The sequence below is a fragment of the Pseudogemmobacter bohemicus genome (assembly GCF_003290025.1).
In the GTDB taxonomy this organism is placed as follows: domain Bacteria; phylum Pseudomonadota; class Alphaproteobacteria; order Rhodobacterales; family Rhodobacteraceae; genus Pseudogemmobacter; species Pseudogemmobacter bohemicus.
Window position 1 is genome coordinate 1,351,743 of the sequence record NZ_QNHG01000002.1, and the last position, 55,497, is coordinate 1,407,239.

The 55,497-nt window shown below is 65.2% G+C and carries 55 protein-coding genes and 2 pseudogenes (1 of these 57 cut by a window edge); 13 read left to right on the top strand and 44 right to left on the bottom strand.

The features are described from left to right. The 3 genes from DRF71_RS14305 to DRF71_RS14320 all read right to left on the bottom strand — a co-directional run. Positions 1-98, bottom strand: partial view of a polysaccharide biosynthesis protein gene (locus tag DRF71_RS14305; protein WP_112311147.1) — the 5' end (the start) only. Its footprint begins 1,825 nt before the window's first position; only the first 98 of its 1,923 coding nucleotides appear in the window; it begins with the start codon at positions 96-98; its stop codon lies off the left edge, out of view. Between the two features lie 101 nt (positions 99-199). Beyond that, positions 200-811 (bottom strand): sugar transferase, encoded by a 612-nt coding sequence (locus DRF71_RS14310; protein ID WP_112311148.1) that lies wholly within the window; start codon positions 809-811, stop codon positions 200-202. 2 nt (positions 812-813) lie between these two features. Next, positions 814-1,782 (bottom strand): NAD-dependent epimerase/dehydratase family protein, encoded by a 969-nt coding sequence (locus DRF71_RS14320; RefSeq protein WP_198672207.1) that lies wholly within the window; start codon positions 1,780-1,782, stop codon positions 814-816. A 138-nt stretch (positions 1,783-1,920) separates the two neighbouring features. On the opposite strand from DRF71_RS14320, the gene DRF71_RS14325 reads away from it, so the two are divergent. Next, a complete protein-coding gene (locus tag DRF71_RS14325) occupies positions 1,921-3,063 on the top strand; it encodes a polysaccharide biosynthesis/export family protein (protein WP_112311150.1) in 1,143 nt (380 codons plus the stop codon). A 17-nt stretch (positions 3,064-3,080) separates the two neighbouring features. Here DRF71_RS14325 and DRF71_RS14330 read toward each other — a convergent pair whose 3' ends face one another. The 4 genes from DRF71_RS14330 to DRF71_RS14345 are packed head-to-tail and all read right to left on the bottom strand — an operon-like array spanning position 3,081 to position 5,450. Next, complete coding sequence (locus DRF71_RS14330; protein WP_112311151.1) at positions 3,081-3,527, bottom strand: MarR family winged helix-turn-helix transcriptional regulator; 447 nt, start codon at positions 3,525-3,527, stop codon at positions 3,081-3,083. Then, positions 3,524-4,369 carry a carbon-nitrogen hydrolase family protein gene (locus DRF71_RS14335; RefSeq protein ID WP_112311152.1) on the bottom strand — a complete coding sequence of 282 codons (846 nt, stop codon included), beginning with the start codon at positions 4,367-4,369 and terminating at the stop codon, positions 3,524-3,526. Before DRF71_RS14335 ends, DRF71_RS14330 begins: the two co-directional genes overlap by 4 nt. Beyond that, positions 4,369-4,626, bottom strand: a complete 258-nt coding sequence (gene grxC, locus DRF71_RS14340; protein ID WP_112311153.1) for a glutaredoxin 3 — start codon at positions 4,624-4,626, stop codon at positions 4,369-4,371. The genes DRF71_RS14335 and grxC overlap by 1 nt, the downstream gene beginning before the upstream one ends. 35 nt (positions 4,627-4,661) lie before the next feature. Beyond that, positions 4,662-5,450, bottom strand: a complete 789-nt coding sequence (locus DRF71_RS14345; protein ID WP_408634534.1) for a ComF family protein — start codon at positions 5,448-5,450, stop codon at positions 4,662-4,664. 50 nt (positions 5,451-5,500) lie between these two features. Here DRF71_RS14345 and DRF71_RS14350 point away from each other — a divergent pair, with 50 nt between their 5' ends. Next, positions 5,501-6,322: a methyltransferase domain-containing protein gene (locus DRF71_RS14350; protein WP_112311154.1), complete on the top strand. Its 822-nt coding sequence runs from the start codon at positions 5,501-5,503 to the stop codon at positions 6,320-6,322. Positions 6,323-6,394: 72 nt separating this feature from the next. After that, on the top strand, positions 6,395-7,435 hold the full coding sequence (hemH, locus tag DRF71_RS14355; protein ID WP_112311155.1) for a ferrochelatase: 1,041 nt from the start codon (positions 6,395-6,397) through the stop codon (positions 7,433-7,435). A gap of 115 nt (positions 7,436-7,550) precedes the next feature. On the opposite strand, the gene DRF71_RS28095 is transcribed toward hemH, so the two are convergent. Continuing rightward, complete coding sequence (locus DRF71_RS28095) at positions 7,551-7,727, bottom strand: hypothetical protein (RefSeq protein ID WP_198672208.1); 177 nt, start codon at positions 7,725-7,727, stop codon at positions 7,551-7,553. Positions 7,728-7,871: 144 nt separating this feature from the next. Continuing rightward, a complete protein-coding gene (locus tag DRF71_RS14360) occupies positions 7,872-8,444 on the bottom strand; it encodes a L,D-transpeptidase (RefSeq protein ID WP_112311156.1) in 573 nt (190 codons plus the stop codon). A gap of 271 nt (positions 8,445-8,715) precedes the next feature. On the opposite strand from DRF71_RS14360, the gene dalA reads away from it, so the two are divergent. Next, complete coding sequence (gene dalA / locus DRF71_RS14365) at positions 8,716-9,234, top strand: divisome-associated lipoprotein DalA (protein WP_112311341.1); 519 nt, start codon at positions 8,716-8,718, stop codon at positions 9,232-9,234. Between the two features lie 139 nt (positions 9,235-9,373). Here the strand turns inward: dalA and DRF71_RS14370 are convergent, their stop codons facing one another. From DRF71_RS14370 to hslO, 7 genes are all read right to left on the bottom strand, one after another. Then, complete coding sequence (locus tag DRF71_RS14370) at positions 9,374-9,874, bottom strand: L,D-transpeptidase family protein (RefSeq protein ID WP_112311342.1); 501 nt, start codon at positions 9,872-9,874, stop codon at positions 9,374-9,376. 107 nt (positions 9,875-9,981) lie between these two features. Next, the gene (locus DRF71_RS14375; RefSeq protein ID WP_112311157.1) at positions 9,982-11,223 is read right to left on the bottom strand and encodes a class I SAM-dependent RNA methyltransferase; all 1,242 of its coding nucleotides are present in this window, start codon (positions 11,221-11,223) and stop codon (positions 9,982-9,984) included. Continuing rightward, positions 11,216-13,078, bottom strand: a complete 1,863-nt coding sequence (locus DRF71_RS14380; protein WP_112311158.1) for an ABC transporter ATP-binding protein — start codon at positions 13,076-13,078, stop codon at positions 11,216-11,218. Before DRF71_RS14380 ends, DRF71_RS14375 begins: the two co-directional genes overlap by 8 nt. Then, entirely contained in the window at positions 13,075-14,943 is a 1,869-nt protein-coding gene (locus tag DRF71_RS14385) for an ABC transporter ATP-binding protein (protein WP_112311159.1), read from the bottom strand. The genes DRF71_RS14380 and DRF71_RS14385 overlap by 4 nt, the downstream gene beginning before the upstream one ends. A gap of 60 nt (positions 14,944-15,003) precedes the next feature. Beyond that, entirely contained in the window at positions 15,004-16,170 is a 1,167-nt protein-coding gene (locus DRF71_RS14390; protein WP_112311160.1) for a CCA tRNA nucleotidyltransferase, read from the bottom strand. Next, complete coding sequence (locus DRF71_RS14395) at positions 16,167-16,808, bottom strand: CoA pyrophosphatase (protein ID WP_112311161.1); 642 nt, start codon at positions 16,806-16,808, stop codon at positions 16,167-16,169. The genes DRF71_RS14390 and DRF71_RS14395 overlap by 4 nt, the downstream gene beginning before the upstream one ends. Next, complete coding sequence (gene hslO, locus DRF71_RS14400; RefSeq protein ID WP_112311162.1) at positions 16,798-17,811, bottom strand: Hsp33 family molecular chaperone HslO; 1,014 nt, start codon at positions 17,809-17,811, stop codon at positions 16,798-16,800. The genes DRF71_RS14395 and hslO overlap by 11 nt, the downstream gene beginning before the upstream one ends. A gap of 254 nt (positions 17,812-18,065) precedes the next feature. Here hslO and DRF71_RS14405 point away from each other — a divergent pair, with 254 nt between their 5' ends. Continuing rightward, on the top strand, positions 18,066-18,512 hold the full coding sequence (locus DRF71_RS14405) for an NUDIX hydrolase (RefSeq protein WP_112311163.1): 447 nt from the start codon (positions 18,066-18,068) through the stop codon (positions 18,510-18,512). A 116-nt stretch (positions 18,513-18,628) separates the two neighbouring features. Here DRF71_RS14405 and DRF71_RS14410 read toward each other — a convergent pair whose 3' ends face one another. The 5 genes and pseudogenes from DRF71_RS14410 to mbfA all read right to left on the bottom strand — a co-directional run. Continuing rightward, on the bottom strand, positions 18,629-19,252 hold the full coding sequence (locus DRF71_RS14410; RefSeq protein WP_112311164.1) for an HAD-IA family hydrolase: 624 nt from the start codon (positions 19,250-19,252) through the stop codon (positions 18,629-18,631). Beyond that, a complete protein-coding gene (locus DRF71_RS14415; protein WP_112311343.1) occupies positions 19,249-20,211 on the bottom strand; it encodes a DMT family transporter in 963 nt (320 codons plus the stop codon). Before DRF71_RS14415 ends, DRF71_RS14410 begins: the two co-directional genes overlap by 4 nt. A gap of 13 nt (positions 20,212-20,224) precedes the next feature. After that, entirely contained in the window at positions 20,225-20,704 is a 480-nt protein-coding gene (locus DRF71_RS14420; RefSeq protein WP_112311165.1) for a YaiI/YqxD family protein, read from the bottom strand. A 148-nt stretch (positions 20,705-20,852) separates the two neighbouring features. After that, on the bottom strand, positions 20,853-21,683 hold the full coding sequence (gene fghA / locus DRF71_RS14425; RefSeq protein WP_112311166.1) for an S-formylglutathione hydrolase: 831 nt from the start codon (positions 21,681-21,683) through the stop codon (positions 20,853-20,855). A gap of 126 nt (positions 21,684-21,809) precedes the next feature. Continuing rightward, positions 21,810-22,783, bottom strand: a pseudogene (mbfA, locus tag DRF71_RS14430) (iron exporter MbfA); the annotation flags it as partial. A gap of 202 nt (positions 22,784-22,985) precedes the next feature. On the opposite strand from mbfA, the gene DRF71_RS14435 reads away from it, so the two are divergent. Both DRF71_RS14435 and DRF71_RS27470 read left to right on the top strand, forming a co-directional pair. Further along, positions 22,986-23,546, top strand: a complete 561-nt coding sequence (locus tag DRF71_RS14435) for a TetR/AcrR family transcriptional regulator (RefSeq protein WP_332872064.1) — start codon at positions 22,986-22,988, stop codon at positions 23,544-23,546. Between the two features lie 413 nt (positions 23,547-23,959). Next, the gene (locus DRF71_RS27470; RefSeq protein WP_157971097.1) at positions 23,960-24,118 is read left to right on the top strand and encodes a hypothetical protein; all 159 of its coding nucleotides are present in this window, start codon (positions 23,960-23,962) and stop codon (positions 24,116-24,118) included. A gap of 549 nt (positions 24,119-24,667) precedes the next feature. On the opposite strand, the gene DRF71_RS14445 is transcribed toward DRF71_RS27470, so the two are convergent. The 5 genes from DRF71_RS14445 to accD all read right to left on the bottom strand — a co-directional run bounded on the left by DRF71_RS14445 (position 24,668) and on the right by accD (position 30,069). Further along, positions 24,668-26,110, bottom strand: a complete 1,443-nt coding sequence (locus DRF71_RS14445) for a pectate lyase family protein (RefSeq protein WP_157971098.1) — start codon at positions 26,108-26,110, stop codon at positions 24,668-24,670. Between the two features lie 80 nt (positions 26,111-26,190). Beyond that, a complete protein-coding gene (locus DRF71_RS14450) occupies positions 26,191-26,868 on the bottom strand; it encodes a hypothetical protein (protein ID WP_112311169.1) in 678 nt (225 codons plus the stop codon). Further along, the gene (locus DRF71_RS28100; protein WP_112311170.1) at positions 26,808-27,167 is read right to left on the bottom strand and encodes a hypothetical protein; all 360 of its coding nucleotides are present in this window, start codon (positions 27,165-27,167) and stop codon (positions 26,808-26,810) included. The genes DRF71_RS14450 and DRF71_RS28100 overlap by 61 nt, the downstream gene beginning before the upstream one ends. Positions 27,168-27,850: 683 nt before the next feature. Then, positions 27,851-29,104: a bifunctional folylpolyglutamate synthase/dihydrofolate synthase gene (locus DRF71_RS14460; RefSeq protein ID WP_112311345.1), complete on the bottom strand. Its 1,254-nt coding sequence runs from the start codon at positions 29,102-29,104 to the stop codon at positions 27,851-27,853. A gap of 35 nt (positions 29,105-29,139) precedes the next feature. Then, positions 29,140-30,069, bottom strand: coding sequence for an acetyl-CoA carboxylase, carboxyltransferase subunit beta (gene accD / locus DRF71_RS14465; RefSeq protein ID WP_112311171.1), 930 nt, complete (start codon positions 30,067-30,069; stop codon positions 29,140-29,142). 2,331 nt (positions 30,070-32,400) lie between these two features. Here accD and DRF71_RS14475 point away from each other — a divergent pair. Next, positions 32,401-32,773 (top strand): annotated as a pseudogene (locus DRF71_RS14475) (IS5/IS1182 family transposase); the annotation flags it as partial. A gap of 106 nt (positions 32,774-32,879) precedes the next feature. On the opposite strand, the gene recR reads toward DRF71_RS14475, so the two are convergent. The 4 genes from recR to DRF71_RS14495 form a co-directional block, all read right to left on the bottom strand. Further along, entirely contained in the window at positions 32,880-33,473 is a 594-nt protein-coding gene (recR, locus tag DRF71_RS14480) for a recombination mediator RecR (protein ID WP_112311173.1), read from the bottom strand. Positions 33,474-33,498: 25 nt separating this feature from the next. Then, on the bottom strand, positions 33,499-33,852 hold the full coding sequence (locus DRF71_RS14485) for a YbaB/EbfC family nucleoid-associated protein (protein WP_112311174.1): 354 nt from the start codon (positions 33,850-33,852) through the stop codon (positions 33,499-33,501). 78 nt (positions 33,853-33,930) lie between these two features. Next, entirely contained in the window at positions 33,931-35,691 is a 1,761-nt protein-coding gene (locus DRF71_RS14490; RefSeq protein ID WP_112311175.1) for a DNA polymerase III subunit gamma/tau, read from the bottom strand. A gap of 121 nt (positions 35,692-35,812) precedes the next feature. Then, the gene (locus DRF71_RS14495; protein ID WP_112311176.1) at positions 35,813-36,775 is read right to left on the bottom strand and encodes an L-threonylcarbamoyladenylate synthase; all 963 of its coding nucleotides are present in this window, start codon (positions 36,773-36,775) and stop codon (positions 35,813-35,815) included. A gap of 156 nt (positions 36,776-36,931) precedes the next feature. Between DRF71_RS14495 and DRF71_RS14500 the strand changes: the two genes are divergently transcribed. Then, positions 36,932-38,626: an acyl-CoA dehydrogenase gene (locus tag DRF71_RS14500; RefSeq protein ID WP_112311177.1), complete on the top strand. Its 1,695-nt coding sequence runs from the start codon at positions 36,932-36,934 to the stop codon at positions 38,624-38,626. Positions 38,627-38,668: 42 nt separating this feature from the next. Here DRF71_RS14500 and DRF71_RS14505 read toward each other — a convergent pair whose 3' ends face one another. Together DRF71_RS14505 and DRF71_RS14510 are read right to left on the bottom strand one after the other, a co-directional pair. After that, complete coding sequence (locus DRF71_RS14505; RefSeq protein ID WP_112311178.1) at positions 38,669-39,325, bottom strand: GntR family transcriptional regulator; 657 nt, start codon at positions 39,323-39,325, stop codon at positions 38,669-38,671. A 33-nt stretch (positions 39,326-39,358) separates the two neighbouring features. After that, positions 39,359-40,051, bottom strand: a complete 693-nt coding sequence (locus tag DRF71_RS14510; protein ID WP_112311179.1) for a M48 family metallopeptidase — start codon at positions 40,049-40,051, stop codon at positions 39,359-39,361. A gap of 168 nt (positions 40,052-40,219) precedes the next feature. Here DRF71_RS14510 and DRF71_RS14515 point away from each other — a divergent pair, with 168 nt between their 5' ends. Beyond that, positions 40,220-40,555, top strand: coding sequence for a TIGR02300 family protein (locus DRF71_RS14515; RefSeq protein ID WP_112311180.1), 336 nt, complete (start codon positions 40,220-40,222; stop codon positions 40,553-40,555). Between the two features lie 892 nt (positions 40,556-41,447). Here the strand turns inward: DRF71_RS14515 and DRF71_RS14520 are convergent. From DRF71_RS14520 to DRF71_RS14535, 4 genes are all read right to left on the bottom strand, one after another. Then, entirely contained in the window at positions 41,448-42,350 is a 903-nt protein-coding gene (locus DRF71_RS14520; RefSeq protein WP_232831508.1) for a 4-(cytidine 5'-diphospho)-2-C-methyl-D-erythritol kinase, read from the bottom strand. Further along, positions 42,319-44,199: a tetratricopeptide repeat protein gene (locus tag DRF71_RS14525; RefSeq protein ID WP_112311182.1), complete on the bottom strand. Its 1,881-nt coding sequence runs from the start codon at positions 44,197-44,199 to the stop codon at positions 42,319-42,321. Before DRF71_RS14525 ends, DRF71_RS14520 begins: the two co-directional genes overlap by 32 nt. A 283-nt stretch (positions 44,200-44,482) precedes the next feature. Then, positions 44,483-44,836 carry a hypothetical protein gene (locus tag DRF71_RS14530; RefSeq protein ID WP_112311183.1) on the bottom strand — a complete coding sequence of 118 codons (354 nt, stop codon included), beginning with the start codon at positions 44,834-44,836 and terminating at the stop codon, positions 44,483-44,485. Further along, positions 44,836-46,488 carry an electron transfer flavoprotein-ubiquinone oxidoreductase gene (locus DRF71_RS14535; protein WP_112311184.1) on the bottom strand — a complete coding sequence of 551 codons (1,653 nt, stop codon included), beginning with the start codon at positions 46,486-46,488 and terminating at the stop codon, positions 44,836-44,838. The genes DRF71_RS14530 and DRF71_RS14535 overlap by 1 nt, the downstream gene beginning before the upstream one ends. 323 nt (positions 46,489-46,811) lie before the next feature. On the opposite strand from DRF71_RS14535, the gene greA reads away from it, so the two are divergent. Both greA and DRF71_RS14545 read left to right on the top strand, forming a co-directional pair. After that, positions 46,812-47,282, top strand: coding sequence for a transcription elongation factor GreA (gene greA, locus DRF71_RS14540; RefSeq protein ID WP_112311185.1), 471 nt, complete (start codon positions 46,812-46,814; stop codon positions 47,280-47,282). Between the two features lie 12 nt (positions 47,283-47,294). Then, the gene (locus tag DRF71_RS14545; protein WP_112311186.1) at positions 47,295-48,314 is read left to right on the top strand and encodes a hypothetical protein; all 1,020 of its coding nucleotides are present in this window, start codon (positions 47,295-47,297) and stop codon (positions 48,312-48,314) included. Between the two features lie 7 nt (positions 48,315-48,321). Here DRF71_RS14545 and DRF71_RS14550 read toward each other — a convergent pair whose 3' ends face one another. The 7 genes from DRF71_RS14550 to DRF71_RS14580 all read right to left on the bottom strand — a co-directional run bounded on the left by DRF71_RS14550 (position 48,322) and on the right by DRF71_RS14580 (position 52,581). Further along, complete coding sequence (locus DRF71_RS14550) at positions 48,322-48,948, bottom strand: GNAT family N-acetyltransferase (RefSeq protein WP_232831509.1); 627 nt, start codon at positions 48,946-48,948, stop codon at positions 48,322-48,324. Then, on the bottom strand, positions 48,938-49,438 hold the full coding sequence (gene mobB, locus DRF71_RS14555) for a molybdopterin-guanine dinucleotide biosynthesis protein B (protein WP_112311187.1): 501 nt from the start codon (positions 49,436-49,438) through the stop codon (positions 48,938-48,940). The genes DRF71_RS14550 and mobB overlap by 11 nt, the downstream gene beginning before the upstream one ends. Beyond that, positions 49,435-50,007, bottom strand: coding sequence for a molybdenum cofactor guanylyltransferase MobA (mobA, locus tag DRF71_RS14560; protein WP_112311188.1), 573 nt, complete (start codon positions 50,005-50,007; stop codon positions 49,435-49,437). The genes mobB and mobA overlap by 4 nt, the downstream gene beginning before the upstream one ends. 36 nt (positions 50,008-50,043) lie before the next feature. Next, complete coding sequence (locus DRF71_RS14565; protein ID WP_112311189.1) at positions 50,044-50,670, bottom strand: hypothetical protein; 627 nt, start codon at positions 50,668-50,670, stop codon at positions 50,044-50,046. 60 nt (positions 50,671-50,730) lie between these two features. Next, positions 50,731-50,880: an aa3-type cytochrome c oxidase subunit IV gene (locus DRF71_RS14570; RefSeq protein ID WP_112311190.1), complete on the bottom strand. Its 150-nt coding sequence runs from the start codon at positions 50,878-50,880 to the stop codon at positions 50,731-50,733. Positions 50,881-51,049: 169 nt separating this feature from the next. Next, positions 51,050-51,535 carry a DUF6173 family protein gene (locus DRF71_RS14575; protein ID WP_112311347.1) on the bottom strand — a complete coding sequence of 162 codons (486 nt, stop codon included), beginning with the start codon at positions 51,533-51,535 and terminating at the stop codon, positions 51,050-51,052. Beyond that, positions 51,532-52,581, bottom strand: coding sequence for an MBL fold metallo-hydrolase (locus DRF71_RS14580; RefSeq protein ID WP_112311191.1), 1,050 nt, complete (start codon positions 52,579-52,581; stop codon positions 51,532-51,534). The genes DRF71_RS14575 and DRF71_RS14580 overlap by 4 nt, the downstream gene beginning before the upstream one ends. Before the next feature lie 145 nt (positions 52,582-52,726). Here DRF71_RS14580 and DRF71_RS14585 point away from each other — a divergent pair, with 145 nt between their 5' ends. Beyond that, positions 52,727-53,398, top strand: a complete 672-nt coding sequence (locus DRF71_RS14585) for a thermonuclease family protein (protein ID WP_112311348.1) — start codon at positions 52,727-52,729, stop codon at positions 53,396-53,398. 21 nt (positions 53,399-53,419) lie between these two features. Here the strand turns inward: DRF71_RS14585 and DRF71_RS14590 are convergent, their stop codons facing one another. After that, positions 53,420-55,396, bottom strand: a complete 1,977-nt coding sequence (locus tag DRF71_RS14590; RefSeq protein WP_112311192.1) for a DNA gyrase/topoisomerase IV subunit B — start codon at positions 55,394-55,396, stop codon at positions 53,420-53,422. Positions 55,397-55,497: the final 101 nt, after the last annotated feature.

The following is a 55,497-nucleotide window of genomic DNA, read 5'->3' on the forward strand; positions in this document are numbered from 1 at the left end:
GGCGCCAGGGCGACATCGAGAAGCCAGATGGCCAGTTGCTTGTGCTGCCTGGTCAGGGATTGCGAGATCCAAAACAGCGTCTTGCGGAAAGATGTCATTGTCAGGGGGGTCACTGGAAAAACTGTCCGCAGAATGGGCATTTGCCGCGCTCAGGGCAAGCAGAACCATGCCGCGATTCGCTGAACCGGCGCCTCCTGGCCTATTTTCGCCGCAAAACCTGCCCGATGGTCTGGCCAAGGATGACCGCATCGTAGCAAAGACTGCGTTTGTCGCGGTAAATCAGGTCGAGATGCGCCTTTCGCGGCACGCAGCGGTGGCGGTAGACCTGATCGGTTTCTGCCGCATCGGCACATTGTGCCAGCAGCCAGGCCTCATGGCGGTGGAAATGCAGGGTGGCAAGGCCGGTGAGGCCGGGGCGGCAGTGCAGCACCTCGCGGTAAAGCGCGGGAAAGGCATCGGTATATTGCCTGAGCGGCGGGCGCGGGCCGACGATGCTCATATCGCCTTTCAGGATGTTCCAGATCTGCGGGATCTCATCCAGACGGTAGCGGCGCAGGATGCGGCCCTCGGGCGTGATGCGGGCGCGTTTATCGCCACCCGAGACGCCGGTATCCGCGCGCTCGACCGTCATGGTGCGGAATTTCCACAGTGCGAAGGGCCGGTCGGGGGTCTTCATCCGCTCGGCCACATAAAAGACCGGCCGGCCCGAGCGGATCAGGATCCAGAGCGTGATGATCAGCGCGGGCAGGGCCAGCAGGAGCGCCGCCAGCAGCGCGAGGATCAGGTCGAAGAGGCGTTTGCCGGGGGTCATGGTCAGGCCTCCGGCAAAGCGCGGAGCGCGCGGATTTCGGCGATGATCTGCCCGGGCCGGGCAAGGGGCAGCGGGATCAGCTTTGCCAGTGCGGTATTATCCAGCATGGCCGCCGGCACCACCGCCGGATTGGGGGCGGCCCAGTCCCAGGCCAGATCCGAGGCGGCAAGCAGTTCGGCCATCCCCAGTGGCGGCGCCTGGGAGAGGTTGAGGATAGGGGGCAGCGCCTCGCCTCCCGATTTGCCCCCCGGATTGCCTGCCGCAATCTCCCCGGCGATGCGTGTCAGCAGCGCGGCGATGGTCCGCGCGAAGGTGAGCGGGCCGATCCAGGACCGCATCGGCCCGCGCGGCTCGCCGGGGATCGGGTCCAGACGGATCACCGACCCGGGGTCACGCGGGGCCAGCAGCGCATCGGCGCCGGCCAGGTTGCCCAGCCGCAAAATGGTCAGCGCAAGGCCGGAGCCTGCCAGCAGGTGCTCGGCCTCCAGCTTGGCCGCACCATAGGGATTGGCAGGGGCGGGCGGGTCGGTCTCGCGGGCGGGCAGCGGCCCCGGCGCATAGATCGCGGCCGTCGACAGAAAGACCAGATGGGCAAGCCGGTTCCGGCGGCAGGCCTCGGCCAGGGCCGGGATCAGCGCCGGATTGGCGCCTGGATCGCGCGCGCCGGTGGTGCCCGCCAGATGCAGGAGGATCGCGTCAGCCGGCCAGTCCGGCGCGGCGCCGGCGCCGATATCCCAGGCCAGATCGCCCGGCGTGCTGTCATCCGACGCCCTGTCGTCCGCTGCTCGGTCGCCCGCCGCCTTGCCGCGCGAGGACCACAGGATCCGCAACCCCGGCGGTGGTTCTGCCGCCCAGGCCCGGGCCAGGATGCGGCCGACCCGCCCCCTGGCGCCGGTGACGATGATCGTGTGTTCGGACAGAGTTATGCGTTCCGACAGAGTTGCCCCCAGGTTTTTGCGCCGGAATCCCACCAAATCGGCCCTGCCGGCGCCACAGGCGATTGACCGCAGCGGGCCAGAGATTATGGTCCCCCGGGTCGATCTGTCCATATATGGGGATATGCGGGCAGGAGCGACACCGGAATTCCAGGGCTGCCGCCGGAGATATATATGCTTTCCTCGCCTGTCGTGAGGCTGCTGGTCGCAGCCACCGTTTCCGTGTCGCTTGTCGGCTGCAATGCGCCGAGGGGTGCCGGAAAGGCGAGTGAGATCCTGCGCGGCGCCGATGCGGAGGACGCCGATTTCCAGGTGGTGCATGTCTCGCGCGACAGCGTGGCGCAGGTCTCGGGCTGGCCCGGCATGGGCGGCGGCGCCGCGACCTCGGGCTGGCTGGCCAGAAAACGCGGGCCCTCGGGCAATACGATCCAGGCCGGCGACAAGATTGATCTCACGATCTGGGAGACCGGGGATGTCACGCTTTTGTCGCAGCCGGGGCAGAAAGTGGTGGCTCTGCCGGGGCTTACCGTCTCGCCCGACGGCACGATCTATCTGCCCTTCGCCGACAATGTCTATATCGGCAATATGACCCCCGATCAGGCGCGCCAGGCGGTGCAGCAGAAGATCGAGACGATCATGCCGGCCTCGCAGGTGCTGGTCGCGCATCAGCCAGGGCATAAATCGACCGTCGATCTGGTCTCGGGCGTCAATGCGCCCGGCAGCTATCCGATGCCGTCTAGGGATTTCACCGTGCTGGGCCTGATCGCGATGGGCGGCGGCATCCCGCCCGCGATGAAGAACCCCTATGTGCGGCTGATGCGCGATGGCAAGCTGTACGGCATCTCGGCCGACCGGCTGCTGAAAGACCCTGCCCAGGACACGACGCTGCGCGGCGGTGACAAGGTCTATGTCGAATCGGATGAGCGCTATTTCATCGCGCTCGGCGCCTCGGGGGCCGAATCGCAGGTGCCTTTCCCGCAGGACCGCGTCACCGCACTTGAGGCGCTGTCGCTTTCGGGCGGCCTGAACGATGCGCGCGCCGATGCGAAATCGGTGCTGGTCTTGCGCAATTATCCCGGCACTGCGTTGCGCAACCCGGGCAGCGCCGAGGGCTCGGGCCCCGACAGGCAACGGGTGATCTTTGCCATCGACCTGACCTCGGCCGACGGGCTCTTCTCGGCGGGGCAGTTCTATATCCAGAACAAGGATGTGGTTGTGGTGGCGGAAAGCCCGATCGGCTCGGCGGCCTCGGTGATCGGGCTGGCGGCGGGTCTGATGGGGATCGGGCGTTCGGCCCAGGCGATCGGCAATAACTGATCGGGGAAGGAGGGCGCTCAGCCCTCCTGTTCCAGCCTTGCGCGCATCTCGCGCAAAACCGGCAGGACCGAGCGCACCCGGTCCTGGCCAAGCGCCTCGACCACTTCGGCAATCATCGGCGTCACCGCCTGGACGGCGGCATCGCGGGCGGCGCGGCCGGCGGGGCTGATCGCCACGAATTTGCGGCGCGCATCATCCCAGTCGGGGCGGATATGGATATGGCCGGCCCATTCCAGCCGTGACAGCGTATTTGTCATCGCGCCGCGCGTGACATGGAAGGCGCGTGCCAGCTGCGCGGGGGTGCGTTCATCCTGCACCCGCGCCAGATGGTTCAGCACCGAAAACTGCGACAGCTCCATGCCTTTAGGCAGGGCTTTCGAGATGCGGTTGCGGGCCAGCTGATCGGTCATAAACAGCTCGCCAAACAGCGCGACGGCAATGTCTTCGGTGCGGTCCTGGCTCATGCGGGGCCACTCGACGGGCCGCCGAAATCGCGGTCATGGGTCAATGCCGGCACCCGGCCCCGCGCGCGGTCGATCTGGGAAAGGTCAAGATCGGCGAGGGTGACGCCCGGCTCGGTGCCGCCATCGGCGATCACCTCGCCCCAGGGCGCGATGGCCAGCGAATGGCCCCAGGTGCGCCGGCCCCGGCCATGCGCCTCGCGGTGGAACCCGGTCTGGGCCGGAGCGAGGACGAAACAGCCGTTTTCGATGGCGCGGGCGCGAAGCAGGGTTTCCCAATGCGCGCGGCCGGTGGTGTCGTTGAAGGCCGCCGGCACGGTCAGGATCCCGGCGCCGGCCTGCGCCAGGCGGCGGAAGAGATGCGGGAAACGCAGATCATAGCAGACCGCCATGCCGACTTTGCCAAAGGGCGTCTCTGACACCACCGCGCGCGCGCCCGGCCGGTAGCCGGCGCTTTCGCGGTAAACCTCTGTTTCCGAGACAGTGACGTCGAACATATGGATCTTGTCATAGCGCGCGAGGATGCCGCCATCCGGCCCGATCAGGAAAGAGCGGTTGGCGAATCGCCCATCGGCATCATGGGTCAACAGACCCAGCGAGCCGATCAGCAGATATTTTCCCGACGCCGCCGCCATGTCGCGCAAGGCGGCGAGTGTCGGGTCGTCTTCCTCATGGTGGTAGACACTGCGCTGATGGTCGCGCGACGAGGACAGGCAATTGGTCATCTCGGGCGTCAGGATGAAATCTGCGCCCGAGGCGACCGAAGTGCGGATCATGCCCTGGACCGAGGCGAGATTCTCGCCCGGATCATCGGTGACAGTCAGCTGGATCAGGGCCGCACGCATCAGCCGGCCAGCAGGGGGTCAAGCCTGCCCTCATGTTCCAGCGCATGCAGATCGTCCGAGCCGCCAACATGGATGTCGCCGATGAAAATCTGCGGCACCGAGCGCCGCCCGCCGGCGCGGTTGGTCATCGCCAGCCGCAGATCGGGGTCGCGGCTGACATCGATCTCGGTAAAATCCACGCCCTTTTTCGTCAAAAGCCGCTTGGCCGCAAGGCAATAGGGGCAGGTGGGGGTGGTGTAGATTTCGACTTTGCGCATGGCTGGTCCCTTATTCCGGGTGGAACTATAGGGATTTAACCATTGCGTGCAACGCGTGCGAGGGCGAGAACGGATACCGGCCCTGCACCGGCGGCATGGCAGGCCCCGGTGGCGGCAGAAAATGTGGCGCCCGAGGTCATCACATCATCGACCAGCAGCACCGGCCGGCCTTTGACCCTTGCGGCCCGGGCTGGCGGGATGCGGAGCGCGCCATCCAGCGCCGCGAAGCGTGCCTCGCGCGAGCGGCCCTCCTGGCTGCCGGTGGCGCGGGGGCGGGTCAAGAGGTCGGGCAGGTGGTCCAGCCCGGTCAGCCGTGCCAGTTCCGCCGACAAAAGCGCCGCCTGATTGTATTGCCGCCGGAACAGCCGCCAGCGATGCAGCGGCACCGGCGCGATCACCATATTCTCGGTCAAAAGGGGGCGCGCCGCGCGGGCCAGCCATTCCCCCATCGGGCGCGCCAGATCCAGCCGGTCGCCATGTTTCAGCGCCAGCACGAGGTTGCGCGCGGTCCCCCGATACAGCATCGCCGAGCGACCCGCAGCCCAGGGGCGGGGCGAGGCATGGCATTCCTCGCAAAGGATGCGCCCGGCGCTTTCCGATCCCGGCGCATCGGGCGCCAGATCCGCCGGCACGCCGAGGCCGCAGGCATCGCAACAGGCGCCGGTGATGAAAGGCGTCTCCCGCCAGCAGCTGCCGCAAAGCCCGAAATCGGACGAGACCAGCCCGCCACAGGCAATGCATTGCGGCGGAAACACCGCGCGGATCAGCCCCAGGCCCAATGTCTTTGCCAGCACGACCGCATGGCCCCGACCGGCCGGGATCACCTTATCTGCGCTTGCATCTTCGCAACCGCCCCCTATTTTCCGCCCTCATCATGTCCGCACCGCTCCTGACCGATCGCCACGCCCTTGACCTTCACCGCCGCCGCGCGGTGAGCGCGCCGGATCCGGCTTTCTTCCTGCTTGAAGAAGCCGCAGATGAGATCAAGGAAAGGCTGCTTTCGGTTAACAGGAGGTTTACAGCCCCCGTCCTTGTCAGCGGTTTTCCCGGATTCTGGTCTGCGGTGCTGCCCGAAACGGCTCAGATCGCCGATCAGCCGCTGCTGGATCTGGTGCCTGGTGCCCAGGATGCGGTGATCCATGCCATGAGCCTTCACTGGGCCGATGACCCGGTCGGGCAGATGGTGCAGGGCTTTCGCGCGCTGAAACCCGACGGGCTGTTCCTTGCGCTGCTGTTCGGTGGTCAGACGCTGCATGAGCTGCGCGCCTGCCTTGCCGAGGCCGAGGCCGGGATCACCGGCGGCCTCTCGCCCCGGATCCTGCCGATGGCGGAGATCCGTGACCTTGGCGCGCTGCTGCAACGCGCCGGATTCGCGCTGCCGGTGGCCGACAGCTTTACCCGCAAAGTGGCTTACCGGGACATCTTCCACCTGATGGGCGATCTGCGCGCCATGGGCGAGACCAATGCGCTGGCGGCCCGGCTGAGGCGCCCGACCAGCCGGGCGCTTTTCCTGCGTGCGGGCCAGATCTACCAGCAGAATTTCCCCGCCGCCGGCGGCCGTATCGAAGCCACCTTTGAGGTGATTTGCCTGACCGGCTGGACACCCCATGAAAGCCAGCAGAAACCGCTGCGCCCCGGATCGGCCTCGGCCCGGCTGGCGGATGTGCTGAATGCGACGGAACACCGCTTGCCATAACGCGCCCTGGCGCTTGACCCCCGCCGCCAAGCCTGTATCCCGGGGCCGCAACCAGAAGAGGGAGCGGCAGCTATGACCGACAGGATCCAGGACCTTCCCGAGGGCCATCCGGTAACGGGGACCAGGAAGATCGGCGTGCTGATCGCCAATCTCGGCACGCCCGACGGCTATGATTACTGGTCGATGCGGCGCTATCTGAACGAGTTCCTCTCGGATAAGCGGGTGATCGACATTCCCGACTGGAAATGGCAGCCGCTTTTGCAGACGGTGATCCTGACGAAACGCCCCTTCACCTCGGGCGCGAATTACAAGCTGATCTGGAATGAAAAGCTGAACGAGTCGCCCTTGATGACGATCACCAGGGCGCAGACGGCGGCACTGGCCGCCAGCCTGAAGGCGCGGTTCGGCGACCGGATCGTGGTCGATTTCTGCATGCGCTACGGCAATCCCTCGACCGGCGAGAAGCTGCGCGGCCTGATCGCGCAGGGCTGCACGAAGATCGTTTTCCTGCCGCTTTACCCGCAATATGCCGGCGCTACGGTGGCGACCGCGAATGACCAGCTCTTTCGCGAGCTGATGAAGGAAAAGCGCCAGCCCACGGTGCGGATCGTGCCGGAATATTACGACAATCCGCTTTATATCGAGGCGCTGGCAGGCTCGGTCACCCGCGCCTATGCGGGCCTTGACCACAAGCCCGATCTGCTGGTCGCAAGTTACCACGGCATGCCCAAACGCTATATCGAAGAGGGCGATCCCTATTACTGCCAGTGCCGCAAGACCTCACGCCTCTTGCGCGAGAAGCTGGGCTGGAACGAGGATGATCTGCACACCTCCTTCCAGTCGGTTTTCGGCACCGAGGAATGGCTGCGCCCCTATACGGTCGACTATGTGGCCGAGCTGGCGAAACAGGGGAAAAAGCGCATCGCAGTGATCGCGCCGGCCTTTTCCGCCGATTGTATCGAGACGCTTGAGGAGATCCAGGGCGAGATCCAGGAGGCCTTCCTCCATGCCGGGGGCGAGCGCTTCACCTATATCCCCTGCCTGAATGACGATCCTGCCCATATCGCGGCGCTGACTGCAGTGATCGCCGACACTCTGGCCGGCTGGGTCTGAACGGCGTCCGGGCGGCTCTGGCGATCAGGGGCAACCGGGCGGGGTCAACCGCGACCGCCCAAATGAAAAGGGACGGCAGAAGCTCTGCCGTCCCTTTCTATAAATCCGTCTGTGATCAGCTCGCGGCAGCAGCAGCGATCACGACCAGCAGCAGCAGCGGAACGACGATGCCACCCGAAGACGAAGTCGTTTGCTTCACAACTTCCGGCTCCATGTAGGGCTCAACGACGCCGCCAGCGAAAGCCGACGAAGCGGCAACCGAGAGAGCAGCGGCAAGCGCGATTTTTTTCATCTTAGAATCTCCAGTTACAGCATGCCGTGGTATTGCAGAGGTCACGACATGCACCCAAGTGTCCTCGTAACCGACTGTTAATCAGTAGCCCCGGAAAAAAGCAATTCGCGCAGCGCTGACACTGTATGTGGGGCCATGGTGTCGTCAAATTAGCAACACTTGCGTGCCAATTTGTGCCATGTCGTAAAGTTCCTGAACGTGTTCATTATACATGCCGATGCAGCCATTGGACGATTTCCGCCCGATCTTGCGGGTGTCATGGGTGCCGTGGATGCGGTAATAGGTCCAACTCAGATACAGTGCGCGGGTGCCCAGCGGATTGTCCGGCGCACCGCCCTCGACCACATCCGGCCAATCCGGATTGCGCTCTTTCATCGACGGCGTCGGGCGCCAGGACGGATTCACCACCTTTTGCACCACCTCGGTCCGGCCCAGACGGGTCAGGTCATCCGAAAGCGGCACCGAGGTCGGGTAAAGCCGGTAAATCGACTGATCTTCCGACCAGTAATGCAGCGCGCGCGAGGTGATATCGACCAGAATCGCTCCTTTGCGGGTGTTTTCGAAATAGCCGCGCCAGTCCAGCATCCGGAAGCTGGAGGCATTGTTGCGCGGTGTTTCCTGCGCCATGGCCGGCAGCAGCCCCGCGCCCAGCGTGGCTGCCCCAAAGGCGGCGGCACTGCCAAGCACCCTGCGGCGATTCAGGTGGTCAGCGGACATCTCGTTACTCCTGCAATAGGTATTTTTGCGCGAAATCTAGTATTTCCTGAGACGATGCGCAAATCAAACGGTTGTAACGGGGGCGGCGCTGCGGCAGAGCCTCCTGCTGCCGGCGAAAGCGGGCGGGAAAGCGGGCAGCTCTGGTGCGGGTCCGTGCTGCGGCGGATGGTCTCTGCCCATAGGGCACGATGCAAGCGCGTAGCATTTGCGCCCGCGTCACAGTTTGGATAAAAGGGGCAAAACACCGAAACGGGCAGTAGCTGGTGAGATCATGAAAAGACGCGCATTCCTGGCCCTGGGCCCGGCGATTTTGCTGGCCGGTTGTGGAGGGGTGGGAACCGAACCGGTTCAGCTTGGCGCGGATGGCAAACCGCTGCCGCGCATATACCGCATCACTCCGGATATCGCCGGGCAGATTCCCTATCGCTTCCTTGATTCCGTCAACACGATGCGGCGGGCCAAGGGCGCACAGCCGCTGGCTTATAATGCCTCGCTGAACGCCGCCGCCGCGACTCATTCGCGCGATATGTCGGTGCAGAACCGGCCCTGGCATTTCGGCTCGGACGGCTCTTCGCCGCTGACGCGGGTGCAGCGCGCGGGCTATAGCGGGCGGCTCCTGGGCGAGAATATTTCCGAGACCTATCAGACCGAGCTGGAGACGCTGTCGGTCTGGATGGCCGCAAATGACCAGCGCGATGTGGTCATGGACCCGAATGCGCGCGAGATAGGCTTTGCCTGGTTCCAGGAAGAGAGCGGCAAGATCTGGTGGACGCTGGTGACCGGCGGCTGATCCGGCCTGCTCTGACAGGGCTGGAATCAAAGCAAAACAGGCGGAAAGAAAAACGGGCGGCCTGTGCAGGGCCGCCCGTTTTTCTTGCTGTGTTGCTTTCTGTGGCCCGTCCCGAAGCAAAGGCTCCGGGGGCAAAGGCTCAGGGCAGGATATGGACGGGTGTGCCGAGATTGACCATCGAATAGACCTCTTCGATCTGGTCATCGGTCACTGCGATACAGCCCTCGGTCCAGTCGCGCACCGAGACCTTGTTGCGTGGCCCGCCATGGATGAAGATCTCGCCGCCGGGCGATTTATTCTGCGAACGCGCGAATTCCTTGTCGACGACATTGGGGTAATCCACATAGAGCGACAGGTGGTAGCGCGAATTCGGGTTCTTGAAGGTCATGTAATAGGTGCCTTCGGGCGTCTTGCCGTCGCCTTCGAACTGTTTGTGGCCCAGGGGCTGAAAGCCCAGACCCACATCATATTTCTTCAGAACCTTTTCATTGTTCAGCAGATACATTTTCCGCTCACCCTTCTGGATGATCACCGAAGTCACCTCCGGTCCATTATAGGTGCGGAATTTGGTGTCTTTCCTGCCGCAGGCGGCCACCGTGACCACCAGCGCCAGGATGAGAAGAAGTCTGAATGCCCGCATGAGGTGGTTTCCGCCTGCCTGTTTTTGTTTACGCCCGTTTTCTTCCCGATAGCCGAATCGAACCTGTGACGCCAGCATTCGTGGTGGGATTGCGGCTCACGGATGCGTTATTTCACACGCGAAAAACGGGCCGCCAGTTCGATATGCACCGACCAGCGGAACTGGTCGACGACCTGGACAAGGTCCAGCCGGTAGCCGGCAGCGGTGAGGATCCTGGCGTCGCGGGCAAAGGTGACCGGGTTGCAGGAGACCATGGCGATCACCGGCACATCCGAGACGGCCAGTCGCTGGCATTGCGCCTCGGCCCCGGCGCGGGGCGGGTCGATCACCACGGCGTCGAAGCTCTTCAGCTCGTCCGGTTCCAGCGGGCGGCGAAAGAGGTCGCGCGTCTCGGTGGTGATCTTCTTCAGCCCCGGAGTGTTGCGGGCGGCTTTTTCAAGCGCGCCGGTCAAAGCAGGGTGACCCTCGACCGCATGGATCGCGGCATCCGCCGCCAGAGGCAGCGCGAAAGTGCCAAGCCCGCAAAAGAGATCGGCGGCACGTTTCGCGCCGGTGATGGCGGTTTTCACCGCCCGGACCAGCGCCTCTTCGCCCTGGAAAGTCGCCTGGAGGAAGGCTCCCGGCGGGAATTCGACCCGCGCCGCGCCCAGCCGGATCACCGGCGCCTCGCGTTGCGAGATGATCTCTTTCTCCCAGGTCAGCCGCGCGATCGAGAACCGCTCGGCGATCCGCGCCAGCTCCATCTGCGCGGGGCCGTCCAGCACCTTGCCGCCGGTCACCACCACATCGGGGCCCGCGAGGCTCAGCGTCACCTGGAGCTGCATCTCTGCCGTGCGTGAGCCGCCGAACTGCACCAGCGCCTCCAGCGCCGGGAAGCTGGCCATCAGATCGGGATGCAGCAGCTTGCAGCCCGGAACGGCGATGATCAGCTCTTGTCCCTTCGCATGGAAGCCCAGCTGCACGCCGCCTTTGGTCCGCCGCCCCGACAGGGTTGCGCGCCGTCGCGACGCAGCCGGCGAGGTTGCCACATCCGCGATCAGGGGCGCGTCGAGCCCCTGGAGGCGCAGCGACTGCGCCACGACCTCATGCTTCCAGCCGGCGACGAAATCATCCGAGGCATGTTGCAACTGGCAGCCGCCGCAGCTTTTGGCATGCTGGCAGGGTGGTTTCACCCGCGCGGGCGAGGGGGTCACGATCCGCGCAGCCGTCATGCGGTCGCCGGTCAGCGCGCCCTCGACCACCTCGCCGGGCAGCATGCCAGCGACAAATACCGTGCCCTGCGGGCCCTGCGCGATGGCATCCCCCAGATGCCCCAGCCGGTCGATGACCAGCCGCTGAACCTCACCCATTGGCCTCTTCCTGTTCGGTGACGATGAAGCCGCCCGACTGGCGTTTCCAGTAGCGGGCATAAAGCCCGCCCCGCGCCAGCAGCGCCTCATGGCTGCCTTCTTCGACGATCTCGCCCTTTTCCATCACGATGATGCGGTCCATCGCCGCGATGGTCGACAGCCGGTGCGCGATGGCCAGCACGGTCTTGCCCTGCATCACCCGCTCCAGCGCCGCCTGGATCGAAGCCTCGACCTCGCTGTCCAGCGCCGAGGTTGCCTCGTCCAGCACCAGAATCGGGGCGTTTTTCAGGAAGGCCCGTGCCAGCGCGATCCGCTGCCGCTGGCCGCCGGACAGCTTGACGCCGCGCTCGCCGAGATAGGCGTCATAGCCCTGCCGACCCTGGTGATCGACCATGGCCGCGACAAACTCATGCGCTTCGGCAGCGCGGGCCGCCGCCTCGATCTCGGCCTGCGACGCCCCGGGATTGCCATAGGCGATATTGTCCCGGGCCGAGCGGTTGAAGGTCGCGGTTTCCTGGGTGACCATGCCGATCTGGCGGCGCAGGGATTCCTGCGTGACGCCGCGCAGGTCATGGCCGTCAATGGTGACCGAGCCCTTTTCCGGGTCATAAAGCCTGAGCAGCAGCGAAACCAAAGTCGATTTCCCGGCACCGCTTGCGCCGACGATACCGATCTTCTCGCCCGCCATGATGGTCAGGCGGATGTCACGCACTCCGCCCCGGCCTTTGTCATCCTTGCGGCCATAGGCGAAGGTCACGCCATTATAGCCGATCTCGCCTCTGATCTGCGGCAGCTCTCCGGCATCCGGGGCATCGGCCAGCGTATGGGGGACAGAGAGCGTCTTCATCCCGTCCTCGACCTCGCCCACCGAGGTATAGATCCCCATCAGCGTGAACGAGACCCAGCCCGACATCTGCGCGATGCGGATCGCCACTGCGCCGGCGGCGGCAATGTCGCCCGCCGTCGCGGCGCCCGCCTGCCATTGCAAGAGCGTGCCGCCGATCAGCATGACCGGAAGCAGCCCCGACAGCGCCATCAGCGAAAGACGGAACCAGGTCGATATCTCGCCGAATTCCAGCGAGGCGTCACGGAAACTCTCCATCGCTTTCAGCGCCACCTCATCCTCAAAGCGGTGATGCGCGAACAGCTTCACCGTCTTGATATTGGTGATGGTGTCGACCACCTGGCCCGAGACCATGGCGCGGGTCGCGGCGCGGGCGGCAGAGTTCTTGCGCACCCTTGGCATGAAAAAGCGGATCATCAGGATATAGAGGATCAGCCAGACCAAAAGCGCCAGCGCCACGACCGGGTCGATCGCCAGCAGGAAGATCACCGAGCCGATCACCGAGGCCAGCGCGAAACAGACGGTATTGACGAATTCGCTGACGGTATCGGTGACGGCACGGGCGGCCTGCATCTGTTTGGTGGCGATGCGGCCCGCGAAGTCATTGTCGAAAAACGTCACCGGCTGGCCCAGCGTCCAGCGATGCAGCCTGGACAGCACCAGCGGCATCACATTCGGCCCGATCACCACCGAGTTCGATGCAGAACCAAGGCCAAAGGCCAGCGGGCGCAGCAGAAGGTAGAACAGCAGGAAGAACAGCAAAAGCCCGGCATTGGTCTGAAAGAACGCCTCTGGCCCGCCGGTCACCGCAGCATCGACCACCTGGCCGAGGATGATCGCACTCACCACCTCGGTCACGCCGGTCATCGCCGAGATCAGCCCGGCGATCACCATCCAGGGCCAGGCGCCGCGCAGGCACCAGAGCATGAAGGCGCCCAGCGTCTGCGGCGGCGGGCCATCAGCCGGGCGAAAGGCGTCGATCCTTGCGCCGAGCCAGGCGAAGACGCTCATGCCGGGGTCTCCCCTGATGGGTCTGCGGGCTGGTCGTCCAGCCCGATAAAGCCGCCCGATTGCCGCGCCCAGAACCGGGCGTAAAGCCCGTTTTGCGCCAGCAGTTCCGCATGCGTGCCCTGCTCGGCCACGCGGCCATCATCCAGAACCACGATCCGGTCCATCTCGGCGATGGTCGACAGTCTGTGGGCAATCGCGATCACGGTCTTGCCCTGCATGACGCCGTAAAGCGCGGCCTGGATCGCGGCCTCGGCCTCGGAATCCAGCGCCGAGGTCGCCTCGTCGAGGATCAGGATGGGCGCGTCTTTCAGGATCACCCGCGCCAGCGCCACCCGCTGCCGCTGGCCGCCGGAAAGCTTGACGCCACGCTCGCCGACATGAGCGTCATAACCCTTGCGGCCCTGCGGATCTTCCAGCCCCAGGATGAATTCATGCGCATCGGCGCGTTTCGCGGCCAGGATCATCTCGTCATCCGAGGCCTCGGGGCGCCCGTAAAGGATGTTGTCACGGACCGAACGGTGCATCAGCGAGCTGTCTTGCTGCACCATGCCGATCAGACGGCGCAGGCTGTCCTGCGTCACCTGCGTCACATCCTGGCCGTCGATCAGCACCTCTCCGCCCTCAGCGTCGTAGAAGCGCAGGATCAGTTTGACGAGCGAGCTCTTCCCGGCGCCCGACCGCCCCACCACGCCGATCTTCTCGCCCGGATGGATCACCAGGTCGATGCCCTGGATGCCGCCCGCCTCGCGCCCGTAATGGTGGCGCAGATCCTTCAGCTCGATCAGCCCCTGGCGATATTCCAGCGGTTTCGCGCCTGTCACATCGGTCAGCTGGATCGGCTGGGTGATGGTCTGCATGCCCTCCTGCACCACGCCCAAAGCCTGGACGAGGCCGGAAAAGGCCCACATGATCCAATAGGTCATATTGGTCAGCCGCAGAACCAGCGCCGAGGCGGCGGCCACGGTGCCGGTCGAGGCCTCGCCATTGGTCCATAGCCACACCGCCCAGGCGATGATCGCGACGATCATCAGCCCGTTCAGCACCGTCAGTGTGACATCCATCACCGTGATGATCCGCATTTCCTTCTGAAAGGTTGTGCGGGCGTTCTCGATGGCCTCTTTCGCGTAAAGGATTTCGCGGTTGTGATGGGCGAAAAGCTTCACCGAATGGATGTTGGAATAGGCGTCGACCACGCGGGCGGTCACCGCCGATCGCGCATCCGAGCTGGCAATCGCGGCAGGGCCCGCGCGGCGGATCGTCCAGCGCACAAGGCACATGTAAAGGCCGAACCATATAAGAAGGGGCAAGAGCAGGCGCGGATCGGCCTCGGCCAGCATCAGCCCCGCACCGACAATGGTGACCGAGGAAAACGCAACCGCATCAAAGGTCTGGAACACGGCATCACCCGCCGCAGGCGGCGTTTGCATGATGCGGTTCGCGATGCGTCCGGCGAAATCGCTTTCAAACCAGCCGACGGGCTGGCGGATCACATGGCGATGCGCGCGCCAGCGGATCATGGTGCCGAAATTCGGCAGGATGGTGTTATGCAGCAAAGCGACCGAGCACAGTTCCAGTATCGGCCGGATGACCAGCAGCGCCAGCGCGACAGCGCCGGTCTCCAGCCCGTGCTGGGCGAAGAATTCTTTCGGCCCGGTTGCAACCATCAGGTCGATCAGCCGCCCCAGATACCAGATCAGCGCCACTTCGATGAATGCAGAGGCCACCGACAAAGTGCCGGTTACCGCAAAGACCTTGCGGAAGGGGCGGATATAGTCCCTCAGCCAGGGCCAGAGCCTCGTGGGCGGGGTATCCGTCTCGGTATAGGTGGCATAGGGGTCTACAAGCCCCTCGAAAAAGCGAAACATTTTTGCACCCGGAATTGTCGGGGGTGTCTATACGCTTTTGGCGCGAAAGGGAACTGCGGCTCAGGGCAGAGCCAGCAGTGCGTCTCTGCCGAGGGTCAGATCCGAGGCGAGCCAGGCCTCTTTCAGCGCAGCCAGCCGCTGGCCAAGCGCGGGGCCGGCATGGTCGGCCATCAGATCGGCGGCGGTGACCGGAAAGCGGGCAGCGGCGCCGCGGGCGATCGCGGTCTCCCATCCCGGCGGGGGCGGGGTCCCGATAAGCGCCGCACGCGCGAGGACTGCATCCGTCGCGGTCTCCGCCCCCAGGACATGGCCGAGGCGCGAGGGGGCGCCGCCTTCCAGCGTGGCCTCACGCAGGCGGGTCATGCCGGCGGCCTCACTGCGCGACAGGCGCAGGGCGCGGCCCAGAGTGTCACCGCCGATGACCGCAAGGCGGCGGGGCCAGCGGGGCGGGCGGCCTGCCTCCAGATGCACCAGAAGCGCGATATGGCGGGCATCGGCCCCCGGCAGGGTTTCGCGCAAAACGCCTGACGCCTGCATCGCGGCCAGCGCCGGGGCGGGGTCGGGGGCGGAAAGCAGCTTCTTCATCTCGGTCCCGACGCGTTCGCGCGAAAGCGTCGCGATGCCCTCTGACAAAGCGGCGCAGGCGGAAAGGCTGTCCGGGTCAGGCCCCTGATCCGGATCACCATACCAGGCGTAAAAGCGGAAAAACCGCAGGATGCGCAGGTAATCCTCGCGGATGCGGGCCCCGGCCTCGCCGACGAAACGGATATGGCGGGCCAGCGCGTCGGCAAGGCCGCCGCCCAGCGGGTCGGTCACCGTGCCATCGGAACCGGCATAAAGCGCGTTCATGGTGAAATCGCGCCGCATGGCATCGTCTTCGATCCGGTCGGCAAAGGCCACCACGGCGCGGCGCCCATCGGTTTCGACATCGCGCCGCCATGTGGTGATCTCATAGGGTTCATCACCGATGATCACGGTGACGGTGCCATGGTCGATGCCGGTCGGCACGACGCGCAGCCCTGCCGCGCGGGCGAGTTCCATCACGCGCGCGGGCCGCGCATCGGTCGAGATGTCGATATCGGCAACCGGGGCACCGATCAGCGCGTTCCGGACGCAGCCCCCCACCGCCAGCGCCTGATGGCCGGCCGCTTGCAGCAGATGAAACATCTGCTGGCTTTCCGGACGGGTGAGCCACTCGCCCGCTATTCTGGTGCCGCTGACCTTCATGGCAGGTCCCGCTCGGCATAGCGCCCGGCAAGGCCGCGCAGGATGCGTGCAGTGGCGCCCCAGATATACCACGGCCCCCAGGGCACGATGTAATAGCGCCGCCAGGTGCCGCGCCACATCCGCCGCTCGATCGAATAGCGCGGGATCGAGAGGAGATGCTCCAGCGGCACGGTGAAGATCTCATCGACCTCGCCGGCCTCCGGGCGCGGTGTGAAGGGGGCCTCGATCAGCCCCAGCACCGGGGTGACCTGGAAACCGGTCACCGTCTCATGCTCGGGCAGGCGGCCGAGGACCCTGACCCGGGCGGGGTCAAGGCCGGTTTCCTCCCATGCCTCGCGCAAAGCGGTGGCCTCGGGGCTGGCATCGCCCGCATCGGTCTTGCCGCCCGGAAAGGCGATCTGGCCGGGATGGTGTTTCAGCTGCGAGGACCGTTTCGTCAGCATGACCCGCGCGCCATCCGGGGCTGCAAGCCCGGGCATCAGTACGGGGATCAGCACGGCGGCCGGGCGCAGTTTGCGCCCCTCGGGCAGGCGGATGCCGGGATTGAGGTCGTAATCCGACGAAGCGGCCCCCGACGCGGCTGATCCGGGCCGGGTCAGGAGCTGGCGCAGGATTTCAGACGTCGGATCAGCCGGCATTGCCGTCGGCGGCGGCTGTGCCCTCAAACCCCAGCGTCGCCGGATCCATCTCGTAATGCGCGCCGCAGAACTGGCAATCGGCAGTGACGCGGCCTTCGGGCGTCGTCATATGCATGATGTCCTTCTGGCTGTAGATCGAGAGCGTGTTGCGCACCTTGTCTTCCGAGCAGGAGCAGCCGAAGCGCAAAGGTTGCGCGTCGAATACGCGGGGCTGTTCCTCATGGAAAAGCCGCACCAGCAGCTCGGTCGGGGCCACATTCGGGCCGATCAGTTCCAGCGCCTCGACGGTGTCGAGGAGGTGATTGGCGCGGTTCCAGTCCTCGGCCGGCGCGCCCGAGAGGATATCGGCATGGGTCAGAAGCCCGCCATCGCCCGAGCCCTCTGCCGCCGCCACGCCGCCGGTCTGCGGCATATGTTGCAGCATGATGCCGCCGGCGCGCCAGCCGGTCTCGCGCCCCGGCTCGCGGCTTTTGCCGAAGCTGAGCGCGAAACGGGTCGGGATCTGTTCCGATTGCGCGAAATAGGTTTCGGCGCAGGATCTGAGGCTGCCGCCCGCGATGGGGGTAAAGCCCTGATAGGGCAGCATCCCCTCGCCCTGGTCGAGCATGACCGCAAAGAATCCTTCGCCGATCAGCGAAAAGGGGGCGTCGGTTTCCGTGACGCTGTCGGCATCATAGCTGGCATAGGCGCGGATGCGGGCCGGTTCGCCCTCTTCGGTCGGGCCGTAATAATCGGTGGCGATCAGCCGGGCCGGGCCCTTGCCACGGATCTGCAGCGAGAGTTTCCAGCGCAGTTTGATCGTCTGCCCGATCAGCGCGGTCAGCAGCGCACATTCCGCCACCAAAGCCTCGATGGCGGGCGGGTAATTGTGTTTCGACAGCACCTGGTCGAGCACGCCGTCCAGCCGCGCCACCCGGCCACGAATGCCGCTGAGGTCAAGCTGGAACGGCAGGACGGTATCATCCCATGCGATTTTGGAGCCGATCTGGTTCCCGGTTGCCATAAGTTTATCCTCGGGCGCGGAAGATGCGCTTTTCTGGGGGGCTGAGGCCCTGGCAGGGCTTGCGCTTCGCGCCCTCCGGATCAAAGCCTTGCCCATCGCAATGGGCTCTGGCAAGGCTTTGACCAGATTTCGGGTCGAAGAACGAAGGACCAGGGGCGGAAAGTGGGTTCGGTGTTCGGATTCAGGGGCCTATATAGGGGCGAAGCGGCGGGCAACCAAGGGGCCTGCTCTTTGGACAGCCTGCTGGGGGCGTGATGATCAGACGATATGGCGAAGCGGTGAGATCGGGGCAGAGCTATCGCCGCCGCCCCGGGGCCTATGCTGTTTTGTGGCGGGAGGGGCGGATTCTGACCACCTTCCAGCAAAGCCCGGTGCCGGAATTCCAGCTGCCGGGAGGCGGGATCGATCCGGGTGAGAACCCGCTGGCGGCGCTGCATCGCGAGGTATTCGAAGAGACCGGCTGGGCGATCAGCGCGCCGCGCCGGATCGGGGCTTACCGGCGGTTCACTTACATGCCGGACTATGAGTTCTGGGCCGAGAAGGTCTGTACGGTCTGGCTGGCGCGCCCGATATTGCGGCATGGGCCGCCGACCGAGCCTGGCCATTCGGCGGTCTGGCTGGAACCCGGCGAGGCGCTGGCGCTGTTGGGAGGCGAGGGAGATCGCGCGATGCTGGCGCGGGTGTTGTCGGGCCGGGGGTGAGGCGGGGGCCAGGAGGGCGGGGACCAGGACAGCGGGGGCCAGCCCCCGCACCCCCGGAGTATTTAGATCAAGAGGAAGCAGGCGGGGCAGGGGCCGGGAGGCCAGAGGCTGGCGGATCAGAGGCCGGCTTCCCCGGGGGTGAGCAGACCCTCGGCGACGAGGCGGCGCGCAAGGCCCTGCCAGGTCTCGACCTGGTGGGTGCGCCAGCCGCGGTTTGCGGCGGTCACGATATTCTCGGCGCGGTCATCGGCGAAGAGAAGGCGGTCGGGGGCGATGCCGCAATCCGCCTCGACATGGGCGTAGAGCACGGGGTCGGGCTTCACCAGCCGCAGCCGGCCGGAAATATAAAGCCGGTCGAACTCTGCAAGAAAGCCGTAGCGCGTCAGGGCGTGGTCCCAGCTTTCATCCCCGAAATTTGTCAGGGCGAAGACCGGGATGCCTTTCGCGCGCAAGCAATCGCGCAGGCGGATGGCGCCTTCGATCGGCGGCGAGGCGATATCATGCCAGCGGTCGTACCAGAGCCGGATCGCGCCCGCATGGGCGGGATGGCGCCCGGCCAGGGCCTCGACGCTGGCGCGAAACGGTGCGCCGGCATCGACGGCCTCGTTCATCTGCGCAAGGCCGGTCTCGGCAAAGAGCGCGCGGCGGCGGTCCTCGCCGATCTCGCGGTCGTAGAAACCTTCGGGATCCCAGCGGAGCAGGACATTGCCGATGTCGAAGATGACCGCTTCGGGTTTCATGCTTTCTTCCGTTTGTTGAGGATCGCCTCGCGCCAGACGATATAGATGCCCGATCCGCAGATCAGGGCGATGCCGGCCCAGGAGGTGAGGTCGGGCCAGGTGCCGAAAATGGTGACGCCCCAGAAAATCGCCATCGGCATGCCGGTATAGTCGAAGGGGGCCAGAATTGCGGCCTCGGTGGTGCGATAGGCCTGGGCAACCATCAGCCCGCCGATCACCACGCAGCAGCCGGTCAGCAAAAGCCAGGGGATATCGGCGGCGGGCGGCCAGATCCAGGGGCGGAGCAGAAAGCTCCAGAGTTCATTACCGGTGTCGAACCTGCCATCGCCGCTGATCAGGCCCATGGTCAGAGACAGGATGATGAAGCCCGAGATGACATAGAAAGAGAAGGCCATCGCGGTCTCGGTCTCGCGCATCGACCGGGTCATCAGGTTGCCGATCGCATAGAGGAGCGAGGAGAGGAGGACGAGGAAGGCCGCGCCTTGCAACATGCCGGCGCCGGGCCGCAGGATCAGGAAGGTCCCGATCAGGCCCAGAAAGACCGCGAACCAGCGCCGGGGTCCGACCCGCTCATGCAAGGCGAGGACGGAGAGCGCGGTGACCATCAGCGGGCTAGTATAGGAAACCGCGGCGGCATCGGCCATCGGCATCACGGCAAGCCCGGTATAATAGGCCGAATTCGAGACGAGGATCACGAAAACCCGGGTCAGATGGCCGAGGGGCCTGCGCGTGCGCAGCTGCGCGAAGCCGCGCCGGGAGCGGGCGATCAGGAACAGCAGCACCGTCATCCCGACCAGCGAGCGGATCAGAATGATCTGATGCAGCGCATAGCCGCCGGCGAGATGCTTGATCGCCATATCATTGACCGAAAAGAGCGCGGTTCCGCCTGCCGCGAGCAGGATACCGGTCAGAACCGGCGAGGGGCCGGACGGTCCGGCATGGGGTAAGGGCGTCGACATGATGACGGCAGGTTCAGCCCGATTTTCCGCCCGCGTCTGTCCTGCCCGCGACATCGGCACGGCGCAAGACGCGATCCAGCGTTTCCAGAAACCGCGAACGGTCGGCTTTCGAGAATGCCCTCCCGCCCCCCTGCCGGAACGGATCGGCCGACCGCAGATCCGCCATCAGATCGCGGGTGGCGAGAACCGAGCCGATATTTCTCTCATGCAGCTCCTCGCCATTGGGCTTGACCACAAAGGCGCCGCCCTCAATCACCCGCGCGGCAAGGGGGATGTCCGAGGTCACCACCACATCGCCGCGCCCGGCATGATCTGCAATCCAGCGATCGGCCTCATCCAGTCCCTGACCGACATAGACCGAAGAGACCAGCGGATTGGCCGAGGGTCGGATGCCGCCATTCGAGACGAGCACCATCGAAATGCGCAGCCGGCTCGCGACCTGTTCAGCCTCGGATTTGACCGGGCAGGCGTCGGCGTCGATGTAAAGCGTCATTGCGGCCTCACTCTGGTCTTTTTGCTGATGACCGAAGCCACCGGCGCGGACAGTCAGAGACAGATGAACAGCCCTTTCATCTGTCCTTAAATATCCCGGGGGAGAGGCCCTGAAAGGGCCGGGGGGGGGCGCGCCCCCTCTGTCGCGTTCAGCCCCTCAGCGCATCGACATGGAAGGAGATGTGGTCTTCTATGAAAGAAGACACGAAGAAATAGCTGTGATCATAGCCTTTCTGCATCCGGAAGGTCCCGCCCTGGCGGCGTTCGGTCATGGCGCCGGCAAGGGCTTCGGGTTTCAGCAGGTCGATGAACTGATCCGAGGTGCCCTGGTCGATCAGCACCGGCCCGTCAAAGCCGCGTTTGCGCATCAGGGCCGAGGCGTCATGCGGCGCCCAGCTGCTCTCATCCGCGCCGAGATAGGCGGTGAACTGTTTGCGGCCCCAGTCCGAGGCCATCGGGTTGCAGATCGGCGAGAAGGCCGAGACCGAAGAGAAGCGGCCCGGAAAGCTCATCGCGATGGTCAATGCGCCGTGGCCACCCATGGAATGGCCGGTGATCGCCTGCAGGCCTTCCTCCAGCGGGAAGGCGCGGAACACCAGATCTGGCAGCTCGTCCGTAACATAATCCCACATCTTGTAGTGTTTTGCCCAGGGGCCCTCGGTCGCATTCACATAGAAACCGGCGCCCTGGCCCAGATCATAGGCATCATCATTGGCGACTTCCGCGCCGCGCGGGCTGGTATCGGGGAAGATCAGCGCGATCCCCGCCTCGGCGGCCCAGCGTTGCGCGCCTGCCTTCACCATCGCATTCTCATGCGTGCAGGTCAGGCCCGAGAGATACCACAAAAGCGGCACCGGCCCATCCTCGGCCCCTTCGGGCAGGAAGAGGCCGAAGGTCATATCGGTCCGCGTGGTCTCGGATGCATGGGTGTAAACGCCCTGCACGCCGCCAAAGCACCGGTTCTCCGAAATCGTCTTCATGGTCGCTCCTCTTTCGTCTCCGGTCCGGTCTCAGGCCCGTATCCGGGTCTGATCCGGCATTGGCGCCACCATGGAGATATTGCCCTGCGGGGGCAAGAGGCGGGGCGCGCGGGCGCAAAGGGTCTGGCCGCCGCCGATCAGCACGCCCGCGGCAAAGACCAGCGCGCCGCCCGGCACGACCTGAAATACCGCGCGCAGGAAGGGCGTCTCCATATAGCGGTTCTGGATCCAGGCGATGGCCCAGAGCTCAACAAACACCACGATCATCGCGATGGTGGTGGCAATGTGGAAATCCGGGATCAGATGGGGCAGCGCATGGCCCAGCCCGCCAAGTGCCGTCATCACGCCGGTCGCGATGCCGCGTTTGACCGGGCTGCCGCGCCCCGAAATCCGGCCGTCATCCGCTGCGGCCTCGGTGAACCCCATCGGGATCCCCGCGCCGACCGAGGCCGCCAGCCCCACCAGAAAGGCCGTATGGGTGTCTTGCGTCGTAAAAACCGTGGCGAAGATCGGCGCCAGCGTCGAGACCGATCCATCCGTCAGCCCCGCAAGCCCCGGCTACACCCAGGTCAGGATGAACTGGCGTTTCTCGGTCTGCGTCTCGGCGGCGGTCGCATCATCATCAAGATGGGCCTCGGCCAGCCGGTCCGCCGCGCGCTCATGCTGCGATTCCGCCTGGGCCAGATCGCCAGGCAGCTTGCGCGTCGCCGCATCGGTCGCGGTCAGGGCAGGCTTTCGTAAAAGGCGCCGGCCTCGCGCTCCATCTTCGCGGCCGCGCCGCGGATCTTTTCCAAAGACATCTGCGCGCTCAGCCAGACCGGCTTGCGCATATGGAACCCGGCTACATGCTCGCGCCGGATCAGCGGGATCGCCTGGCCGAAGCGGCTGGTGTAAAGGTCGATCAGCGCGCGGCGATGACCGTCTTCCTCGGTCGCCATGCCATCGAACACCGCCGCACCGGCGGGATATTCCGCCCTGAGCCGGTCGGCATAATGGCGATAGATGCGGGCATCATCCTCTTCCGAGGAAATTGCCAGCGCGAGAATCTCGGCTTCTGACAGATCCCGGAGGCGGCGGCGGGAGGAGAGGGAGGCCAACATTGCCGTGCTCCATTCTGTCCGGACCGGCGGCGCGCCTGCCCGTCTGCATAATCAGCAGCTAAAATACCCTTCCAGAACGCAAATGAAACGCCTTATGGTTGCCAATATTCTGACCCGGAGCCATGATGCCCCTGTTATGACATGTATTTCCGACTCCGAGGTCCGCAGGGGCCGAAAATTTGATCAGGTCCAGGCAGGCGCATTGCGTGTTTTTCTGCGCGATGGGTTCGAAGGCGCATCAGTGGATGAAATCGCCCGCGAGGCGGGGGTTTCGAAGGCGACACTTTACTCTTATTTCCCAGATAAGCGGGTGATGTTCACCGAAGTGTTCAGCATCGAATGCCAGCGCCAGGCAAGCGAGGCCGAGACCGAGCTGGCCCAGACACCGCCCGCGCCGGAATTCCTGACCTATGCGGCACGGCGGGTGATCCGCTTTGCCCTGTCGGATTTCGGGCGCAGCCTGTTCCGGCTGGTGGTGGGCGAGGTCTCGCGTTTTCCCGAACTCGCGCGGCAATTCTATGCCAACGGGCCCGGGATGCTGCGCGGGAAGCTGGTCGCGCGGCTGCGCGAGCTGTGCGAGCGCGGCGAGCTGGAGATCACCGATTTCGATCTCGCGGTCGAGCAATTCGTGCAGCTGGCCAAGGCGGCGGTGCATGACCGGGTGATGCTGAACCTTGTGGAAGACATCCGCCCCGAAGAGATCGACAAATCGGTCGAGGGCGCCGTGACGATGTTCATGGCGCGCTATGGGACAAAGCGCTGACCGGATTCGGCCTGGTCCAGAGCGGATGGCTGTTTCACTGCTTCCACCAGATAGGTGATCGCGTCCGATGAGATGCAGCCGATGGCTGCTCTATGGGGCCTTCCCATAAGCCCCGCGCATTCCCTGGAAATTCTCACGGTATCGGGAATTTTTGCATTCGGTCTGGCGACGCACCCCTCTTGTGGTGGATGGGGCAGTCAACAGTTGCAGCAGGCGGAGGAACAGGGAGATCCTGGCGGACCTCTGAAAAAGCCAGCGTCCGGGCAGTCATGCGGAAGAGGAGGCACCCTTTCGCAGGGCAATGGGGGGATCAGGATGCGCGGGAGGGGCGAGGGGCGCGGGTGGCTGTTCAGCCCTGTGGATCCTGAGGCGCGCACCCTCTGCGCCGCCCGCAGCGGCAGGTCCGGCAGGTGGTGAGTGAGGTTCCGGCGCACCACATTGCCGCGTTCGACGGGCTATTCACCGATTTCGGCCTCCCCCCGATCCTGCCGGAGCGGCTGATCCGGGCTGGCCTGATCCAGATCCCCGGTTCCGCCCATCCGGAGCGCCCGCTGATCGGCCAGAGGCAATAGAGCTGCTGCGTCGCTGGTTCCTGAGCCCCGGTATTGATGATCCCGAATGGGGCGAGGGGCGCCCGGAAATCTGTCCTTTGAACAGGTTTCGGCCCTGCACGGACGACGCCCAGGCCCGAAGGCCCAGGGTTCCCGACCCAAAGACCGCGACCGGTTGATGACCGGGATGTCGCGCAGGGCCATGGCCCTAATCCTGGACCATCGCGCGGTGGCGCTGCTTTTGTCGGATGCCCACTGCTCCGTCGAAGGTATGCCAGGGTCAGGAGCCACGGATTGCATTTGTCTGACCTGTTTCAGAGGGTCTGATGAGACCCTGCTGATAAGCACCCTGTTCTGGCAGACGGATGGATGAGGGTCAGAAAACTGTCCGGGGGCTGTTTTCCCGACGAGCCGGATGACGCGGCTCTTGCCCTTCTTTCCCACGAGCCATGGCAAATCACGCGCCGCTGATCGGCGCAATCATTAGTAATAACAATAAGTTGCGGTGGCGGCATGCTCCGGGGCAGGGTCGCGCAAAGACCCTCTGCAACCGCTGGACGCGGCGGAGTATCACAGGCAAAGCGCCATTGGCTCAAACCTGTCTGGGATGGGAAGGGTGTCCGCGCGGATGATGAAGCGGCTGGTTTCCGGGGCGGCTCGAAGGCGGTGATGACCGCAGTGAGCAGGCGAAGGCCATAGGTTCGGGTGGTCGAACAGATTGACCGCAAGCCCGCTGGCCTGTGCATGGGCATGCCAGTCCGCCTCGGCAAAACCCGCAGACGCGCAATACTCGAAAAATGCAGTGGCGTTATGGACCACGCCTTGCCGCACGGTGGCGCCGACCTCGGGAAAGAAATTCAGGTTGCGAAACCGCGAGCGCAGCCCGCCGAATTTCAACCCGAAACCGGGCGCCGTCGGATGATCCGGCGGGTTCTCAGGCTTATAGACCCCAATCCCGCTGACGCCGCCTGGGTAAAGGACCGCCAGGACAGCAGCAATCCCGTTCGCACCCCTGATTTCTATTCCCTTCTGGCCGCGCAGCGGGGTCGGATTGTCGCCGTAGAACAGTGCCGTCCTGGTGACGAACCAGGTCTGAGTCACCCGGTAATAGGCCGGGACAGGGGGAAACCGCACCGGGACGCTCTCGGCGTACTCCTCCCGGATCGTATTCAGGGTGGCGGCGCGGCTGGCAGCGGTGATAGCGGGCCAGTCATCATGGCCCGCCCCGATCCCCCGCGCGCCCCAGTGTTGCGGCGTCACATAGCCCATCGGGGCCGCGCCGACCGTGACCGTGCCGCCCCCTGAGATGTCAAAGCAGTGGGTGTAGGGGTCTGCCGTGAAGCCCCTCGCCATATGCACCGTGATGCCCGCCGGCACCACGATCTTTGCGCCATCGGCAAACTGGACGGGCCGCGTGATCGTCAAGTTGCTGGCAATGCGATAGGTGCCGGTCGGAACATAGATCTCGCGCAGGCCATCGGCCGACAGGAATGACGCCCGGCTGTCTGCCACACCGGCCGGGTCTGCCCCGAACGCCAGCGGTGTGTTGAACGGCGTCGAGCAAGTCGCCGCCGTGACCATGATGAGCGCATTGTTTACGCCTTCGGCGATAGCCTGCAGCACCGTCAGCGGGCCGAGTGCTTCGACAATGGCGCGGGTCTCTTCCAGCGCCGCGCGGGCCTCGACGGCCGCGAGCGACTCGGTCAGGATGGCCGGGATCGGCGCGCGCCAGATCCAGCCGCCAATTGTCATCTCGTAAATGCCTGCGGTCTCGTCAGTGGTCAGCACCGCACCATGGGTGCCGGGTGTGCGCTCTTCCGCGCGCAGATCCGGCAGGCTGGAGCGGAAGACCGCAACTGGTGCGAAGGCGGTGGCAGAGAATGATGGATCGGCGAGCAACTGGACTGCGAGGTTGCCGATCTTTTGCAGCATGGTGTTGCCGTCGCGATTGACGACCAGCGAATCGGCCAGGCTCGTCGTGACAAGGTTTGGCGTGGTCACACCGGCGGCCATTGCGGTCTCCATCAGCAAGGGCGGTGGCGCCGGTTTACGCGCGCGCGCGATGATATCGGTCCGGACAATTGTCCGGTCGCTCAGATTACCTGCAGGGGCAGTGGGCCCGTCACCGGCCCCGGCACTCCGGCTGTGGTCCGAGGCTCCAGCCAGATAAAATGCTCCCCCTGAGACAGGCAGGCAGCGGTTTCAAGATAGGCTACCACCCCGGTGACCGATCCATCGAAATCATCCGAGGCAAGGATTTCGAGGCGGTTGTTGCCGGTGACCGCCTGGATGCGGTCCAGGTGATCACCATTGTCCGAGACTGTGGCGCCCGGCCGGGTGCTGCCGCCCGTAAAACGGGGCGTGACCGTCCCGGCCGTGCGGCCAGAAATTGTGATTGCGAGCCGATACCATTTGCCACTGCTCGTGGCGAAGTCCTGGGAGATGGCGGCGGCCGTCCCGGCGGTATGAGTCGCGAGGCCGTCGGAGATGCTCCAGCCGGCACCCTGAGCCCAGGCGGCAGGATTGTTCATGGTGCCACCGGTGATCAGGTTGGACCGGGTGGTGTCACCAAACGGAATCGACATCGCCTGAGGCGGCGTTGATGCATAGGGGGCACCGGCAGCATCGGTTTCGCGAGAAAGACTGTCCCAGGTGGCGCGGTAGATCTGGATCTGCGCTGTATTCACATCTTCGCCGGTCGAGAGCTGGATCAGAGCACCACCCAGCAGGGACGTGATTGAAATCGCATCCGGATCCAGTGCCGTCGGCAATCAATGCCGCCGCCGATCAGAACAGTCAGGGCTGTCGTCCAGGGGCCAGCGATGCCGGGCGCCGAAACCGCCCGCGCCCGCAGCTGGACGGTGTCGCCCGCGCTGTAATCCTCGATCCTGCCACCCCCATTCGCGGCCGGAATGCTGACAGTGATCCAGCTGCCTGAGGTGCCGAACCGGTGATCGATCTCGAAGCGTGCCGAGCCGACAACTCCGCTGCCGGCGGCAAGCGAATAGATAATGATCCCCGCTTCCTCTGTGCCCGCCGCACCGAAGCTGCCGGCCTTGATGCGCGGCATAGTGGACGCGCAGCGCGGTCTGCGAATGCTCGAAGAGATGGTCGGCGGCCCCGGCAGTTCAACCTCGGAAGGCGCGGCAGAAGACCGGCATTTCTGTCATAACCATCAGTGCTGTGCGACCGTTTTTACACCGTATCTGTCGCGCGTCACATCGTTGATTTGACTGCGAGCGGTGCGCCTGACCGCAAGTCATATGACGGGTGGTGTGGCAACGCGAATTGGATGGCTTGATTTCGGCGTTGCCAATGGGGCGCGCCCATGGCTGCGACCTCCGGAAGGATAGGCCAGCAGCCAGGCAATGTGCCTTGCCGGTCAATGCCGGTGCCGGAGATCCTGACACGGAAGACGTGCCCGGGCTGAACACTTGCGGGATCAGACCGGCCACTTGTTCAGGGGCCGCAGACAGCCAAAAGCGCCCTCACAGAGCACGTCCCGACAGAGAGCCGGAAAGGCGCTTGCAGCATCGGGTCCGCTGGCGCTTGCGCGCCCGCCGCGCGTTGAATGAGCGACCCCGTGCCGATGCCGGCGCGCCCGCGATGCCGTTCGTCCGTTTTCCGCCCTCCGTTCCCATCCCGGCTTATGTCAGCGCGGCGAGGGTGCGGCGGCAACAGGCCGTCGCTGTCTCCCGCAAAGCTGCCGCTGACCACGCAGAAAAGGGGCAAAGCTGCGGCCCTGCCGCCGGATCAGCCGTTTTCCCGCAACACCTGCCCCGCAAGATAGAGCGAGCCGCAGATCAGAACCCGTGCCGCCGGATCAAGGCTGCGGATCTCATCCAGCGCCGCCCGGACCGAGGCTGCGATCCCCGCCGGGATGCCGGCGCGGGCGGCGGCCTCGCTGGTGGCACTGGCGGCGAGAGTATTCGGCTCTCCGGGAATTTCGACCGCGATCAGGCGTTTCAGCTGCCCGGCAAGGGGGCGCATATACCCCGTGACATCCTTGGTGTTGAGCATGCCGCAAATCGCGAAAGTATCGCGGGCGGGCATCCGGGCCAGTGTCGCGGCCACCGCCTCGCCCCCTGCCGGATTGTGCCCGCCATCAAGCCAGAGCTCGATTCCGGGTGCCGATGCCGCCAGCGGTCCGGTGGTCAGGCGCTGCATGCGCGCGGGCCAGACGGCGCGGGTGACGGCGGCCTCACAGGCGGTTTCGTCGCGGCCGAGGAGCCGCAGCGCGGCAATGGCGGCGCCGGCATTCTGGATCTGATGCGGCCCGGGCAGATTGGGCAAAGGCAGATCAAGCAGGCCGTTTTCATCCTGGTAGACCATCCGGCCACGCTCTTCTGCGATCTGCCAGTGCTGGCCGAAGGCAAAGACCGGCGCGCCGAGACGGGCGGCTTTCGCCTCGATCACGGCGAGGCCGTCCTCTTCCTGCGGGCCGACCACAACGGGGACACCGCGCTTGATGATCCCGGCCTTCTCGCCGGCGATCTCGGGCAGCGTCTCGCCCAGATATTGCTGATGGTCGATCGAGACCGGCGTGATGATCGTCAGGCGCGGCTGGTCGACCACATTGGTCGCATCAAGCCGGCCGCCAAGCCCGACCTCCAGCAAGGTGAAATCCGCCGGCACCCGCGAAAAAGCCAGCATCGCGGCGACGGTGGTGATCTCGAAAAACGTGATCTCCTCGCCACCATTGGCGGCGACGCATTCATCCAGCAGCACCATCAGCGCCGGTTCCGAGATCAGCTCACCCGCCAGCCGGATCCGTTCATGGAACCGCGCCAGATGCGGCGAGGTATAGGCATGGACCTTTGCGCCCCCATTCTGGCCGGCAGGGGCCTCCAGCCCGGCGCGGATCATCGCCTGGGTCGAGCCCTTGCCATTGGTGCCGGCCAGATGGATCACCGGCGGCAGGCTGCGCTCGGGATGGCCAAGCGCTGCCAGCAGGCGATGCACGCGGTCCAGCGTCAGGTCGATGATCTTCGGGTGGAAGCTCATCATCCGCTCAAGGATCGCATCCGATCCGGCGGTGCTGCTCACGCCTGTTCTCCGTCGGCGACCGGGGCGGCAGCGGGCGCCGCAGGTTCGGGCGCGGCGAGATCGGCACGGATGGCGGGGGGCTGGCCGGTCAGCATCCTGAGGATGGTGATCAGCTCCTCGCGCATCGCCTTGCGATGGGTCACGCGGTCAAGCATGCCGTGATCCAGCAGATATTCCGCGCGCTGGAAGCCTTCGGGCAGTTTTTCGCGGATGGTCTGCTCGATGACGCGGGGGCCGGCGAAACAGATCAGCGCATTGGGCTCGGCGATCTGCACATCGCCCAGCATGGCATAAGAGGCCGTGACACCGCCGGTGGTCGGGTGGGTCAGCACAACCACATAGGGCAGACCGGCCTCTTTCAGCATCTGGATGGCGACGGTCGTACGCGGCATCTGCATCAGCGCCAGAATCCCCTCCTGCATCCGGGCGCCGCCGGCAGCAGAGAAGATCACGAAGGGCTTTTTCATCGCGACGGCCCGCTCGGCCCCGGCGATGAAGGCATTGCCGACATACATCGACAGCGAGCCACCGATGAAGGCGAAATCCTGAGCGGCGGCGACGATGGGGGTGCGGCCGATCTCGCCCTCGGCGACCAGCATCGCCTCTTTCTCGCCGGTGGATTTCTGCGCCGCCTTCAGGCGTTCGGGATATTTCTTCTGGTCACGGAAATGCAGCGGGTCGGCGATGGGTTCGGGAACCCTGACCTCGGTGAAGATACCGCCATCAAAGAGATGGGTGAAACGGTCACGCGGGCTGATCGCCATATGGTGATCGCAGTTGGAGCAGACGTTGAGATTGGCCTCAAGCTCGCGGTGGAACAGCATGGTCCCGCATTCCGGACATTTGGTCCACAGATTCTCGGGCACCTCGCGCCGCGAGAAGAGCGAGTTGATCTTCGGGCGGACGTAATTGGTGATCCAGTTCATGCGCAGGCCTTTCCACCGGAGTCGTTTCGGGGGTCGTTTCGGGGGTCCGAGGGTCGCTCACCGAGATAAGGCTACAGCGTCGTGAATGCAATGCGAAGGCCTGGAGGTCGGCGGCGAAAAGGGGGGCCGGGGCAGATCAGGCTGTTGGGCCAGATTATCCCCCGATCCGGGGCCGCGCGTTCGGCAGGGTGCCGGTCATGCGCCCCGGCGATGGTCTGGCCGTTGGTCTTCGGCCCTGACGCCGTGCTCCTCTTTCTCCACCCCGACTTCAGCAAGGGTGATGGCCAGATCCGCGAAGACCAGCTGCCAGCCGCCAGTGTCGCTCGGACCAGGGGCGCAACAATGGCTTGCCCCCGGAGAGATTTGCCGACCGCTTGCCATGCAGCGCAAGTGTAGGGGGGGTAACTCTGGCAGACGGTCACAGAAACCAATGTGCCGCCAGAAGCCTTTGAAAGCCTGACAGAAAGAGGATCAACCAGCGCGGCCTGTGTCAATGGTGCGGTGAAATCGGGGGGGGTGAAAATAAGCGATCCGGGGCTGCGCTCCACGCATCCAGTCGACATTTACCCCACATCTGGTCGACATTGCCGCGCAACGGGTAACATCTTGAATCCCAACGTATTCACCGTGCGGAATGAGTTCGGTCATACGAAGAAAGCCCATAAGGCGATCACCGGACGAGGCGGCGAACAGGGAAATCCTTCCCAGTTTGTATTTTGCGGCGAAATTTCCGATTAAATATTTGATATTAATAATTTTTATGGAAATTCATTTTGCCAGAAACGGCAGTGCAAACCGGGTAAACCGTGACCGTTGGTCACTGTTGGTTTCCGAAACAGGTTCGGAAATCTGAGGTTTTGATAAGACGTAACAATGCCAGACAGGTTTCCTAAGCGATCCAATGCGAAAACTGTGACCACCTCATTCGCGCCTCGGTGCCGGTTACCATATCTGTGCAGAGAAACTGTCAGGATCGGAACAAGAATTCCCGGCAGCCGCGTATTTCCTGACAGGTTCGGTAAACCAGAGCAAAAGGCGGCTCCTTTGCTTGCATGACTGGCGGTGAGCGGGTTCATCCGGACGGATGATTGCGGCCCCGACGACATTCTCCGCCCTGTCTGTCGCCGGGGCCGGGACGGCAGGCGGGTCGTCACCCGGACCCGGCATCCGCGTTGCAAACTCAACAGGGTCTTCCGGTGCAGGAAGGACCAGCCGCGCTTTCCGGGCCCGCATCCGCCATCCTGCGTCCGCCATAACGATGCATGCTTTGCCGGAACTCCGTGCCGCCGCGCCAGGCTGTTCGCCGTCGCACGGGCATCAGCATCAGCGTCTCCGCCACGATCAGCGCCTTCACCTCACATGGTCGTCGTCGGTTCCGACGGCCCCGACCGCCAGCGGGGAGAACCTCCGGTATGATCTCCATGGACAGGCCCGGTCCTGATAATCCCACTGCTCCAAAGGCGCCATCAGGCCTGCGGATTGCCGCGTGATCAGGGCACCGCTCTGATGTTTTTCAGGTGTTTCCCGGGCTCCGGCCTCGTTCCCGGCTCATATCCGGAAGAGGACGGTTGCGGCGCGCGCTCTGGCGGACAGGCAGACGCTGCGGCATCTGTCGCATCGGGTTGCACCATATGAGCAGGGTCAGCATGTGATCCGGGGGGCAAAGCCCTGCGATTCTGCTTTCCCGACGATTGTTCACTCTTCGCGCCTGCCGGGCATGATCCCGATGCGGTTGCGGCGTTTCCAGCGGCGCTTCTCGTGCCTGATGGGGTTTCCATGTGATTTACGGCCGAGGACTGCGGGGCCTTAAACCCCTTTTCAGGGCATCTCTGAACCGGGCAGCCATTCTGTCTTCGGGGAGCGCCGCGTCGCCCGCGTCGTCACTGCGCCTCTCCTGCGGTCCTGAAAAGGCGGATCGGGCGGTCATCGGCATCCGCGACGGCGTGTCGTCTGCTGGCCAGGCCCCCTTTGGTTCGTCCGATCGCGCGCGCGCTGGTCTTCTGCCCCCCTCTTTTGACCGCAGCCCCGAGACCCTGCGATGCGCCCTGAGGTCCTTGCGCAGGTGCACCCGACCCCATGGCCTTCGCCTGCTCACAGCGGTCATCACCGCCTTCGGGCCGCCCCGGAAGCCAGCCGCTGTATCATCCGTGTGGACAGTCGCCGGTTGCGGATCAGCGATGCGATGCCGGTCAGAGGCTGGAAAATGCGGGAGGACGGAAACCCCGGTGCATGGCTGGTCCGCATACCGGTGTTGCGGCGCGCCAGCTGCCGGACGGTGATGGTCTGGCTTCCGGACAAAAATTTACCTGTCAGGATCCTCGCGCGGGGGATGATCCTGACAGTTGCCACACAGCCATCGCGGCCCGAGGGGCCAATGCCATCATACTGCCCGGACGAAATGCCAGGGACTGGAAGGCCATGATCCTGGCCTCTTTGCCCGCAATGAAGCCCTGCGCGCCTGCAAACGGTTTGGACGGGTCAACCGAAGACATGGCCCGGAGATCACCGGCGAAGCCGCGTGGGCGCCAGGATGACCTTGCAGGTTCACCCGAACCGGTGGCGGTCACCTGTCCGACCTCAAACTCCTGGGCGAACCCATCATCGCGAGAGGCTGCGACCGGCAGGATGCAGAGGCCAGATCCGCATCGCAGTCTTGAATCGCTCTCCGTTACGCGACAGGTCCGAGACCCTTCGCATGCCCTGATATGGCCGGGAAAGAGATCTGGCTCAGATCGAAAAATATCATTAAATATCAATATATTAAATATAAAGTCCGGAAGCTTGCGCAGCCGGCAAGGGCCGGTGCCCTGTCACAGTCGGCGCCGCGCCCGCAAGGCGGCGCCCAGCGTGCCGTCATCAAGATGGTCCAGCTCGCCCCCGACCGGCACACCCTGGGCGAGGGTGGTGATCTGCGCCTGGGTCTCGGTCAGCGCATCGGCGATGTAATAGGCGGTGGTCTGGGCATCGACGGTGGCGCTGAGCGCCAGGATCACTTCGGTGATCGCCTCATCCGCGATGCGGGCGACGAGCCGGGGGATGCCCAGCTCCTCCGGCCCCATACCGTCCAGCGCCGATAATGTACCGCCCAGCACATGATAGCGGCCGCGAAAGACCTGCGCGCGTTCCAGCGCCCAAAGATCGGCGACATCCTCGACCACGCAAAGCTCAGCCGTGGCGCGGCCGGGGTCCAGGCAGATCGGGCAGATATCAGCGGTCGAGATATTGCCGCAACGCTGACAGTCGCGCGCACTCAGCGCCACTTCGGCCAGCGATTGCGCCAACGGCGCCATCACCTGGGCGCGGCGTTTCAGCATGGCCAGCACCGCGCGCCGGGCCGAACGCGGGCCCAGCCCCGGCAGCCGCGACATCAGCTGGATCAGCGTCTCGATTCCGGTCTCATCCATGGGGCGTGACACGGGGTCGCCGGCGTCAGAACGGAAGTTTCATATCGGCCGGCAGGCCGAGGGATTCGGTCAGGCGGCGCATCTCATCGGCGGATTTCGTGGCGGCGCGCGATTGCGCATCGCGGATCGCGGCGAGGATCAGGTCCTCCAGCACTTCCTTTTCCGAGGGCACCAGGATCGACGGGTCGATATCAAGACCGGTCACATCGCCCTTGCAGGTCGCCCGCGCCTTCACAAGGCCGGCGCCGCTTTCGCCGACCACCACGCTGTTGGCGAGGCTTTCCTGCAGATCGGCCATCTTCGTCTGCATCTCCTGGGCGGCTTTCATCATTTTGGCCATATCGCCAAGCCCGCCGAGACCACCAAGACCTTTGAACATCTGTTTCTTCCTTTGTGCTGTGCCGGGGATAGGGGCCTCGCTGCTTTCGCGCAAGGTCGCCGCACTATGGGGGAGTGCCTATTCCTCGAACGGGTCCCAGTCATCGCCATCTGCCGCCTCGACCTCGGGCAGGGCGTCGATGGCGGCCGCGGCTGCGGCATCGTCTGCCCGGCGGATATCGGTGATTTTTGCTTTGGGAAAGGCCGCCATCACCGCTTTGACCAGCGGGTTTTGCAGGGCGCCGGTCTCGGCCTCGCGCCGTTCTTCCTCGCGGATCTCGGCAATGCTGGGCGCGCCGCCGCTGCCGACAACCGAGACGCCCCAGCGGCTGCGGGTCCAGCCCTGGAGACGTTGCGACAGCCTGGCAGCGAGGTCGCGCGGTGCGCCGGGGGCGGGCTCGAATTCTATGCGGCCGGGGGCATATTGCACCAGGCGCAGCCCGGTCTCGACCTCGACCAGCAGCTGCATATCGCGCTTTTCGCGGATGAGGGCGACGATCTGGTCAAAGGAGGTGTAGATCACCTCGGGCTGGCCATTGAGTGCGGGCGCCGCCGCCATCATCGCGCCATGGGCCGGGCCGCGCACCATCGGCGCCATCCGCATCGCGCCATGCACGGCGCCGCCGCCGGCCGGGGCGCCACCCGCCATGCCGCCGCCGCCCGCCGGCGGACGCGGTCCGTCATTCAGCCGCCGCATCAGCGTTGCCGGATCGGGGAGTTCGGCCACATGGGTCAGCCGGATGATCGCCATTTCCGCCGCCATCATCGCATTCGGGGCCTGGCCGACCTCTTCCAGCGCCTTGAGCAGCATCTGCCACATCCGGGTCAGCGCCCGCATCGGCAGTTTGTCGGCCATTTCAAGGCCCCGGCTGCGTTCATCCGGAGGGACGGTCGGGTCTTCGGCGGTCTGGGGGGTGACCTTGATGACGGAAATCCAGTGGGTGATCTCGGCCAGGTCGCGCAGCACCGCGAGGGGATCGGCGCCTTCGGCATATTGCCCAGCCAGTTCGGCCAGCGCCTCGGAGGCCTGCCCCCGCATCACCATGTCGAAAAGATCCAGCGTGCGGCCGCGATCGGCGAGGCCCAGCATGGCGCGGACCGCCGGCGCGGTGGTCTCGCCCTGGCCATGGCTGATCGCCTGGTCAAGGATCGAGGTCGCATCGCGGGCGGAGCCTTCCGCCGCGCGGGTGATCAGCGCCAGCGCGTCTTCGGAAATCTCTGCGCCCTCGGCTGTGGCGATGCGCTTCAGAAGCGCCATCATCACCTCGGGCTCGATCCGGCGCAAATCGAAACGCTGGCAGCGGGAGAGCACCGTGACCGGAACCTTGCGGATCTCTGTGGTGGCGAAGATGAATTTCACATGCGCCGGCGGCTCTTCCAGCGTTTTCAGCAGCGCGTTGAAAGCATTGACGGAAAGCATATGCACTTCGTCGATGATGTAGATCTTGTAGCGCGCCGAGGCGGCCCGGTAATGGACCGAGTCGATGATCTCGCGGATATCGCCGACACCGGTATTCGAGGCGGCGTCCATCTCCATCACATCGACATGGCGGCCTTCCGAGATGGCGACGCAATGCTCGCATTTGCCGCAGGGTTCGGTGGTGGGGCCGCCAGTGCCGTCGGTGCCGATGCAGTTCAGCCCCTTGGCGATAATGCGGGCGGTGGTGGTCTTGCCGGTGCCCCGGATACCGGTCATCACAAAGGCCTGCGCGATGCGGCCGGCTGCGAAGGCGTTTTTCAGGGTGCGGACCATCGCCTCCTGGCCGACAAGATCGGCAAAGGTCTCGGGACGGTATTTACGGGCGAGAACCTTATAGGCCTGTGGCGATTGGTCGGACATCTGGCCTCCTCTGGCTCGGTCTCAATCTAAGCCTCCGCCGGGGCTTCGGCAACCGGCTGCCGCTGGCGCCGGAATTCGATGCGAATTCCGGACCGGTTTCTTGCAAGAAACCGGCGCCCGGTTAAAAGCGGGGCGCGGCTGCCCGGCGCAGGCGATCATTGATGGCATGGCCGAGGCCGGTTTCGGGGATCGGCGCAAAGGCGATGCGCCCGTCCGGACCGGCAAGCGCATCGGCCTCGCGCAGGATATGGAAGAGGCGCGCGGCGGCCTCAACGAGGTCGCCGCTCTCCGACAGGGTCAGATCGCCTTTGACCGGGCCAAAGCCAACCAGGATCTCTCCGGTTTCGGCCGCCCTTGCCCCGAGCCGCACAAGCGCCCCCGGCGCATAATGCGAGCCGAGCTGGCCCGGCGCCATCGGGCGACCTGGCTCTTTCGGCGTGGTGTGCTGCGCGATTCTCTGGCCGAGCGCGACCTCCAGTTCCTCCACCGGCAGGCCGCCGGGGCGCAGGAGCTGCACGCCGCCATCGGCAAAACCAAGAATGGTTGATTCGACGCCCACCTCGCAGGCCCCGCCATCCAGCACTGCTTCGATCCGCCCGGAGAGCCCCGCCATCACATGCGCGGCACGGGTGGGAGAAACCCGGCCCGAAGGGTTGGCCGACGGCCCCGCCAGCGGTCCGCCAAACGCCCTGAGCAGCGCCCTTGCCACCGGATGCGCCGGCACCCGCACCGCCAGCGTGGTGAGACCCGATGTCGCCAGCGGCGAGATGCCGGCGCCTTCCCGCAGCGGCAGAACCAGCGTCAGCGGCCCGGGCCAGAACCGCCCGGCCAGCTGCCGCGCCAGGGGGGGGAAGTCCACATAGCGTGCGGCCGCCTCCGGATCCGGCAGATGCGCGATCAGCGGGTTGAAACCGGGCCGCCCCTTGGCCTCGAAGATCCGCGCAACCGTCCTGTCCTGCCGGGCATCGCCCCCGAGCCCGTAAACCGTCTCGGAGGGGAAGGCCACCAGCGCGCCCTCCCGCAACAACCCGGCGGCGCGGGCGATCCCATGGTCGGTCGCAGCAAGCAATTCGGTCTGGTACATTCCGGCTCCTGGACTTTTGGCTAAGGGCATTTGACGCAGCGTCCACCTTGCGGGGGAGAGGCATTTGTTTAGCTTTCGCGCTTATTGGACCACAGAAGATCAGACAAGACCGTTCCCGTGCCAATGCGCGGCCGGCGGTCAGACGGAGACCCGGATATGAGCCAGGCACCAGCGACGGATCAGCGATTCATCCTTGATCACATCATTGATTTTGCAGAAATTTCCAGAACGGATCGCTTTACTGATGCCACGCCCGATATGGTGACGGCTATTCTGGAAGGCGCGGCAAGACTGAGTGATGAGGTGGTGTCTGCGGTGAATCGCGACGGTGATCTGGTGCCGGCGCGGCTGGAAAACGGGGTGGTGCGGGCCTCGAAAGGGTTTGACCGCGCCTATAGGGCGATTGCTGAGGGCGGCTGGGTCGGGGTCTCGGCGGCAGCGGACTATGGCGGCATGGGGCTGCCGCATGTGCTGGCCACCTGCGTCAATGAGATGCTGGCCGGCGCCTGCCTCTCGTTGCAGCTGAAACCGCTGCTCAGCCAGGGCCAGATCGAGGCGCTGGAACATCATGCCCCGGAGGATCTGAAAGCGCTTTACCTGCCGAAGCTGATCTCCGGCGAGTGGTCGGGCACCATGAACCTGACCGAGCCCCAGGCGGGATCGGATGTCGGCGCGCTGAGCACCCGTGCGGTGCCGGCCGATGATGGCAGCTACCGGATCAGCGGGCAGAAGATCTTCATCACCTGGGGCGATTCGGATCTGGTGCCGAATATCTGCCATCTGGTGCTGGCGCGGCTGCCGGATGCGGCGCCCGGGGTGAAGGGGATCTCGCTGTTCCTGGTGCCGAAATACATCCCCGATGCGGCGGGGAACCCGGGCCTGGCCAACAGCCTGCGGGTGGTCAGCCTGGAGCATAAGCTTGGCATCCATGGCAGCCCGACCTGTGTGATGGAATTCGACAATGCCACCGGCTGGATGATCGACGGGCCCGGCAGGGGCATGGCGGCCATGTTCACCATGATGAACAATGCCCGGCTTGGTGTGGGCATGCAGGGCGTCGGCGTGGCCGAGGCTGCGCTGCAAAAGGCGGTCGCCTTCGCGCAGGAGCGGGTTCAGGGAAAAACCCCCGATGGCAGCAAGGCGATCATCGGCCATGCCGATGTGCGGCGGATGCTGGCCGAGGCGCGGGCGCAGGTTTTTGCCGCCCGGGTGATCGGCCTGTCCTGCGCGAAGGCCATCGACATGGCGAGCGCCACGGGTAAGGCCAGCTGGACCACCCGCGCGGCGCTGCTGACACCGATCGCCAAGGCCTTCGGCACCGATACCGGTATCGAGGTCGCGGATACCTGTATCCAGGTCCATGGCGGTATGGGGTTCATCGAGGAGACCGGCGCCGCGCAATATCTGCGCGATGCACGGATCACTGCGATTTATGAAGGCACCAACGGCATCCAGGCGATGGATCTGGTCGGGCGCAAATTTGCGGATGATGGCGCGGCGGCGCTGACGCTGATCGGCGAGATCGGTCTTGCGGCGGGGGCTGCGATGGGGCGTCTTCCCGATCTTGCGACGGCGGTGGCCAATGCGGCCGGAGCGCTGGAAGACGCGACCGGCGAGATGCTTGCGATGGAGATGAACGACCGCTTTGCCGGCGCGGTGCCCTATCTGCGAGCCTTCGCGCTGGTGCTGGGGGCCGACGCGCATCTGCGGGCGGCGCTGGCCGATCCGGGCCGGTTGCCGCTGGCAAAGGTGATGATCCTGCGTCTGTTGCCGGCCTGTCGCGGGCTGCTTGACACAGCCACCGCCGGGGCGGCGGGGCTATATGCGGTGCCGGTTGAGGCCCTGGGCTGAACCCCTGAACTGAACTCCGGGGGCTGAACCTTGGCCCGGACCTTATCCCGCGAGGTGGCGCAGCCCCTGGGTGACATCGGTTCTGACCGCCAGCCGCAGCCCGGGCTCGTCGCCGGCTTTCAGCGCCGAGAGGATCATCCGGTGATAGGGTGGCGCCTCGCGCCGCCTCAGCCGCGCATAAAGCGCCCGCATCGTGGGGCCAAGCTGCAGCCAGACCGTCTCGCACATGGCAAGCATCGCCGGAGCCTGGGCGCGCAGGTAAAGTGTGCGGTGGAATTCCAGATTGGTCCGCACATAAGCCACCGCATCCTGCCGCGCGACGGCCTCGGCATTGGCGGTATTGATCGCCGCCAGCCGTTCGATCAGCGCGAAATGGGCGCGGGGCAGCGCGCGGGCGGCCAGTTCCGGCTCCAGCATGGCGCGGATCGCGGCCAGTTCCTCGATCCGCTCGGGTGTCAGCTCGGGCGTCGAGACGCGGCCCGAGGACGACAAAGTCAGCGCGCCCTCGGCCACCAGCCGGCGCAAAGCCTCGCGCGCGGGGGTCATCGAGACGCCGAATTCCTTGCCAAGACCGCGCAAGGTCAGCGCCTGGCCCGGCGCCAGTTCGCCATGCATCACCTGCTGGCGCAGGATGCGGTAAAGCCTTTCATGCGCGGCGGCATTGGGGTCTGGCGGGCGGGGGCCGGCGGGTATGATCATGGCTGGCATCGGAACATTCCTGACAGGGCGCGGTCAAGCCTGGAAGCTGTAGCGGTGCAGCGCCTGGCCCTCACGTTTCAGCCAGTCGCGCTCGGCCTTCCAGCCGGGGCGGATGCGGCTGACCACGGCCCAGAAATCGGCCGAGTGATTCATCTCGACCAGATGCGCCACTTCATGGGCGGCGACGTAATCCAGCACCGGCTGCGGCGCCATTGCAAGGCGCCAGGAATACATCAGCGTGCCGTCATGGCTGCACGACCCCCAACGCGAGCGGGTGTCGCGCAGCACCAGCCGGGCATAGCCGCGCCCGACGAGGCCCGCATAATGGGTCGAACTATAGGCCAGCCGGTCCCGCGCCAGCGCCTTGAGCCAGGCCGCCACCTTTGCCCCCGCCTGGTCGGCGCGCCCCGGCACCAGCAGCATATCGCCCTCGGCCCGCACGCCGCGCCCCTCATAGGCGGTGATTCGCATCATCCGTCCCAGCACCGGCAGCTCGGAGCCATGGCCAACCGTGGCCATTCGCGCCATCGGCATCGAGGCCAGCACATTCCTGAGCCAGCCTTCCTGATCCTTCAGGAAGTTCAGCGCATCGCGGTCTTTGGCACGCGGCGGCAGCGTCAGCGTCACCTTACCATCAAGCCGCGAGACACGCAGGGAAAACCGCTTCGCCCGGGCCGAGCGGCGCAAATTGATCTCGACCGGCGGCGGTCCGGGCAGCAACAGCATCAAATTCTCGTTCCGGTTGCCTGTTTTCCTGTGCCGCCCCGCTTGATTCCGCGCCGGCAAAGGCGCATCTGACGGCTCATGCGAAAGGCTTTGACAGTCGCCCCGGCCTGTGGCAAGGGGCGGCGTTCGGATTACCCTGTCAGCAGGGCGAAAGTGAAGGGACAACCCATGGCCAAGGAAGACTGGGGCACCAAGCGTCTGTGCCCGACGACCGGAAAGCGGTTCTACGATCTGAACCGGACGCCGGTGGTCAGCCCCTATACCGGCGAGGTTGTGGATATCGAATCGGCGCGGCGCAAGCTGGCGGCCGCCGTGATCTCGCGCGTCTTGCCCGAGAAGGACGATGAGGTTCTGGTCGACGATCTCGAAGCCGAAGAAGATCTGCTGGAAACGGCGGAAGGCAATGACGACGATCTCGACGATGATCTGCTCGAAGACGACGCCGATGACAATGTCTCGCTCGACGATCTGGCCGATGTGGCCGGCGATGACGAAGAGGGCTGAGGGCGGCCTGCCTGCCATGCAGGCCAGTGCTTTGTGAAACCGGAAAAAGGCCCGCCTCTGGCGGGTCTTTTTTTGGCGATTCTGTATTTGGCACATCGGCACTCCGAGCCGTGCCGACTGTCGCCGCGAAGGAGCGCCCGGTTGTGCGACGCCGTTTCAGAGCGGGGTTCTCATGCCTGCGCCTTTGGGCATTCGCTGAACCGGTCTTCGTCGTCTGGACCGATTTCCGGGGGTGGCTTCGCGGAAACGTTCGAAATGGGGGGGCCGTCTTCCATGCGGTGCTGACCGCGCTGCGCAGTTCCCGGAACACGGGCGGCGATCGGGGGCAGACTGCTCCAGGGCATCGGGCGCGAATCCCGGGCGAGATGTCTGGCGTTCCGGCCATCCGGTGATCCGCGCGTGAGGGTGTCGATGACGCCAGCGGAGGGCTTGCCCGTCTTTGGTTCGGAACATCGCCCGAAAAGACACACTGCCCCCGGGCTGCGGGCTGAACTATGCCCGGTGGTTCTTCTTTGCCGATCTTCGCGGATATCGGGAGGGTCCGCCACCAATGCGCATTGCGCTGCCCCTTATTGTCGAGGCACCGCAGGGGGCTTTCGCGCCTATCGGGAAAACCCCCGCGTCATCTTGCAATCGGTCTCAGCGACCGGAGCCTCCGGAAAACCCGGAGCGGTTCAAATCGGGGCGGGCGCTGCACCTGGACAGGCAGGCATAAAGGGGGAGGGCGCCATGTCGATAAGGGGCCGCAGGTCGCAACGGATCACAGCAGCGATCACCCCGGCATGGATCCGGCGGTTTTACAGCCACACGGTTCAGTCAAAAAATGGTTGCTGGAACCGTGTCGGCTTGTCCTGCGGGGCGGCGCGCGCGTGCCCCCCAGGGGCACGGGTCATCAGGGCGCCTGGGCTTTGCCCTGCGCGCTCAGGATCGGGCCGGCTTTGGCCCACCAGGCGGGATTGGCCTTTGCCACCAGGGGCAGGGCGGCGGCGGCGGCCGTTTCATCTGCAAAAAGCGCGAAGCAGGTGGCGCCGGAGCCCGACATCCGCGCCATCAGGGCGCCGGGAAGCCTGGCCAGAACCGCAAGTACAGTGCCGATTGCCGGGGCGATCTCGCGCGCGGGCGGCTCCAGATCATTGCGCTGCCCGCGCGCCCAGGCGGCCAGTGCGGCGATATTGGGCCAGGAGGGCAGCACATCCGGCATGGCCGGGTTGTCGCGCTGTGCGAGGGCGCGGAAGACTGCCGGCGTGGGCACCTCAACGCCCGGATTGACGAGGAGGATACCCCCCGAAGGAAAACCGGCCAGCGGCTCGACGATCTCGCCAATGCCGCGCATCCGGGCTGGGCCGGGGTTCAGGCAGACCGGCACATCGGCGCCGAGCCCGGCCGCGAGGCGGGCGATCTCTGCCGCATCGGGGCGCGTGCCGGCAAGCCGCAAGGTCGCGCGGATCGCCGCTGCGGCATCGCTTGATCCGCCGCCGATACCGGAAGCCGGCGGCAGGTGCTTTTCCAGCCGGAACGCCAGCGGCAGGTCGGGCATGACCACCCGGGCGGCGCGCAGCACAAGGTTGTCTTCGCCCTGAGGCAGCGCCGGTCCGAACGGCCCGGCAAGGCTCAGCAACGGCGTGGCTGCGACGCGTGCCTCAAGCCAGTCGCCGATGCCGGCAAAGACCACGAGGCTGTCGAGCAGATGGTAGCCATCCGCCCGCTGCCCGGTGACATGCAGGCAGAGATTGACCTTTGCAGGCGCGAATTCGCGGATGGGATCAGTCTTCGGCAGGGTTGTCCCCCGTCGCACCGCCCCCCGTCGCACCGCCGCCTGTCCCCGCATCGGTGGCCCCTTCATCGCTGCCATTGCCGGAAGGGGCAACTTCCGGGACAGCGGGCGGCCGGGGCACGATACCCTTCGTCGCCTCATCCGCCATCACCGCATCAAGCCCGACTTCAAGCTTGCGGCGGATGCGGGTCGCGTCCTTCTCCTCGGGGCCGTAAGACATCGCCCTATGCCACTGGAATTCGGCCTCGCGCTTGCGGCCGATCATCCAGTAGACATCGCCCAGGTGATCGGTGATCACGGGCTCCACCGGTTCCAGCAGCGAGGCCTGTTCCATCGGTTTCAGCGCCTCTTCATAGCGGCCCAGCGTGAAATAGGCCCAGGCGAGACTGTCGAGGATCATGCCGGAATCGGGCGCTCCCGCCACCGCCTGCTCGATCAGCGCCAGCGCCTCATCAAGGTTCTGCCGCCGCTCGATCAGGCTGTAGCCAAGATAGTTCAGCACCTCGGGCTGGCCGGGATTGATCACCAGCGCCTGGCGGAAATCGCGATCGGCCTCGGGGAACAGTCCCTGGCGCTCCGCCGTGATGCCGCGGCTGAAATAAAGCACCCAGGCCCCGCGCGGCGCCGGTTCGGGCAGCAGTTTCACCGCCGCATCATAGGTGGTCTTTGCCTCGGCCCAGCGTTCCTCGCGCCGCAGCATATCGCCAAGCGCGGCCTGGACGACCATCATATCGCCATGGGTCCGGGTCAGGGATTTCAGCGATTCGATGGCGGCTTCCTTGCGGCCGGCGGCGTAAAGCGCATTGGCGCGGCCAAGCTGCGCATCATACCAGGAGGGGTGGTCGGGCGAGAAGGCGTTATAGGCCTCTTCCGCGAGATCATATTCGCCCAGCTCTTCCAGCATGGCGGCGCCCAGCAGGATCGCATCATCATGGTCGGGCTTCAGCGCCACCGCGATACGGCAATTCAGCTGCACGAAAGCCGGTTCCGCCTCACCGCTGAGCAGGGTGGCCAGTGACCAGAACACCTCGGCCATGCCCTCGCGGGCGTCCTTGATGGTATCAAAAGGGATGGTCTCGCCGGCGGCCAGCCGGGCGCGCAGCTCGGCGGCCAGCGGCTCGGGGGTATTGCCCCAGGTCCTGTCGATCAGCGCGATGGCATCCTGGTTGCGCTCCAGCTGCGAGAGGATCTGGACATGCGCCAGCACGCCGCGCCGGTTCAGCCCAAGGCCGGGGCTGGACAGCGCCTTGTCGGCGCCCTCGAAATCGCCCGCGAGCGCCAGCGCCAGCGCCTTGTGATAGATACCATGCGCCTCAAGGCCGCGCCGTTTGGAGATCTCGTCGAATTCGCTCAGCGCCTCGGTCATGCGGCCCTGGCCGATATCGGCCCAGGCGCGGGCAAGCCCATCGACCAGCGGCCCGATGGATTGCCCCGATTCCAGCGCCGCATTGACGGCGGCGAAATCGCCATTCAGCGCGTCGCGGCTGATCTGAGCCAGATCGGCCAGCTGGCCGGGTTGCTCGCCATCGGTCATCAGCGCGTGGCGACGGTCGGCGATTACGGCGGCATCGGCGATGTTGCCGAGGCTGAGCAGAGAAAAGATCGCGCCATCCATCAGCAGCGGATTGTCGGGATCCTTGCTGAGCGCCTGGGTGAACCAGGCCGAGGCGGCGCGGAAATCGCCGGCGGTTTCGGCATTGCGGGCGGCGAGGAAGGCGCCGGAATCGATGGTGGCCCCGGCTGTGGTGTCGGCGGGCGCGTCAGACCCGGTCTGGGCCTGCGGCGTGGGCGTCTCTTGCGCCGAAAGCGGCATCAGCCCTGCCAGCGTCAGGCCAAGCGCCGTGGTCAGCGTGAGGAGAGAACGGATCATTGCGGAATTACCCCCTGGACTGCCTCAGGCGAGGTGCCCCGCCGCCGGTCTGTCTGACGCAGCCGGTTTCCCCGCGAAGCTAACGCCCCGTTTTGCCGCGCGCAATGCGGGGCGCAGCGGATCGGGGTGGGGATTTAGCGCTCTGGCACTGCTGCGGGCTGAACTTCTCGTGAGAGGAGGCTTATCGGGTGCATTGGGTGACGAGGCCCATCAGCGCCACGCAGAGGATACCGATCCCGATGGCGCGACCCATGGCGGCTGGGTCGCGCCAGAACGGGTTCTGCTACAGCCGGCAGGGCGGATGGGTCTTGTTCCAGGTGCCTGCTGCGGCGGCCGCGACAGGATCCTGCAGCGAAATCGGGAAAAAGGGCTGTGCGGCACCGGTTTCGGGATCAACAGCGCGCCAACGCCTGCGGCAGAGGCGGCTCATCGGCGCCGTAGTAAAGCCATGGGCGAGCCCGGTCAGATCGACACCGAACGTCTCTGCGAAGCCCTGGATCACCTCGTTGCCGTCATCGCCCTCACAGCGCAGCGAGCCGAAGATAACCCCTGGATCGAAGACATCGCCCCAGGCTATCTGCGGCTGCAACCAGGCGGGAATCTGTGCCTCGCCTGGTGTCTTCTGCCCGGTTTCCATCACATATTCGGATAGTTCGGCCCGCCGCCGCCCATTGGCGTGGTCCAGTTGATGTTTTGCGACGGATCTTTGATGTCACAGGTTTTGCAATGGACACAGTTCTGGAAATTGATGCGGAAGCTTGCCTCATTGCCTTCGCCCAGCACCTCATAGACGCCGGCCGGGCAATAGCGCTGTGCCGGTTCGTCATAGTCGGGCAGGTTGACGCGGATCGGGATGGTCGGATCCTTCAGCCTGAGATGGGCGGGCTGGTTCTCGTCATGGTTGGTGAAGCTGTAGGAGACATTGGTGAGCCGGTCGAAGGAGAGAACACCATCCGGTTTCGGATAGTCGATCTTTTTGTAATCTTTGGCCTTCCCGGTCGCCGCCGCATCGGTTTTGCCATGTTTCAGCGTGCCGAAGAACGAGAAGCCGAGCGTATTGGTCCAGAGGTCGACCCCGCCCAGCATCAGGCTGGCGGTGAGGCCCCATTTCGACCAGATCGGTTTCATATTGCGGACCTTTTTCAGGTCTTTGCCAATGGCGCCGGCCCGCACCTCCGTCTCGTAATCGGTCAGCTCATCGCCCTGGCGCCCCGCCTTGATCGCCGCATAAGCGGCTTCCGCGGCGGCTTTTCCTGAAAGCATCGCGTTGTGGTTGCCCTTGATCCGGGGCACATTGACCAGCCCTGCCGAGCAGCCCAGCAGCGCCACGCCCGGCGCCACCATTTTCGGGATCGACTGCCAGCCACCCTCGGAAATCGCGCGCGCGCCGTAGGCCACGCGTTTGCCGCCTTTCAGCAGTTCCGCCACCATTGGGTGATGCTTGAACCGCTGGAATTCCATATAGGGGTAGAGATGGGGGTTCTTGTAGTTCAGGTGAACCACAAAGCCGACATAGACCTGATTGTTTTCAAGGTGGTAGATGAAGGACCCGCCGCCCGCATTGCCGCCCAGCGGCCAGCCCATCGTATGGGTGACAGTGCCCTGGCGGTGTTTCTCGGGGTCGATTTCCCAGATCTCTTTCATGCCGAGCCCGAATTTCTGCGGGCAATGGCCTTCGGAGAGGTTGAATTTCTGGATCACTTCCTTGGCGAGGCTTCCGCGCACACCTTCCGAGAGGAAGACATATTTGCCGCGCAGCTCCATCCCCGGCTCGTAAGCCGGGCCGGGCTCGGCAGTTTCCGGGTCAAGGCCGAATTCGCCCGCCACCACGCCGGCGACGATCTTGCCATCTTCCGACCAGACCAGCTGCGAGCAGGCCATGCCGGGGAAGATCTCGACGCCAAGCCCCTCGGCCACGCCTGCCAGCCAGCGGCAGACATTCGCCATCGAGACGATGTAATTGCCGTGATTGTTCATCAAAGGCGGCATCGGGAAATTCGGCACCCGGATCTTGCCGGCCGGGCCGAGGATGTAGAAATTGTCCTCTTTCACCGGCACTTTGACGGGCGCATCCATAGTGCGCCAGTCGGGCAGCAGCGCATCCAGACCTGACGGGTCCAGCACTGCACCCGAGAGGATATGCGCCCCGACCTCGGAGCCCTTTTCCAGTACCACCACGCTCAGATCAGGGTCGAGCTGCTTCAGACGGATCGCGGCCGAGAGGCCCGAAGGCCCTGCACCCACGATCACAACGTCATATTCCATCGACTCGCGGGTGAATTCGGTCATGGGCTTCTTTCTCGCTCCTTAGCTTGCGGCCTGTCGGTGCCGCATTCTCTGGCTGGGACATCCTGTCGGTTTCCGGTTTTTCAGCCGGGCGTGACGTGATTGCCCTATGGGCAGGCGCGCGTCAACAGTGACGCAACATCACGGGTATAGGGCGGCCCTGTGCCGCAATTTTCTTGCCGTTAAGCGACAGGACGCGCATGCGACACGCCATGGCCCTTGCTTTTTCCGCGCCCATCGGGTGAGGTTGCCGGAACACGAGGCGCGAAGTCATGACCCGGGTGACCGGTTCGTGGCTTCTGTTTTTTTGAAGTGACGACAGCGATATGGAAAAAATTCCGGTAACGAGGCGCGGCTTTGATGTGCTGGACGCAGAACTGAGGCAATTGAAGACCGAGGCGCGCCCCGCGATCATCCGCGACATTGCCGAGGCCAGGGCGCATGGCGACCTGTCGGAAAATGCCGAATATCACGCCGCGCGCGAGAAGCAGGGCTTTGTCGAGGGCCGGATCAAGGAACTCGAAGGCATCATCTCGCTGGCCGATGTGATCGACCCTTCGACCCTGTCGGGCGCGATCAAATTCGGCGCCACGGTCACCGTGGTCGATGAGGACAGCGATGAGGAAAAGACCTGGCAGATCGTCGGCGAGGTCGAGGCCAATATCGAGCTTGGGCTGCTGAACATCCGCTCTCCGATCGCGCGCGCGCTGATCGGCAAGGAGGAGGGGGACAGCGTTGATGTCACCACTCCGGGCGGGCAGAAGAGCTACGAGATCCTGTCGGTGCGCTATATCTGAGCCGGAGCCGTGATGGCCGAAGAACCCGAGGATATGAAGAAAGCGAAACGTCTGGCCGCAGGGCCGGGCGCTTCGCCTGTGACCGAGATCGCCGCCGGGGTGATGTCGGGGATCTGGGTTGTGGCGGTGCTGGCCTGGGTCTTCACAGCGCCCGAAGGCGGCGAATCGCGGCTGCCGGGGCTGGTGATGACGCTTTTGATCCTGTTCCTGCCGCTGGCGCTGATCTGGGTCGCGGTGGTGACGCTGCGGCTGGTGGCCGATCTGCGCGCAGAGGCTGCCAGTCTGAAAGCCGCGATTGACGGCATGCGCGGCTCTTTCGTGGCCGCGCAGCAAGAGATCCGCAGCGTGATCACCCGGCCCGAAGCCACGGTGCCACCCGCGTCCCGGCGTGAGACGGTGACCGAGGTGCCGGCCGGCCCTGCGAGCTTCTCTTCGCGCCGCGATCAGGCGCTTTCGGTGCCCTCGGCCGACCGCAAGGCCGCGCTGAGCCCGCCGCACCCCGAGCCCGAGGCCGAACAGCCGACGCTTGCGCTTGGCACGCCCAGCGATCTGGCACGTCAGCCGCTTTCCATCGAAGATTTCATCACCGCGCTGCAATTCCCCGAAAGCCCCGAGGACAAGGCCGGTTTCCGTGCCCTGCGTCTGGCGCTGGAGGATCGCGAGGTCGCGAAGCTGATCCGCGCCGCCCAGGATGTGCTGACGCTGCTGAGCCAGGAGGGCATCTATATGGATGACCTGCGCCCCGAGCTCTGCCATCCTGATATCTGGCGCCGCTTTGCCGCCGGAGAGCGCGGTCGTGGCATCGCGGCCATTGGCGGCATCCGCGACCGCTCGTCGCTGGCACTGGCCGCCGGGCGGCTGCGGGAAGACACCATTTTCCGCGACGCTGCTCATCACTTCCTGCGCACCTTCGACCGGGTCTTCCAGGTGTTTGAGCAAAATGCCAGCGATAATGAGCTGATCCATTTCGCAGATACCCGCACCGCGCGCGCCTTCATGGTGCTGGGGCGTGTGGCGGGGGTGTTTGACTGATCGGGGCTCAGTCGCCGGGCTCAGTCGGCTGGCTGTCGGTGTCCAGCAGCCGCACCATGGTCGTGGCGGCGGCAAAGCCGAAGGCATAGCGCAACAGGCCAAGCTGATCGGTATGGGTGGCGACAAAGCCCTCGCGCTCATACAGCGCGCGGGCGCGGGGATTGCCCTCGATCACCTCAAGACGCACCGAGGGATAGCCGCGCCGCTGCGCCTCGCGGCACAGCGTGGTGATCAGCGCGGTGCCGATGCCCAGTCCGCGGGCGCCGGCATCGACCGCGATCCCGTCGATCAGAAAGCGCTCATTATCGACCTCATGGCTCAGAAGCCTGAGCAGCCCCGCCCGCCAGGCCGAGCCGATCACGCCGTAAACCCGGCGCAGATCGCGCCTGGTGCCGCCCGAGAAACTGCCCTGCACCGATTTGAACCCGGCAAGCCCGATCAGCCGGCCATTGCCGTCCAGCGCCGAAAAGCAATGGTCTGGCCTCAGCCCGCGCGTCAGGAATTCCAGCGCCCGGCGGTCCGGCCCCATGACACGGCCGAGTTTTGCACCAAAGGCTTCCCAATAGATGCGGGCGGCGGTGTCGCGCTGATCCAGCGGAAAGCCGCGCCGGATGGAGAAGCTTTCAGGGCGCAAAACCGCATTCCTTCAGAATGAAATCCGCGACGGCACTGGCATCGTTCAGGTCGAGAAGCGGCACGCTCAGCCCCGGCAGGGCCGCATCCGATGCCACCGCCCTGACCAGCGGGTCGCCGGGCTGGATCATCGGCCGGTCGGCGATGCCTTCGCGCCAGACCTCGATCTTCGGATGCGAATCGCGCTTATAGCCCTCGACCAGCACCAGATCGACCGGGGCGAGCCGCGCCAGCACCGCTGTCAGATCCGGCTCGGGCCCGCGATGTTCGCGCAAAATGGCAAAGCGCTTTGACGAGGCCAGCACGACCTCCGCCGCACCCGCCTCGCGGTGGCGCCAGGTGTCCTTGCCGGGCTGGTCGAGATCGACATGGTGATGCACATGTTTCACCGTCGAGACGCTGAGGCCGCGCCCGGTGATCTCGCGGACAAGGCGCTCCATCAGCGTGGTCTTGCCGCTGTTCTGCCAGCCGATGACGCCGTAGATCTTCATGCGGTACGGGCCTCGGCCCGGGCAAGGTCCTCCGGCGTGTTGAGATTGTCGAAAGCGGCGGCATCGGGGAAATCGACGGGTTGCGCGCCATGACGGGCGGCGAAATCGGCGATCTTCGGCTTCGCGCCCGAGGCGAGGAATTCCGCCAGCGGATCCGCCAGCGCGACCGGCCAGAATGCGGTCGCATTATGGTCGCGCCCGCCCGCGCGGGCAAAAGCCGGGCCCGGCCCGGCGGTCAAAAGGCGCGAGACCAGATCCGGCGGCAGGAATGGCGCATCCACCGGGTTCGAGACCAGCGCATCGGCGCCGCCCGTTTGCGCCGCCCGCAGCCCCGCAAGGATCCCAGCCAGCGGGCCAGGCGCGGTCTCGTCGGGCAATACGTCAAGCCCGGTGAATGCGAACCGCGCGGCATCGCCATTGGCAGAGATCATCAGGCGCGCGGCCTGGGGCTGCAACCGCCCGATCACATGCGTGATCAGCGGGCGCCCGTGCAGTTGCAGCAGGGCCTTATCCGCCCCGCCCATGCGGCGTCCCTGGCCCCCTGCGAGAATGACGGCAAAGACGCGCAAATCTGGCTGGCTCCCCTGACGGACGGGGCCGGCGGATCAGTTGACCCGCTGACCCTTTTTATCGACAAGGACCACCCCATGCCCGGCGCCGGGATTGTCGTTTTCCTCGGTCACGATGCGGGTGGTGACGCCTGGCAGCCCGGCAAAAGACGCATCGAGCCTTTTCGGGAAATAGCTTGAGGTCAGGCCCTCGAAACCCGGGACCGGGCGCAGGATGCCCGCGATAGAGCGGGCGCAATGCGCCTTGGGCACCGCGCCATTCGACAGCGCCCTTTGCAGGATCTCCTCGGCGACAGCGGGTGAAACGAGCAGCTTGCGCTCGATCACATGGAATTTCTCGCTCTCCGAGTCGCGGGCATGGTAGTCGAGGTAGAAATTCACCATGCGGTCGGTCATGCCGAAATGCACGTCATTGCGCTCGGGCGCGGCATCATGCTGCCAGGTGCCGGCCGGGTCGAACAGAATGCGCTGCGAGCCGTTGATCAGCAGCGCCGAATGCGCCCCCGAGCCGTTGCGGTCATTGATGGTGGTGAACAGCGTGATCTCGGTCGGAGCGCCGGCAACAAAGGTCGCGCGGGCGACCTGGTCATCCGGAGCCCAGATAGATTCCGCGCAGGATGACAGCGTCAGCACCATCGCGAGAGCGGCAAAAAGGCGATACATGGAAACTCTCCCGGCCCCCTGCGCCGGACCCGCAGCGGGGGCCGGCTTTGAGGCGTAAAATCAGGTCCGCGCGAGGCCGAGGAAGGCCAGCACCACAACACAAAAAACGATCGTCCAGGTTACCACCCGGATAAAGCCCGCAAAGGTCTTCTCCTGGACACGGATATCCATGCTGCCATGCGCGTGATCGACTTGGTTATGATCGGCCATTCTTCATTCCCCGGGAACAGATGCTTTCCCGCCTGTTAGCCGATTAGCGGCCTGCTGTCACCCTTTGGACGCGGTGATGGATGCAGGAAGATGCGGCGGTGATGTATCTTTCCCGCGCCCGGATCTGACCCTGGAATTGCGCCCGGTTTCGTGGATGCTGCCGCCGGGCTCAGCCGCCATCGCCCGCCCAGACCGAGGCATCCCCGGATTCGCCGCCACCCCAGCCCTGCACCAGGCGAAAGCCGATCCGGACCGGCGGCGCCTCGGGCGAGAGTTTCGGCACCGCCCTGAGCATGACCGAGAGCTGGCTGACATGCTGCACCATCTGGGTGCGGATGCCGTCTTCGTCCTGGCCGAAAAAGGTCAGCAGGTCCGGGGCGGACCAGCCCAGCCCCTCGATCCGCAGCACACCCGCCGCGCCGCCGGTGAAACCCATGGCGATCTCCTGGCTCTGGTCCAGCTGGCTCTCGAACTGGCGGATATAGATCACCAGCCGCTCGCAGGCCGATTCGGCGGCGGTTTTGGGCGCCGCAGCCGGCGGGCCGGCGGCGGATTTGCCCCTGGTGGAGGGGGCCGCGCTGCGCGCGGATTTAGCGGCTTTCGCCGCAGGGGCGGCGGCGGGGAGGGCGGGTTTGGATCGGGTCTTTTCAGTCATGCCTTTTGCCACAGCCATGCCCCATCGGGGCCGGGGAAACGGGTGATCTCGCCGCGCTGGTAAAGGTGGTTCAGATGCGCCACCGCCTCGGCCAGCGCGAGGCCAAGCTCGCCTTCGCCGATCCTGCGGCGGAACAGCAGCGGGAAGCAAGCCACAGCGGTCTGCGGCGTGGCGAGGAAGTCGCGCAGCCGGTCCAGCGCGGAAAGGTGGTTCCCGACCATCTGCCGCAGCCGGAAGGGAAGGCCGGTAAAGGGCAGCTTATGGCCCGGCAGCACCAGCTGATCCGCGCGTGCGAAGGTACTCAGCCGGGTGCAGCTTTCCAGCCATTCGTCCAGCGGATCGGCTTCGGGCTCGGCAGGGTAGACGCCGATATTGGCGGAAATGCCGGGCAAAAGCTGATCGCCGCCCAGGACCAGCCCGCTGCTTCCGGCGCCCCCGGTCTCGGGGGCCTCGCTCCAGAGTGTTGCATGCGACGGCGCGTGACCATGGCCGATGCGGATCCGCCAGTCGCGCCCGCCCAGATGCAGGCTCTGGCCCTCTTGCAGCCGGGTAAAGCCCGGCGGCAGCGGCGCCACGCAGTCCGAGGCGTTGAACGGGCGCTCTGCCATCCGGCGCTCCAGATCGGCGGGCGCCATGCCGGCGCGTTTCCAGAAGGTGATCGCCTCGGGCGAGGGGCGCTCTTCGGGCGTGTTCAGCAGCATCCGGGCGTAAAGCCAGGCGGTGCGGGTGATCAGCAGCTCGGCGCCCCGGGCGATGAACCAGCCCGCCATGCCGATATGGTCGGGATGGTGATGGGTGACGACCAGCCGCCTGACCGGCTTGCCGGCAAGGGGGCCGGCCAGCAAGGCCTCCCACCCTTTGACCGCGCGGCGCGAATGGATGCCGCAATCAATCAGCGTCCAGCCATTGCCCTCGTCCAGCGCATAAGCATTCACATGATCCAGCGCCCAGGGCAGCGGCAGCCGCAGCCAGAGGATGCCGGGCGCGACCTCGGTGGCGGTGCCGGGGGCGGGGGGCTCGGGGAAAGGGTGTCGGATTTCATCCATGACCCATCCATGGCCCGCCGGCGTTGCGGGGGCAAGGGTGAGGGGCTGGGGCGGGGTCTGGCCCGGGGGGCAGGTGTCGGGGCCTTGTTAACCTTGGTTAATATTTCCGCTGGACCCCGGCGGCAGCCTGGTGCAGGCAGAAGGCATGAGCGGGTTTCTGGTGCAGTTCTTCTTTGTTTCGGCAGTGTCTGCCTCGACGCTAATCAGCGGCCGGCCGCAGGTCACCGATGGCGATACGCTGAATTTCGGCGCGGTGAGCATCCGCCTTCACGGCATCGACGCGCCCGAGGCCGGCCAGAACTGCCCGCGCCCGGAGGGCGCCAGCTGGGCCTGCGGCACCGCCGCGACCGAGGCGCTGGCGGCGCTGGTGGCGGGCCAGGATATCCGCTGCGAGGCGCTGGACCGTGACCGCTTTGACAGGGTGATCGCCCGTTGCGAGGCAGGCGGGCGCGATCTTGGTCAGGCACTGGTCGAAAGCGGCCTCGCCTGGGCCTATACCCGCTATTCCGACGCCTACACCGCTGATGAGGCGCGGGCAAAAGCCGCTGGCCTCGGCATCTGGTCCGCCCCCTCGCAAACCCCTGCGCAAACCGCCTGGGATTACCGCTCGGGCCGCTGGAGCGAGGCCGCCGGCGATGTGTCGCTGGAGGACTGCCCGATCAAGGGCAATATCTCGAAGTCGGGCGAGCGGATCTACCACATGCCCTGGTCGCCGGCCTGGGCAAAGACCTCCATCCGCGAGGATCAGGGCGAGCGCTGGTTTTGCGACGAGGCCGAGGCCCGGGCCGCCGGCTGGCGCCCCGCACGCTGGAAGTAACAGCCGGGCGGGGGGCGGGGCTCAGATATCCAGCTCTTCCGCATTGGCGAAACGGGCTTTCTCCTGGATGAACTGAAAGCGCAGCTCGGGCTTTTTGCCCATCAGGTCATTGACCAGTGTTTTCGTCGATTCGCGCTCATCCTCATCGACCGAGACCCGGATCAGCTTGCGCGTTGCCGGGTTCATCGTGGTGTCTTTCAGGTCCTTGGCATCCATCTCGCCAAGACCCTTGAAACGCTGCACGTCGATCTTGCCCTTGCCGCCCAGCCCTTTGGCCAGCCATTCCTCTTTCTCGGCATCATTTGAGACATAGAGACGCTTTGCCCCCTGGGTCAGCCGGTAAAGCGGCGGGCAGGCGAGGTAGAGATGCCCTTTATGGATCAGCTGCGGCATCTGCTCGTAGAAGAATGTCATCAGCAGCGAGGCGATATGGGCACCGTCCACATCGGCATCGGTCATAATGATGATCTTGTCATAGCGCAGATCGTCGATGCGGAAGCGTTCCTTCATGCCCACGCCAAGCGCCTCGCAGATGTCGCGGATCTCGGCGTTGTCCGAAAGCTTGCTTGCCGCCGCGCCCAGCACGTTCAGCACCTTGCCGCGCAGAGGCAGCAGGGCCTGGAAATTGCGGTCGCGGGCACCCTTGCCGCTGCCGCCGGCCGAATCGCCCTCGACGAGGAAAAGCTCGGTCCCCTTGCGGTTCGAGGCCGAACAATCGACCAGTTTCCCCGGCAGGCGCAGCCTTTTGGTGGCGGTCTTGCGCTGCGTTTCCTTTTCCGCGCGGCGTTTGAGCCGTTCCTCGGCGCGCAGCACGAGGAAATCGAGAATGGCGCCCGCCGATTTCGGATCGCTGGCAAGCCAGGTGTCGAAATGGTCACGAACGGCGTTTTCCACCCATTTAGCGGCCTCTTCCGTGGCCAGCCGGTCCTTGGTCTGGCCGACAAATTGCGGCTCGCGGATAAAGACCGAGATCAGGGCGCAGCCGCCGGTCAGCATATCCTCGCGGGTTATCTGGTCGGCCTTGCGGTTTTTCACCCGGTCGCCATAGGCGCGGATGCCTTTCAGGATCGCGGCCCAGAAGCCCGTCTCATGGGTGCCGCCCTCGGGCGTCGGCACGGTATTGGTGTAAGACGAGATGAAACCGTCGCGCAAAGGCGTCCAGTTGATCGCCCATTCGACCGAGCCCGGGACGCCGAATTTCTCGCGGAACGAGACTTTGCCCGCGAAAGGCTTCTCGGCATAGGTCTGGTCTTTTTGCAGCTGTTCACCGAGATATTCGCCGAGACCTCCCGGGTAGTGGAAGGTGGCCTCCAGCGGCATATCGCCATCCGGGATCGCCGATTTCCAGCGGATTTCAACACCGGAATAGAGATAGGCCTTGGAGCGCACCATCTTCATCAGCCGCGCGGGGCGGAAGCTCTGATGGCCGAAAATCTCGGCATCGGGGTGGAAGATCACGGTGGTGCCGCGCCGGTTCGGCGCCGGTCCGACCTTTACGACCGGACCTTTGGGCTTGCCGCGCGAAAACTCCTGGACGTAAAGCTCTTTGTTGCGCGCCACTTCGACCCGCATATGGTCGGACAGTGCGTTTACCACCGAAGAGCCGACGCCGTTCAGCCCGCCGCTTGTCTCATAGGCGTCGCCATTGAACTTGCCGCCGGCATGGAGCGTGCAGAGGATCACCTCCAGCGCGGATTTGTCGGGGAATTTCGGATGCGGATCGACCGGGATGCCGCGCCCGTTGTCGCGGATCGAGACCGAGCCATCCGCCATCAGCTCGACCTCGATGCGGTTGGCATGGCCGGCGACGGCCTCGTCCATCGAATTGTCGAGGATCTCGGCGGCAAGATGGTGATAGGCGCGCTCGTCAATGCCGCCGATATACATGCCGGGCCGCATCCGCACCGCTTCGAGCGGCTCAAGCACCTCGATCGAGGAGGCGTCATAGGTTTGCTGGTTCGGCGCGGCGAGGAGATCGCCGGAATCATTCGGGGCCATGCGCTGCTCTTATGGTTTCTTGTGCAGCATTAGACCACCGCGAGGGGCAGGCGCGCAAGATCCAGGGGGGAATTTCCCTGGCTGGCCGGGCCGCGGGCGCT

Coding starts and splice junctions, on each gene's coding strand:
- DRF71_RS14310 (WP_112311148.1), bottom strand. CDS start 811: ATGACCCCCGGCAAACGCCTCTTCGACCTGATCCTCGCGCTGCTGGCG.
- DRF71_RS14325 (WP_112311150.1), top strand. CDS start 1,921: ATGCTTTCCTCGCCTGTCGTGAGGCTGCTGGTCGCAGCCACCGTTTCC.
- DRF71_RS14330 (WP_112311151.1), bottom strand. CDS start 3,527: ATGAGCCAGGACCGCACCGAAGACATTGCCGTCGCGCTGTTTGGCGAG.
- DRF71_RS14335 (WP_112311152.1), bottom strand. CDS start 4,369: ATGCGTGCGGCCCTGATCCAGCTGACTGTCACCGATGATCCGGGCGAG.
- grxC (WP_112311153.1), bottom strand. CDS start 4,626: ATGCGCAAAGTCGAAATCTACACCACCCCCACCTGCCCCTATTGCCTT.
- DRF71_RS14350 (WP_112311154.1), top strand. CDS start 5,501: ATGTCCGCACCGCTCCTGACCGATCGCCACGCCCTTGACCTTCACCGC.
- hemH (WP_112311155.1), top strand. CDS start 6,395: ATGACCGACAGGATCCAGGACCTTCCCGAGGGCCATCCGGTAACGGGG.
- DRF71_RS28095 (WP_198672208.1), bottom strand. CDS start 7,727: ATGAAAAAAATCGCGCTTGCCGCTGCTCTCTCGGTTGCCGCTTCGTCG.
- DRF71_RS14360 (WP_112311156.1), bottom strand. CDS start 8,444: ATGTCCGCTGACCACCTGAATCGCCGCAGGGTGCTTGGCAGTGCCGCC.
- dalA (WP_112311341.1), top strand. CDS start 8,716: ATGAAAAGACGCGCATTCCTGGCCCTGGGCCCGGCGATTTTGCTGGCC.
- DRF71_RS14370 (WP_112311342.1), bottom strand. CDS start 9,874: ATGCGGGCATTCAGACTTCTTCTCATCCTGGCGCTGGTGGTCACGGTG.
- DRF71_RS14375 (WP_112311157.1), bottom strand. CDS start 11,223: ATGGGTGAGGTTCAGCGGCTGGTCATCGACCGGCTGGGGCATCTGGGG.
- DRF71_RS14380 (WP_112311158.1), bottom strand. CDS start 13,078: ATGAGCGTCTTCGCCTGGCTCGGCGCAAGGATCGACGCCTTTCGCCCG.
- DRF71_RS14385 (WP_112311159.1), bottom strand. CDS start 14,943: ATGTTTCGCTTTTTCGAGGGGCTTGTAGACCCCTATGCCACCTATACC.
- DRF71_RS14390 (WP_112311160.1), bottom strand. CDS start 16,170: ATGAAGGTCAGCGGCACCAGAATAGCGGGCGAGTGGCTCACCCGTCCG.
- DRF71_RS14395 (WP_112311161.1), bottom strand. CDS start 16,808: ATGCCGGCTGATCCGACGTCTGAAATCCTGCGCCAGCTCCTGACCCGG.
- hslO (WP_112311162.1), bottom strand. CDS start 17,811: ATGGCAACCGGGAACCAGATCGGCTCCAAAATCGCATGGGATGATACC.
- DRF71_RS14405 (WP_112311163.1), top strand. CDS start 18,066: ATGATCAGACGATATGGCGAAGCGGTGAGATCGGGGCAGAGCTATCGC.
- DRF71_RS14410 (WP_112311164.1), bottom strand. CDS start 19,252: ATGAAACCCGAAGCGGTCATCTTCGACATCGGCAATGTCCTGCTCCGC.
- DRF71_RS14415 (WP_112311343.1), bottom strand. CDS start 20,211: ATGTCGACGCCCTTACCCCATGCCGGACCGTCCGGCCCCTCGCCGGTT.
- DRF71_RS14420 (WP_112311165.1), bottom strand. CDS start 20,704: ATGACGCTTTACATCGACGCCGACGCCTGCCCGGTCAAATCCGAGGCT.
- fghA (WP_112311166.1), bottom strand. CDS start 21,683: ATGAAGACGATTTCGGAGAACCGGTGCTTTGGCGGCGTGCAGGGCGTT.
- DRF71_RS14445 (WP_157971098.1), bottom strand. CDS start 26,110: ATGGCCGCCGGTGTGACCACGCCAAACCTTGTCACGACGAGCCTGGCC.
- DRF71_RS28100 (WP_112311170.1), bottom strand. CDS start 27,167: ATGCCGCGCATCAAGGCCGGCAGCTTCGGTGCGGCGGGCACAGAGGAA.
- DRF71_RS14460 (WP_112311345.1), bottom strand. CDS start 29,104: ATGATGAGCTTCCACCCGAAGATCATCGACCTGACGCTGGACCGCGTG.
- accD (WP_112311171.1), bottom strand. CDS start 30,069: ATGAACTGGATCACCAATTACGTCCGCCCGAAGATCAACTCGCTCTTC.
- recR (WP_112311173.1), bottom strand. CDS start 33,473: ATGGATGAGACCGGAATCGAGACGCTGATCCAGCTGATGTCGCGGCTG.
- DRF71_RS14485 (WP_112311174.1), bottom strand. CDS start 33,852: ATGTTCAAAGGTCTTGGTGGTCTCGGCGGGCTTGGCGATATGGCCAAA.
- DRF71_RS14490 (WP_112311175.1), bottom strand. CDS start 35,691: ATGTCCGACCAATCGCCACAGGCCTATAAGGTTCTCGCCCGTAAATAC.
- DRF71_RS14495 (WP_112311176.1), bottom strand. CDS start 36,775: ATGTACCAGACCGAATTGCTTGCTGCGACCGACCATGGGATCGCCCGC.
- DRF71_RS14500 (WP_112311177.1), top strand. CDS start 36,932: ATGAGCCAGGCACCAGCGACGGATCAGCGATTCATCCTTGATCACATC.
- DRF71_RS14505 (WP_112311178.1), bottom strand. CDS start 39,325: ATGATCATACCCGCCGGCCCCCGCCCGCCAGACCCCAATGCCGCCGCG.
- DRF71_RS14510 (WP_112311179.1), bottom strand. CDS start 40,051: ATGCTGTTGCTGCCCGGACCGCCGCCGGTCGAGATCAATTTGCGCCGC.
- DRF71_RS14515 (WP_112311180.1), top strand. CDS start 40,220: ATGGCCAAGGAAGACTGGGGCACCAAGCGTCTGTGCCCGACGACCGGA.
- DRF71_RS14525 (WP_112311182.1), bottom strand. CDS start 44,199: ATGATCCGTTCTCTCCTCACGCTGACCACGGCGCTTGGCCTGACGCTG.
- DRF71_RS14530 (WP_112311183.1), bottom strand. CDS start 44,836: ATGGAAACCGGGCAGAAGACACCAGGCGAGGCACAGATTCCCGCCTGG.
- DRF71_RS14535 (WP_112311184.1), bottom strand. CDS start 46,488: ATGACCGAATTCACCCGCGAGTCGATGGAATATGACGTTGTGATCGTG.
- greA (WP_112311185.1), top strand. CDS start 46,812: ATGGAAAAAATTCCGGTAACGAGGCGCGGCTTTGATGTGCTGGACGCA.
- DRF71_RS14545 (WP_112311186.1), top strand. CDS start 47,295: ATGGCCGAAGAACCCGAGGATATGAAGAAAGCGAAACGTCTGGCCGCA.
- mobB (WP_112311187.1), bottom strand. CDS start 49,438: ATGAAGATCTACGGCGTCATCGGCTGGCAGAACAGCGGCAAGACCACG.
- DRF71_RS14565 (WP_112311189.1), bottom strand. CDS start 50,670: ATGTATCGCCTTTTTGCCGCTCTCGCGATGGTGCTGACGCTGTCATCC.
- DRF71_RS14570 (WP_112311190.1), bottom strand. CDS start 50,880: ATGGCCGATCATAACCAAGTCGATCACGCGCATGGCAGCATGGATATC.
- DRF71_RS14575 (WP_112311347.1), bottom strand. CDS start 51,535: ATGACTGAAAAGACCCGATCCAAACCCGCCCTCCCCGCCGCCGCCCCT.
- DRF71_RS14580 (WP_112311191.1), bottom strand. CDS start 52,581: ATGGATGAAATCCGACACCCTTTCCCCGAGCCCCCCGCCCCCGGCACC.
- DRF71_RS14585 (WP_112311348.1), top strand. CDS start 52,727: ATGAGCGGGTTTCTGGTGCAGTTCTTCTTTGTTTCGGCAGTGTCTGCC.
- DRF71_RS14590 (WP_112311192.1), bottom strand. CDS start 55,396: ATGGCCCCGAATGATTCCGGCGATCTCCTCGCCGCGCCGAACCAGCAA.